We start from the raw sequence: 57,671 nt of genomic DNA, 5'->3' as shown, positions 1-57,671 counted from the left end.
CTGATCGCAAGGACGTTCGACCAGTATTGGGATACGATGCACCCGGCTTTGCGCACGGCCGCCACGGGCCGCGACGCGGCGCTGCGACGCATCAATGCGCTGCTTGAGCTCCAAAACGGCCAGGACGGCCTGCTGGCCAACCTGAGGCAGACCGTGTTCTTCTCACCGCGTGCGATCGGGCCGATCAGCGGGCGAGACCTCGAACAGGCCGCGCTCGACGAGCGCGTCATGCTCCAGGAAGCTGCGTCCGGCCTGGGGGCGGCCGAAAGGGCGGCGCTGACTTCGGCCCACAACCAGATGCTGAACCGGGTACGCACGGGATGCGCGGCGCAGGCCGATCAGGACGCCGACGCCATCATGACGCTTTTGCGCGATGCGCGCGCCGCCATTTCGGCGTTGCAGGCGGTAGATGCTGCGCTCAATGCCCGCATCGACGGCAATGGTGCAGCCGTTCCGGATTTGAAGAAGTTCCTGCAGCGACTGCTGACGACGCTGGAGTGGAATACCAGTGCCAGCGCGGTCGCCAACGGTGCCGCAAAGCCTGCAGCGCAGCCGTCTCAACCGGCATCGACACCCACCCGAAATGGCCATGGAGCCGAGACGATGGCAAGTGTGGCAAACTTGGCGGAAACCAGCATCGGCCTGCCTGAGCGCCTCAATTCGCGCGACGAAGTCGTCAAATGCCTCGACCTCGTGGTCGCATTCTACGATCGCACCGAGCCGTCCAGCCCGATCCCGCATCTCGCCCGGCGCGTCCGCCGCATGGTGCATATGGATTTCGTGGAACTGATGGAAGATCTCGCCCCGTCGGGGCTGAAGGAATTCCGGCTGCTTGCCGGTGTTCCCGATCCCAAGAAGCCGGCCCAGAAGGATGAAAGGTAACAATCATGCCAGCAGAGAGCAAAGCGAAGGTCATCGAAAGAAACCGCGCCCCGCGCGTGCAGATCGCCTATGACGTCGAAACCTACGGCAGCCCGACGACTATCGAGTTGCCGTTCGTCATGGCTGTCATTGCCGACCTTTCCGGCGCCTCGCAGACCAAGGAAGCTTCAAAGTCGGTTCTGGATCGCAATTTCGTCGAAACCGACGCCAACCGCTTTCCCAAATTCATGGAAGCGATGGGACCGCGCGTGAAGGCGCGCGTGAAGAACACGTTGCCGCAAGCCGAAGGTGCCGAGCGGGACGAGGAAATGGCGATCGATCTCACCTTCTCCAAAATGGGTGATTTCGCGCCCGACAAGATCGCCGAGCAGGTGCCGCAACTGGCCGAGATCCTCAAGATGCGGCGGCAACTCGAGGAACTGCTGGGCTTCATGGATGGCCGCGTCGATGCTGAAAAGCGCATTGCGCAGCTTCTCAACAACGAGCCTTTGCTGAGCAAGATCGCCAGCCAGGCGATGTCCGACGGCAAGGGCGAGGAGTAAGTCATGGCTGAACAGCAAAAGACCGCAGTCGCAACCGCCGAGGCGGAGGCCATAGATCTGGGTGAATTCAGCGGCCTGCTTGAAAAGGATTTCAAGGTCAGGAAGGACGACACCGAGAAGCTGCAGCAACTGGTGCGCAACCTGGCGCTGGCCGCTCAGTCCCGATCCGAGACGACGACCATCTCGTCCAACGCGATCAAGTCGATCAAGTCGCTGATCGCGGGCATCGACAAGATGCTGACGACGCAGGTCAACGAAATCCTGCATGCCCCCGAAGTGCGTGAGATGGAGGGCACTTGGCGGGGTCTCTGGTACCTCATCAACAACACCGAGACGGATACCAAGCTGAAGATCCGGGTGATGAACATCTCCAAGGAGCAGTTGGCCGACACGCTGGAAGACTATGAAGGCCAGATGTGGGACCAGAGCCCAATCTTCAAGAAAGTCTACACCGACGAGTACTCGATGCTGGGCGGCGAGCCGATCGGCTGCATCATCGGCGCCTACGAGTTCTCCAACCACCCACGCGACGTCGGCCTGCTGCGCAACATCTCGGGTGTCTGTGCCTCGGCGCACACCCCCTTCATCGCGGCCGCCTCGCCGCGGCTGTTTCGGATGGACAGCTGGCAGGAACTGCCGAACCCGCAAGACCTGCAAATGATCGTGAACAACCCGGCCTATGCCTCATGGCAGTCGCTGCGCGAGAGCGAGGACGCCCGCTATATCGGCCTAACCATGCCGCGCGTATTGGCACGCCTGCCCTACGGCTCGGAGACCGTTCCGGTGAAGGGCTTCACCTTCGAGGAAGAGGTAAGCGGCGACCACAACAAATATGTCTGGATGAACGCCGCTTTCCCGATGGGCGTGAACATCAACCGCAGCCACAAGCTCTATGGCTGGGGAACGCAGATCCGCGGCGTCGAGAATGGCGGCACGGTGCTCAACCTGCCGGTGCACGCTTTCCCGACGGACGACGGTTCGATTGCGATGAAATGCCCGACCGAAGTTGCCATCGACGACCGGCGTGAGGCGGAACTGGCGAAGCTCGGCCTGATGCCGATCTTGCACCGCAAGAACACCGATCTCGCAGCCTTCATCGGGGCGCACTCGCTTCAGGACGACGAGACGCGTGCCGGGCGTCTGGTCGACCCCGACGCCCAGTCGAACGAAAGGCTGAGCGCCAACCTGCCCTATCTCTTCCCGGTCTCGCGTTTTGCGCATTACCTCAAGGCGATCGCGCGCGACAAGATCGGCTCGTTCAAGGAACGCACCGACATGGAGACATGGTTGACCGAATGGATCAACCGCTACGTGCTGGCCAATCCCGCCTTTGCCGACGACAAGGCGCGAGCCAAGCGACCGCTTGCCGCGGCCGAGGTTCAGGTCGACAGCGTCGAAGGCAGACCCGGTTACTACAACGCCCGTTTCTATCTGCGTCCGCATTACCAGTTGGAGGGCATCAACGCCTCGCTGCGGTTGGTGTCGGAACTGCCGTCCGTGAAGGGCTGAAGCGCAGCGAAGTCATCATCCTGTTTCATTTGAAAGCGGTGGAGAAAGACAATGCCGACCACAGACAGAAGCGATGCTCCTTCAATGAAGATTGATGGTTTTTTGAAAGTTCCCGACATCAAGGGGCCCAGCAAGCGCGACGGGCATGAAGACGAGATCGAAGTGCATGGCGTCGATTACAAGATGATGGCGCCTTATGATCCGAATTCGCTTTCGCGACGCGGCCGTGTGTCGATGGGAATGATCAAGTTCTTCAAGCACTACGACAAGTCGTCGCCATATCTGAAGAAGGCGTTGTTCGAGAACAAGGCGCTCGACGAGGTGGTGTTTTCGGCACGGCGCACCATTGACGGCGAGACCAGCGACTATCTGGTCGTGACGCTCACCGACGCGTCGATCATGGAATACGACATGCGGCAGGCTCCCGACGAGGCGGACCTGATCGAGGAAGAAGTCAGCTTCGCCTACAAGAAGATCAAGTTCGTCTACGACAAGGACGACGAGATCGAAATGGACGTTTATGTCGGCAAGTGAGACCAGGCGGCCTGGCGCGAGAGCGCAGCCTGGCGGCAGTTCGCGGGCAAGGCGCGAGGCGGTCCAGCCTTCCCTTTGGGATCGCCTCGTCAACGACTTGCCTGGGCTGACGTCGGAGATCGAGGGGCTGCGCCGTCTCTTGGATGAAGAACTCGGCGCCGAGCGCGTCGAGGGTCTTCTTGCCGGCAGCGCACGCGCTATCGACGCCGACGCCGAACTCACATCCGAGCAAAAACGGCGCCTGCACCGGCTGGTCTTCCAGAGCCAGCATCGCGCCGAGATCGAAGGCCGCGGCGTGGTCGTTTCGGCACGCGTGTTGAGAGAGGCCGTGCGCCGCGACATCGAGGCCCTGTTCAACACCGAGCGCTTCGAATCCGAACCGATGCTCTCCGACGCCGAACACGAACAGCCCCTGGACGAACTGCCCTCGCTCACTGACTTTCCGCAGGTGCGCCGAAGCGTGGTCAATTTCGGGGTGCCCTCTTTTTCCGGCCGTTCGTCGCGGGATTTCGACCGCGATTCGCTGGCACGAGAGATCCGCGCGGTGCTGGCCACCTTCGAGCCGCGCCTGAAGGAGAGTGCCACGATCGTCAACGTCACGCTCGGCGACAAAAACATCGGCCTGAAGATCGAGATCGACGCGGTGCTGATCATGGCCCCCACACCGGAGCGTATGCGGCTGCGCACCACGATCAATCTCGACAACGGGCTGGCACGAACCGAATTCAGGGAGACCTGAGATGGATCGGGTCTTTGTGGAGTATTACGAAGAGGAACTGACCCATATCCGCGCCCTGGCGGCGGAATTCGCAGACATGCATCCGGCGGTCGCCCGCAATCTTTCCCTCGACACGGTCCCATGTCCCGACCCTTATGTCGAACGGCTGCTCGACGGCGTCGCCTTCCTGGCGGCGCGGACCCGTCTGAAGGTCGACGCGGAGCGCTCGCGCTTCTCGCGCGCAGTGCTCGATGTGCTTTATCCCGATCTGGTCGCGCCGGCGCCGGCGACGGCGATGGCGGTCCTAAAACCCGGCCAGCAAGTGCAGTCGATGCTCGCAGGTCACGCCATCGCGCGCGGCACACGGCTGGTCTCTGCCCTGCATCCAGGGCTTTCGACACGCTCCACCTTTACCACCGCGCAGGAGGTGACGCTGTGGCCGATCGCCGTCACCTCGGTCAGCTATCTCCAGGATCGCAGCGCGCTCGCCGCCGCCGCAATCGCGCCGATCGGCGGCGTGCGCGCCGAGGCGGCGTTCCGGGTAACGCTCGCCCGGACAGGAAAAGGAAAGCTCAGCGACTTGTCGCTCGACCGTCTCGACCTTTATTTCGCCGGGCGCGCCAAGGCGCCGGTGCTTTTCGATGCAATCTTCGGCGCCTGCTCGGCGCTCGGCGCGCGCGCCCAGGGCAAGGCCAATCCGCTATCAGCGCTGCCCGAGCCCGAAATGATAGGCATTCGCGACGACGAAGCGTTGATGCCACGAACCCGTACGACCTTCGAGGGCTACCGGCTGCTGCGCGAATATTTCATGATCCCGGAGCGCTTCCATTACGTACGGGTTGCTGGCCTCCAGCCGGTGGTGCGCACATGCGAGGCGGCGATCGAGATCATCTTCCTGTTCCGGCGTGCGGTGCCAGAACTCGCCGATGTGACGGCTGCCGATTTCGAGTTGTTCGTGACGCCGGTCATCAATCTCTTCGAACGCGAATGCAACGACATCGAAATCGATCCGCGCAAAACGCGTCAGGTGCTGCATGCCGACCGCACCCGGGCGCGGGATTTCGAGATCTTTCGGGTCACACAAGTCGAGGATGCCGACGCCGAAAGCAGCGAGGCGACGATTCCCGAATTGTTCAGCCTGGGGCAGAACCGCGGCAGCGGCTGGGTCTATTCGACCGAGCGGCGTCCGCGCCGGGCCACCGAGGACGAGCGGCGCGACGGCCTGACCCGCACCTCCTACACCGGCGACGACGTCTTTATCGCCGTCTCGCGGCCGGCAGGAAGCGTGCCAAACCGGCTGCTCAAGCGTCTCGGCATCGTGGCGCTTTGCACCAATCGCGACCTGCCGATCCTGGACGACACGCCGACGCTGACGCTGGAGACGGCAGATCCAGTCGAAGCGGTTCGCTTGCTTGGAGCGCTGCGGCCGCCGCAGCCGGCGATCCCGGCATCCTTGCCGGGCGGCGCTGAAGGCGAATCGCGCGCCGACAATCTCGCCTGGCGTCTGGTGGCCCAGCTCTCGCTCAACTTCCTCAGCCTTGCCAAGGAAGGCCGGGGAGTCGACCCGCTGCATGCCTTGCTCGACCTCTATGCCGATCGGGGCGATCCGGCCCTTGCCCGCAACGTGCATTCGATCGTGCGCATTGATTCGCGCCCGGTGATTGAGAGGCTGCAAATTGACGGGCCAATGTGTTTTGGACGCGGCACCGAGGTGACGCTGCATGTCGACCAGTCCGTGCTGGCGGGGCAAAGCTCACTGCTGCTTTCGGCCCTGCTTTCGCGGCTGTTCGCCCGCCATGCGGGGATAAACGGTTTTGTGCGGACCCGTACGCGGTTGCTGCAGAAGCAGGAGGATGTGCCATGGCCGATGACGCCCGGCAATCGCTACCTGATCTAGCGCAGCCCGCAACGGTCGCGGCCGAAATGTTGTCGGAGGACTTCGACTTTTTCGAGTTGCTGCGACGGCTGGAGCAGCGCCGCGGGTTGTTCGGCCATTCCGGAACGGCCGAGCGCGAGCCGGCGAGGCTGGGCCAGCATGTGCGTCTGAGCTTCTCGGCGCGCGACGTCGTCAAGTTCCAGGAGGGCGGGGACAAGGCCCTGGCAAGGGTGACCGTCGCCAATCTGGGGCTGCTTGGACCGGAAGGACCGATGCCGCTGCATCTGACGCGCTGGGTGCTCGACCGGCTTTCGCAGCGCTGGTTCACCGGAGCCGATGCCGAGCAGACCAGCGACACGACTTTCGTCGATTTCGTCAACATCCTGCAGCACCGCATGATGGCGCTCTACTACCGCGCCTGGGCCGACGCGCATCCAGCGGTGCAGGTCGAGCGTTCCGTCGGCGGGCGCGTTCGCGCCATGCTGGAGGCCATGTCCGGCATCGGCCTGCCCGGCACGCAGGATCCCGAACTCGACGCTGTGCGACTGCGGCAGGCTGGGTCGCTGGCCAGTCAGGTCGACGGCGTGGAGCGGCTCACTTTGTTCCTTGCGACCGCCTTCAAGGTTCCGGTGCGGATCAAGGAGTTCGTTGCCGCCTGGATCACCATTCCAATGGCATTGCAGACGCGTCTCGGCAAGGCCTATGCCGGACTTGGACGCGGCGCGACGATCGGGCCGCGGGTGTTCAGCCGCCAGAGCAGGATCGAATTGCGCGTCGGTCCGTTGAGCCTCGACGAGTTCAAGTCGTTCCTGCCTGGCGAGCGGCGTCTCGGCCTGTTCAAGAAGGCGGTGCGCGATATGATCGGCGAGGCGCTCGATGTCGATTTGCGCATCGTGCTGGCGCGCGATGCCGTACCGCCGCCCCGGGTCGGGACCGTCCAGCTTGGCCGCACGGCCTGGCTGGAACGGCCCACGAATATGGGCGACGCCGACGATCTGAGATTGCACACTATCGTCGGCTGGCGGCCGGAAATGCCGGAGGCCGCCGCATGAGCCTGCTGCTGACCCTGGAACAGGGCCCCCGCTCGCAAGTCGTCCGGCAGAGCCGGCTGGAGGAGGGCGAGTTGGTGATCGGGCGCAGCGCCGATGCGGGCTGGCAGATCGACGACCCGGACATGTTCGTCTCGCGCGCGCATTGCACGATCAAGGGCGACCGGGACGGCTATTTCGTGACCGACACATCGAGCAGCGGATTGTTCGTCGATGAAGCCGACAGCCCTCTTGGACCTGGCAGGTCGATGCGGCTGAAGAACGGCATGCGGCTGCGCATGGGCGACTACGTGTTTCACGTCGAGGTTCAGTCCAAAATGAGCCAGACCGCAGTCGGCCTGGCCCCGGCCGCCAGCCATCCCATACCGGCGTGGTCGCCTCCGGGAGCACGAACGCCGGCCAGCATCGGCGGCGATGACTTCTTCTCGGTCAAGATCGAGGAAGAACCGCGCAAGCCCCGCCCGGCGGATCTGCCGAACCCGTTCGAGCAGCCTGTCCCTGCGGCTTACGATCGCGCATCGAACCAGCGCAGTTCGCCTGCCTTCGATGACCCGTTCAGCCTCGATCCTGTGGCCACGCCGCAGGCCGGTGACGGCCCGGCTGCGGGTCAGCCGGATCCGTTTGGGCTGGGTGACATGTCTTCGCGCAACGATGCGTCCTGGCAGCCGGCGAAGCCGGCCAGCTTCGATGACGATTTCAGTTTCGGGCCCCCCGCAACGCCGCCTGTCACCAACGGCGCTGATCCGCTAGGACGCGCCCAGCACCAGGTTGAAAAGCCGCGCGCCGACAATCCTTGGGACATGCCGGTGCAGGCAGCCGCATCGCCGGCGCCGCGCCGCGCCGCGCCAGCGTCGAAGCCGGCGCCCGCTGCGCAGCCAGCGCCAAGCGATATGGCGCTTCGTGCCGCGTTCTTGCGCGGCATAGGCGTCGAGGAGGCTGATTTTCCCGGGCGCGATGCGATCGCCGAAATGGAAAAATTCGGGCGTGAATACCGGCTGATGCTGGATGGCCTGATGCAGCTGCTGCGCAAACGCGCCGAGGAGAAGGGAAGCGCGCGCGTCGCCCAGACTGTGGTCGGCGCCTCCGAGGTCAATCCGCTTAAATTCCTGCCCACGGTCGAGGATGTCGTCGTCACCATCATCTCCGAACGCAGCCCGGGCTTTCTCTCAGGCGAGGCGGCGATCAGCGACGCGGTGAAGGACCTTGCACAGCATCACGTACGCGCCTGGCGGGGCGTTCAGGCGGCACTTCGGCGCATGATCGACCGTTTTGATCCAGCCGCCATCGAAGAAGAGCTCAAATCCAATTCCGCCATCAGCAATCTGCTCTCGGGCGGGCGCAACGCCAAGCTGTGGGAGCTCTATCAGAGACGCCATCGCGACATCGCCCAGAGTGCCGAATCGAGTTTCCTGGGCGAGATCGGCGCAGACTTCAGGGACGCATATGAGGAGGAGTAGAACATGATCGACAGACGCGAATTCGTCGTTGCCCTCGGCGCTGCGGGGCTGCTTGCGGCTTGCCAGAGCGGCCCGCCGAAACCATCGGTTATCTCCGTCAATGTGACCGGCGGTGCGGGGATGAATCCAGGGCCGGGCGGCGGCGACCGGCCGGTAACGGTGCTGGTGATGCGGCTTGCCAGCACCGGCAAGTTCAACTCGGCCGACTATTTCGCGCTGCAGGGCGACGCGGGCTCGGCCCTCGGTGCCGACCTCATCGGCTCCGACGCGATCTCGGTTGCGCCTGGCAAAACGGTGGCCAAGACCATCACGGTCGAGCCGAATGCGACGGCGCTCGGCTTCGTGGCGCTGATCCGCGAGCCAGGCGGACGCAACTGGCGCACCACCAAGTCGGTGTCGCCAGGGTCGAAATTCACCGTCAACGTCAGCCTGGGCAAGGGCGGCATTTCCGCCTAGCGGTAAGGCAGCATATAGTTGCATGCAGAAAGTAGCGGCATGAGCGATGCAAACAGGGTGCTGTGGTCGGAGGGCCTGTTTCTCAGGACCCAACACTTCCAGCAGCAGGATCGGTTCTTCGAAGGCATGGTGCGCGGCGCATTGCGGGCCGGCCAGCTCCATACTTTCGGGTTCCAGCAACTGGCCCTCGACCAGTCGCTGCTCGACGCCGGTCAGGTTTCGATCGTGTCCGCCCGGGGCATTTTCCCGGACGGCACGCCTTTTTCCATTCCCGACCTGATGGATGCGCCGAAGCCGCTACCGGTCACGCCCGACACGGGCGCCGGGCCGGTGCTGGTCGCACTGCCGCTCGAGCCCCCCGGAGGCGTGGGATTCGACCCGGCGCATGCGGCCTCGACGGGCGCGCGTTACCACGGCAAGATCGTATCGGTGCGCGATGCCGTCCAAATTGGCGGCGATCCCGAGGAGATCGAGATCGCAAGGCCGCAAGCGGCGCTGCTTGCGCCCGGCAAATCGGTCGGCGGCTATACCGCCTTGCCGATCGCCGACATAAAAGGTGTACGCGCCGACGGCGGCATCTCGCTCGACGAGACGTTCCTGCCGCCGACGCTGATCACCGGCGCCGTCCACTGGTACAGGCAATTGCTGCAGGAGGTCGTCACCGGCCTCGAGCAGATCGGCGAAGCGCATGGCAAGATGGTGATGGGCGGCGCCGGCCGTAGCGTCGAAGACCTCTTGATGCTGCACCTGGCCAATGCCGCTCGCCCGCGCCTTGCCCATATGCTGGCGCAGGATGTCTTTCATCCCGCCGAACTCTATCTCGAACTTGCCGGACTCGCCGGCGAGATGGCAACCTACGGCTCGAGCTCGCGCCGGCTCGGCGACCTGCCGGCCTACGACCACATGGCCCCCGGCCCCGCCTATATGGCACTGGCCGACGCCTTGCGTTCGCTCATCCTCAGCCTGCGCTACATCGAACCGAAATCGCGCGCGCTGCCGGTGATGCGGCACGCAACCAATGTCTGGAAAGTACGCATCGACAACCCCAAGCTTTTGCTCGCCAGCCGGATCGTCATCCGCGTCGGATCGGAGCTTTCGGAAGACGCGCTGCGCAAGATCTTCGTCAACCAGGCGACAGTCGGCGCCGCGGACCAGTTCGAAGGGCTTTGGAAGTCGCGCCTGCCGGGCATCCCGCTCAAACCGCTCCATTCGCAGCCACGCGAGATTCCCTATGATGGCGACCGGCTGTGCCTGGAGCTCGATCAGAAGAGCGAGCATTGGGCCTCCTTGCTGGACGCGCCCGGATTCGTCATTGGGGTGTCGGGTGTCCTGGACAGCGAGCCCCAGGTCGACTGCTATTCGGTGAACAGGTGATGAGCCGGGATGATCCTTTCGGTCTGTCGGAGGATCGCGAGCGCACGCGCATCAGGCTGGCGGGCGTTGCGCCGCGACCGCTCGCGCCGCTGACGCCAGGCGCTCCGGTCAAGAGGGCGCGCTTCCATCCCAACCCGCTCATCAACATCTTCGCGCCACTGCTCGAATTCGCCCCCGAGCTCGAAAGCGCTCTGGCGCCGGAAAACCCCGAAGCAATGCGCACACGCCTGCTCGACGAGTTGGTTCAGGCGCGCGACGCCGTTATGGCAGCGGGCTCCTCGCTGGAGCGCGCCGATCAGGCGGCATGGGCCGTGGCGGCATTGCTCGACGACCTTGCGCTCAACACGCCATGGGGCGGCGCCAGCGCCTGGCCGCGCCAGCCGCTGGTGGTCATGCTGCGTGGCGACGTCGATGCCGGCACCCAGTTTTTCACCCGCCTTGACGAGCTGGAGCGCCATCCCAACCGTGACCGCGAGATGCTGGAGCTTCAGTATTACTGCCTGGCGCTCGGCTTCCGCGGCAAGTATCGGGTGCCCGGCCGAGCCGGGGACCGCTCGCTCAATGGCGTGCGTGTGGCAGCCGCGCGCGTCCTGCGCAATGCGGACGCGGACGGCGCGCCGTTATCGCCGAACTGGAAAGGCGTAATCGCTTCCGACGAGCCACAGCGCTTCATCGTCCCGATATGGGTGATGGCCCTTGCTGCAATTGCCATCGCCGCCGCCGCTTATATCGGCCTATCGATGAGCTTGAGCAGCCAGGCGGTTGAACTGTCCGCACTGGTGCGCACCCTGCCGCCGGCATCTCGCGCGGACGTTACCCGCGCCGCACCAAAGCAGGATGCGCCCGAACCTGAGCCGCCACAGGCGGTCGATTTCGCGCTTTTGCCCGCATTCAAGGCTGAAGCGCCGGCAAGCCTCAAGGGCGCGCTCAGCGGCACCGAAAGCGTCTCGCTGGCCAAGCTGATCATTCAGTCCTCCAACCCAGAGCTCTTCCAGTCCTCGCGGCCGACACTGTCCCAAGGCTATGAGCCGCTGATCGCCTCGATCGCCAAGGTGATCCTCGCCAACCAGGAGCTGACTGGAAAGATCACCATCATCGGCCATACCGATAATGTGCGCCTACAGCGCTCCAACCCCCTGGCGAGCAACCAGCGGCTTTCGGAGGCACGCGCCCAGACCATAGGGGACCTCCTGGTGCAGGCTGGCGTGCCACAGGCGCGCATCCATTCCGAAGGCCGCGCTGACACCGATCCGGTGGCCGACAACTCGACGCGCGAGGGCCGCGCGCTCAACCGGCGCGTTGAGGTCCTGGTCGAGAAGAGGCTCTGAGATGTTCATCCTGCGCTTCCTGTGGGCGGTCATCACCTCGCGATTTCTGTGGACCCTGATCGGCATTGCACTGCTTTCGCTGTTGATCTGGGTGTTCGGCCCGATCGTAAGGGTCGGTCCTTACGCGCCATTCGAATCCGACAATGTGCGCATCGCCATTGTCGCCGGACTGATCATCTTATGGCTGATCTGGCTGATCATCGCGCAACGGCGCGCCATCCGCGCCAATCGCATGTTTGTCGCCGAGATCGCAGCTCCCGTAGCCGAAAAACAGCTCACCCCTGGCGAGGAGAGCGTTGCAGCCGTCGGCGCCAAATTCGGCGAGGTGATGGCCGAGCTCAAGCGGCGCAAGCTCGGCGGACGCAAGTTCCTGCGCGAGATGCCGTGGTATGTGATCGTCGGACCTCCGGCCACCGGCAAGACTACGGCGTTGCGCCAATCGGGTCTCAATTTTCCGATCGACCTCACCGATGATCTGCAAGGCGTTGGCGGCACGCGCAATTGTGACTGGTTCTTCTCCGAAAACGCGGTGCTGATCGACACCGCAGGCCGCTACGTCCAGCAGGAGAGCCAGCCGGACGTCGATGCCGCGGAATGGCTGGGCTTCCTTGACCTTTTGAAAAAGCACCGCGGCCGCCGAGCGCTCAACGGCGTCATTGTCGCGCTGTCGATCGATGCGCTCTCGGAGGGCGAGGAAGCGATCAAGACGCACGGCCGCAAGATCCGCCGCCGACTGGCCGAGCTGAATGATCGGCTGGAGGTCCGCCTGCCCGTCTACCTGATGCTGACCAAGGCAGACCTGATCAAAGGCTTCGAAGCCTTCTTCGGTGGCTTGTCGACAAGCGCGCGCGAGCAGGTATGGGGAACAACCTTTCCGCTCGAGGCCCAAGTCAACGCCGGCACGATCCAGGCGGAGCTATCCAGGCTCGCCACCGAGCTGGAGCGGAGGTTGGTGCCACGCCTGGAAGACGAAGACAAGCTCGCCTCGCGCGCCGAGATCTTCCGCTTTCCAGCCCAGCTGGCGAGCCTCGGCGAGCCGATCAAGACATTGATCGAGGCAATATTCGGCGAAAGCCGCTATGAGGAAGCCGCCTGGTTGCGCGGCCTTTATCTAACATCGGCGACCCAGGAAGGCGCTCCCATCGACCGGCTGACCGCGGCGTTGTCGTCCTCCTTCGGCCTGCCGCCGCGCCGCGCCATGCCGGCGGCGCGGGTCGAGAGGCGCAGCTTCTTCCTCAGGAACCTTCTGACCGAGGTTATCTTCAAGGAGGCCGGCCTTGGTACGTTCGATCCGCTGGCGCAGCGTCGCCGCGCCTGGATCTGGCGCGGGGCTGCCGCCGCCTGTGCGCTCGCGGCTCTGCTGGCCGGCGGCCTGTTCACCTGGTCCTACCTCGACAACCGCAATGCGATCGCCGAACAGGCTGGCCAGTTCGAAGCCCTACAGCGGCCGCTCACCGAGGTGGCCGCCATGCCGGCTGCGGTCGAGCAGCCGACCTTGGATGGCGCGCTGGCGGCGATGGGCGCAGTCGCGACGGCACGAACGCCGCCGCCAGACGGCGTCCATAACCTGCTCGGGCCGACCGCGTCGGCGGAGTTGATGCGCGCACAGACGGATACCTACGACCATGCCCTGCGCAACGTGCTCGAGCCGCATATGGTCGCCCTGCTCGAGGCTACGATGTGGCGGCAAATCCGCGATCCGGATTTCATGCTTGGCGCGCTGAAGACGTACCGGATGATGACTGGCCTGTCGCAAATGGACACCGATTTCGTCCAGAACTGGTGGGTGAACAGTCTGCCACAATTCGCGCCGGCGCCGCCCTTCCCCACGGCCGACGCCGAAGAGCACCAGCTTGCCGCTATCGGCCGCATGGCAGTCGATGACAGCTACATCGCCCCCGACAAGCAACTGGTCGCAGAGGCGCTGAAGACCGTGTGCACGATCTCGCTGCCCGAGCGCGCCTACAGGCAACTCCTGGCCGACCCGGAAGTAGCAGCCGTCAAGGAATGGGTGCCGGCCAATTTCGCCGGGCCGAACGGAGGCAAGGTGTTCGCGCGCCGTTCCGACAAAACACTGCGTGTTGGCGTTCCAGGCCCCTATACCTATGCCGGTTTCCATGACGCGGTCCTCGACCGAGTCGAGGATGTCGCCGGCCAGGCCGCGTTGGACCGGGCGGTGTTTGCCGGCGGCTGCGCGGAGAATTCGGAGACGTCGGTCTCGGCGCTCTCCCAGGACATCCTGAAGCTCTACTACGACGACTATATCGCGCAGTGGGACTCTTTCCTGCGGGACATGCGGCTTTCACCGCTGACCGATCTCAACATTGCCAGTGAGAACCTCAAGGATCTGTCAAGCGCCGACTCCGCGCTCAAGCGCCTGTTGACGGCAGTGGTGCAGGAGACCGACCTCACCCGTTCCGACGAGGCGCCGGCCGAGGGCCAAAGTGGCGCTGCCGCCAAGACCGGTTCGAAGCTGCTGAGCAAGCTTGGCAAGCTCGGCAAGGTGGTGACGTCAGGCGCCAAGCTCCTGCCTCGCGCCGGCTCAGCCAACCAGGTGGACATGACCGGCAGCCTGGTGGCAGACCATTTCAAGCCGCTCAAGGGCACCATCGCACAGGTCGACGGCCAGCCGCCGGCGCTCGACGCGGCGATCGTCGCGCTTACGGCGCTGTCGAACGTTCTGCAGACGGTCACCGCCAATCCCAACCCGCAGGATGCGATCAAGAAGCAGGGAGGCCTTGCCGAACTGACAGGCGCGGTTGCGAGACAAGCACAGATCCTGCCCTCGCCCGTCAACGACTGGCTGGGCGGTATTGCCGGCGACACCAGTGGCCTGTCGCAGAAGGCTGTAACCAACGAGCTCAATGCCATCTGGAGGGCCGACATACTCCCCTTCTGCCAGGCGGCGCTCAACAACCGCTATCCATTCAGCGCCGACAGCGCGGTCGACGTTAATGTGCGCGACTTTCAGCGCCTGTTCGGGCCGACGGGCCTGATCGATGCTTTCATCAACGACCATCTGATCAACTACGTCGACACCGCCAGCGAGCCGTGGAAATGGCGGGCCGATTTCGGTCTCGACCCGGCGGCGCTCGCAGCCTTCGAGCAGGCCAGGCATATCCGCGACGACCTGTTTCCAGGCGGCACCGGCCCGGTGATGAATTTCACCCTCGAACCCAAGGACCTCGCACCCGGCGCGGCGCGGGTTACGCTCAACCTCGATGGCCAGAACCTCGTCTACTACAACAATGCCACCCGGCCGCAGCCGATGACGTGGCCCGGCAAGGACGGCACCGGGGTGATCTCGCTTGCCTTCCAGCCGGTCGACGGCTCGCCTGAAGTGATGCTCAACGAAACCGGCAGCTGGGCCTGGCTCAGAATGCTGCGCGGCGGCCGCTTCGCCGCGACCAAGCTCACCGACGTCTACAGCCTGCGGCTCGGCACGAAGGGGATGTGGGCCGACTTCGAGCTCAAGGCGGCCAGCGTCGAAAACCCCTACACGCTCGAAATGTTCAAGAAATTCACATGTCCGCCGCAGATCTGATCGTGCCCGGCTTTTACGGCAAGATGCCCGCCACCGGCGATTTCGTGACCCGGCGGCTGCCGGCGGATTTCGTGCGTGGATGGGACCGCTGGCTGGCGCAGCATATCGTGCCGCTGTTCGGACTTGAAACCTGGCCGCAGCACATTGCGCTGCGTTTCCTCAGCGGGCCTGGTTCCTTCGGCGCCGCGGCCGGCATTGTACTGCAAAGCACCGACAAGGTCGGCCGGCAATTTCCACTGAGCGTTGTCGCACGTCTTGATGAAGCACCGCTGAAGCTTGCTTATACCGATGCCTGGTTCGAAAATATCGAAAAAGCTGCCTTCGCCGCGCAACGGGGCGAGATGACGCCGGACGAGCTCGACGCGGTGCTGGCCAGCCTACCCGCGCCGGTCGTCGATGGCGAGGGCGATGTCATCGACGATCTCGTAGCGTGGACGGCGCGTACGGATATTTTCGATGTCGACCAGCTGGCGCCGCAGCCGGTGCTGGAGCAGATCGCCGCCAGCCATATGGAGGCGAGCTGATGCAGATATGGAACCAGATGGGCTATCCGCATCAGTTCACCATGGGCATGGACAAGGCCGGCCACGAATGGATCGTGGTCGTGGTCAAGGGCACTTTCGATTTTCCGACGAAGCCTGGCGGGTTGGTGCAGAAATCGGCCGAACAGGTTCCGCTGGTCATGGCCGACACGCAAACCGGCGTGCCCGGCTATTCGGCAACGTTGTGGGAGACAGACTTCGCCTTCCGCAAGCCGCGCTGCGATGTGATCGCCAATGGCTGTGCCTACGCGCCGGGCGGGCGTCCAGCCGAGCGCGTGCCGGTCGGCATCAAGGTCGGCAACTGGTCGAAGCTGTTCGAGGTCGTCGGGCACCGCGAGTGGCGCGCCATCGGGCCTTTGTTTACCGCTACGGCTCCGCAGCCCTTTCTGAAACTGCCGATTTCCTACGACGTAGCCTGGGGCGGCGTCGACCGACTGGACCCAGAGGACAAGCTTCCCGCCAGCTACAAATACAACCCGGTCGGAACCGGCTGGTCGCGCACCAAGAACCAGCGTCTAGTCCCGGGCCTGCGGCTGCCCAACACGCAGGCGGTCGGCGAGGAAGTGCGCTCACCCTTTGGGGACTACAGGCCGATGAGTTTCGGGCCGATGGGGCGCGGCTGGCCCGGCCGCATCGAATATGGCGGCACATATGACCAGAACTGGATCGACAATATTTTTCCGTTCCTGCCGCCGGATTTCGATGAACGCTATTTCCAGATGGCGCCACCTGACCAACAGATCGACTCTCCGAGAGGCGGTGAGGACGTGCAGCTGATCAATCTGACGCCGATGGGCAAGGAGGTTTTCCGCCTGCCGGCGCCGGCGTTGCAGATGACCTTGTTCAAGGAGCAGGACAAGGTGTTCGACGGTGAACTGTCTCCGGACACAATCCTGTTCGATCTAGAAAATCGACGATTCTCGCTGGTTTGGCGGTTGCAGCAGCGGCTCAAGCGCACGATCCTCGATTTTTCGGAATGCTGGATCGGGCCGCCGACGCAATCCATGCTGCGCGCACGAGGGACCGGGCGAACTTATGTCCGTGCAAACGGTGCTGACGCGGAAGAAGAAATCGAGGAGGCATGACACTCGAGCTCGACATCATTTCGATCGGCATGGTGACCGCGGTCGGTCTCGACGCCCCCTCGGCGTGCGCCGCGATGCGTGCCAAACTCGACGGCTTCCAGGAAACCCGCTTTGTCGGCCCGGGCGGCGGCTGGCTGGTCGGCGCCCCGGTGCCGCTGCCGCGCAAGTTCACAGGGGAGAAACGGCTGGCCCACATGGCTGCGGCCGCCATCATCGAGGCCTTCGAGCTCGTTCCCGAGGCACGTGGCACCGCAGCGCTCATCCTCTGCCTCGCCGAAGAAGACCGGCCCGGCCGGCTCGCCCCGGAAGCCGCACGCCTCGCTGCGCGCATCGCCGAGATCACCGGCATCGCCTCGCCGTATCGAACGCGAATCGTCGCCCACGGCCGGCCCTCCGGCCACGTCGCACTCGACCAGGCCCGTCGGCTGCTGGCCGACCGCAGCGTACCTTACGTGATGATCTGCGGCGTCGACAGCTACCTGGCGGGACTAACGATCGACCACTATCTGGCCGAACGGCGCCTGCTCACCCCAGACAACCCTAATGGCTTCATCCCCGGCGAAGCTGCCAGTGCTATCCTCTGCACCCGCCCAGGCAGCGGCACCATGCGCCTCCTCGGCCTCGGCCTGGCCCGCGAGCCGGCCTATATCTACAACCGTACCGATCTTCCTCTCCGCGGTAACGGCATGACCGCAGCCTACCGCATGGCTCTGGACGCCTCGGGGATGGAAATGCGCGATGTCGGTTACCGGATTTCGGATCTTATCGGCGAGAGCTATTTCTTCAAGCAGGCAGCGATTGCCTCGTTGCGGCTCGTCCGAGGCCATCATGGTTTCCAAGACTTCTGGAGCCCAGCTGAAAGTCTCGGCAATGTCGGAGCCGCTGTCGTGCCGATGACGGTTGGCATGGCCATAACCGCTGCCATGAAAGGCTACGACCGAGGCGATCCGGTGCTGATCGAGTCTTCGGGCGACGACGGCGCCTGCGGTGCGATGCTGTTGACCGCGGGACGAATGCCGCGGAGGCGGGTCGCCGCATGACCGTGTTCGCGAATGGGCTCGAGATCGCTTGCAAGGCGCAGACCAATCAGGTGATCGCGGCCTTTCCAGATGTCTGCTTCACGCCGCCGCAGACGCCGGCTACGCCGCCCGGCGTGCCGATTCCCTACCCAAGCTTCGGCACGGATTCCGACACGGACAAAGGGACGAGCACAGTCAAGATCGGCGGCAAGACCGTCACGCAGAAGAACCAGTCCTACTACACCAAGACCACGGGGACCGAAGCGGGGTGTGCGCCGAAAAAGGGCGTCGTCAGCTCGCAAAACACCGGCAAGGAGTACGCCGAAGCTTGGTCCGGCAACGTCAAGATGGATGGAGAGCCGATCAGCCGGTTTACGGACATCTCAACGAATAACCATGCCTCGCCGGTCGGCAATGCGCCGCCCTGGCCGAAGGTCGCGGCCGCCGACCTGAAACCCGGCCAGGACGCGGACTGCCTCGTCGGTTCCTATGATGACATCGCCGCTGCCTGCGCGAACGCGAAGCCTCCCGGCGAGGCGCATCATGTCGTTCCGGACAAGACCTGCCGCACGGGCACGCGGGACCAGGCGATTGCCGCTGAGGCGGCCGGCGCCTCGACTATCACGCGGACCTTCGGCAGGCAGAAGCGGAACATCGGCGAGCGCGTGAAGAACGCGCCGTCGATCGGTGAAGGCGTCTGCATCTGTGTCAGCAAGTCGGCGCACAAAAAGATCCACAAGAAGGAGCGGGCAGCGCTCAAGAAGCTCGGGCAGAAGGTACCGGCCAATCTGAAAGGCGCGGCCAAGAAGGCGCATATTGAGACCATGAAAAGCAACGGCACCTGGAACACCGCGAAGCTCGGTGACATTATCGCTGAGTCGAAGAAGTCGATAAGCGACATCAAGCAGGATAAGAACGGCAATCCAACGGCCGCGTGCATCGCGAAGGCGAAGGCCGCGGTAACCAGGCAGACCGCAAACATCGGGCCGAACCAGGTCGGCCGCACGTCAGGGACGCTTCCTAACAAGGCGGCGGCGAGCAAAATGCTGAACACGACAATATCATGAGCGACTACGATATCTGGGCGGCCTGTGCGCTGTCTGCCGACGGCTTCGCAATTTCGACCGGCCTGCTCGAGGACGGGCCGCAGTTCAGCAGGCTTACGCTCCACCGAGCGCCGGGCATGCCTGAATGGAACTATTTGCATTTCGAATCGACGCTCGTGTGGCTGACGAGACTCGACGGCTGGCGTCACGGGGCGTTGCTCGCGGCCCTCGGCATCGACGGCGATGTCAGCTTCGTCGGCCAGCAATTTGCCAGTGAGCAGATTCCGGATGCGGGCGCCGGCGACGACGAAGAGGGCCGTGGCTCGATGAGCCAAATTCGGCAATTGGGCGACGAACTGATTGCCTGCGGATACGGTTCGCAAGTCTATGTGCGCGACACACGGGACGCGTGGACAAGAATAGCCGGCTCGGATGACGAGGCTTTGGGCGACAACGCCTTCGAGGCCGTGGCGCGAAACGCGAATGGGGAGTGGGCGGCTTGCGGCAACACCGCCGCAGCCTTCCGTGAGCCGACCGTCGCCGAGCAAGCCGAACTCGACCGGATCGCAGAGACAGGCACGATGCCCCAATACCTTGCCGCGAAGGAGCGCTTCGAGACCCAGTTGGCAGGCGAAATCGGCTGCCTGTACGTGCGGAATAAACGCCGCTGGACGGGCGTGGACCTACCAGGCAACACCTATCTTGAGGATGTTGTCGTGCTAGAGGACGGTCGCCTTCTAGCGGCGGGCGGCGGTGGTCTGATCGTCGCAGGTCGGGATCCCCATGGCTTCGAGGATTTCTCGCAGCCGGGCTTCGCCGAGAACTACCATTCCATCTGCCTAGTCGGTGGCCGGCCCCACCTTCTTGGCGATACGGTGATCCATGTCCTCGGCAAGGATTTGCAGTTGGAAGAGGAGATTGGCCTGCCGGACGAACTGCAGAGCCCGTTGCTCATTGATGTCGCGGATGGCGTGCTCTGGTATTTCGATCACAAGGGGGTCGCCAAACGGCGGCAAAACGCCTGGGTCATCACGGATCTGCCGGACGACGTATGGGAAGAAGTGCGTCACGATGGATAATCGGGCGCGGCAGCTTGGTTAGGATCTACACCCCGTTCGCCCCGAGATATTCTCTGACCTTTTTGAGGTCCAGCTCTGTGACCGGGATCGGGCGCTTCGCCTCCAGCATGCGCACGACGAACAGCTCGCCCGCTTCGGGATATTCGGCGAACCGTTCCTGAGCGATCCGCTTGCCGTCCGGTCCCGCCACCCACAGCCCGTCCAAATGCGCCTCCAGCCGCTCGACCAGCCGCGCGAGCCGCTCAGCGTCCATGTCAGGATTCTCATCCGGGTGAAGCAGGTGCCGGTCGTAGACTGTCCACAGGAACGCCGCCATCTCCGCGTGCTGGCGCACGATTTTCGGAAGGACGGGTGCGCGCGGCATCAGTTGAGGTTGACCGAGCCACCGCGGATACGATTTGCCGCACTGGCATGGCTGGTGACATATGTGCCGCGAATGGTGATATGACCGTCTTTTTCCAGGATGATGGACGCTTTGCCGCAGCGGAGTTCGACGCGTTCCTCACCATGGATCCGCACCTGGCGCCCGTCACTGAACGCCCGCGGCCGCGAGTCGCGGGTCGGATCGACAATGCGTCCGACGATCAGCGGAAGTAGTGGATCCCCCTCCTCGAACAACAGTGCCACTTCGGAGGCGATCGCGTCCGGACCCAGCGCGACGAGGCTCTTCGCCTTGAGTGCGGTCTCCTTTGGATTGCCTGCAAATACGACCAGCGGCGCGGCTTCCTCGAAGCCCAACAGAACGCCGATAACGACACCCTCGATCCGCGATTTCAACGCAACCATTTCGAACCTCAATTCTGCAGGATGTTGCTGCCCTTCATGACGATATCGCTCGAAGCGTCGACATTGATCTTTCCCGAACCTTTGACCGTAATGTCCTTTCCCTTGATGGTGATCGTTCCATCCTTCTTCATAAGGATCTCGGCACCACCGGTCTTGATCGTTATCGAGTCCTTTGCTTCGATGGTCAGGTTCTTGCCGACCACCAACCCCGCATCCTCGCCGACTTGGGTGAGGCTCTTCTTGCCGATCTTGAGTTCGTGCGCCCCGTCGATCTGGGTCGAGGCATCCTGGCTGACCTTGACGGTCCATGTCTTGCCAATCTCGGTGTTCTGCGCGCCGCCGATTTTGAGGCCCTGATCGGCGCCGATCTCGATACTTTGGCTGGCCGCTACATTCCAGCTATCATCCGCCCCAATATCGTGGCTCTGCTCCGCCCCCACCGTAACCGAACGTGAAGCCCCGATCGTGTTCGACTGCGCTGCGCCGACGCTCCGTGTCTCGGCCGCCCCTACCGAATCCATACGCGCCGCGCCCACAGTCACCGTCTGCACCAGCCCCACCGTCTGCGAGTGATTAGCGTCGATGTTCTCCGTCGAATTGGCGACGACGTGGATCGTCTCGTTCGCCATTACCGTCAGCGATCGGTTCTTACCCACCGTCTCGGAATCGTTCGACCCGATATTCGTCGTCTGGTCGACGCCGATCTTGACCGTCTTGTTGTTGCCGACGTCCTCGTCAAGGTTATGGCCGACGGAGTGCTTGGCGTCATGGTCGATGCGGTCGGACTGGTCGTGCTGTACGGTCTTGTTGCGATCGTGCTTGATCAGCAGATGGTGGTCCTTCTGCGCCTGGAAATTGACCAGCTCGGAACCAGCCTTGTCCTCGAACATCAGCTCGTTGTAGCCGCCGCCGCCTTTCGAGGAATTGGACTTCCAGCCTGATTGCGTGGCGTTGCCCGGCAGCGCGTAAGGCGGCATCTCCGATGCATTGTAGACACGTCCGGTGATGATCGGCAGGTCGGGGTCGCCCTCGATGAAATCGACTATGACCTCCTGGCCGAGGCGAGGGATTTGGATGAAGCCCCAGCCGCTGCCGGCCCACGTCTGCGACACACGCACGAAGCAGGACGAGTTCTGGTCCTTCTTGCCGAGGCGGTCCCAATGGAATTGCACCTTCACCCTCGCGTATTTGTCGGTGAAGATCTCCTCGCCTGACGGGCCGACGACGGTCGCGGTCTGCGGCCCGCGCATGATCGGTCGCGGCGTGATCCGCAGCGGCCGGTAGGGCAATTTGGTGGGCGCAACGCCCAGCACGACCCTGAAATTCTCGCTGTGGGCTTCGTTCTGGGTCCGGTAGCCCGGATCGAACAGCCGGTATTCGGCGCTGATCACCAGATAGTCCTGGTTCTGGTCGTCGCGCGGAAAACTTTCCAGCGTGAACTTGCAGCCTGAAAAAAGGCCCCGGACGGTTCCCACCGCCGTGCTGTGCTGGTGCACAGCCTGGAGTTCCTCGCGCCGGATACCGGCAATCTTATCGCCACGCCCGACATCGAGATGCGCGCCGGGCTGACGGTAGTTTTCGCCCGAAGCCTCCTGATGGGCGAAGGGCTGAGCGGATTTCGCCATCAGGTCAGCGCCGGGCTTCTCGAAATCATAGTCTGTATGAACGTAGGCGCCTGGACGCACGGCGCTGCCCGGAATCCATTCGGTAATGTATTCAACATCACGGCGCGAGCCGTGGCCTTCGAAATTGTAAAGCACCTTGTCGTAGCCTGGCGCCGGCTTCAGCTTGCTCATGGCATCGCACAGCACCAGCGTGTGCTTGCCCTCGTTGTGCTCGAAGAAATAGAAGATCCCTTCGTGCTCGAGCAGCCGCTGCACAAAATCGAGATCGCTCTCATCGTACTGCACGCAATATTCGCGCGAGGGATAAGACCCCTGCAGCCGCTTCTCGAACTTGGCGATGCCGTATTTCGAGAAGATCTTTTCAACGATCTCGACAGCGGTCATGTTCTGGAAGATGCGGCAGTCGGTGGTGTTGCCGAGAAACCAGAGCCATGGCCTGACACTGGCCTCGTAATAGGTCAACCGATCCTCTATGCGGGTAAGTTTGAAATCCGACACCAGACCGCTGAACCAGCGCTTTGGATCGGATTCGCCTTCGACGGAAACGACGCCGCCCAGCATCTTCAGCGGATCGATCTCACGGCTCTTGCTGACGAACCCCACGGTATAGGCGAAACATCGGCTGATCTCATCACGGCCAACGAGATGGGTAAATGTCAGCACATCGGCCCCAACCGGCGTCTGTAGAACCGTGGCACGTTCATTCGGCATGGGTCGTGCCCCTCCTCGACGCGGCAGCCGGGATGATGGATTGAAGCCCCGCTCCGTGAACGGCATCACGTTCACAGCATCTGACCGCCGCAAGCTAGCATACCTTCGACGGAGACCAAATAAAAGCAACGCATGAACCTGGCGAGCATTGTTCGTGAAACCCGCCTCTCCCACTGCGCCGGCAAGCTGCTAGAATGCCTTGGGATTTCAGCGGACAGTGGCTTCGAATGTTCATCTCGCTTCAGATCAGCAATGTCGACCGGCTACCGCCAGGGGTCGCCGCGAGCTATGCCGCCCGCGACCGTGGCTTCGAAATCGGGCGCGAAAACTGCGACTGGACGCTGTCCGACCCTGCCAAATTCATCTCGGGGCGGCATTGCGAAATCCGTTATCAGACGGGCTCGTTCTGGCTATACGACCTCTCGCGCAACGGCACTTTCGTCAACGGCTCCAGCCAGCGCCTGAATGCGCCGCATCGATTAATCCGAGGCGACCGGCTGCTGATTGGCCATTATGTCATCACCGTTTCGATCGACGAAGAGCCCGTTGGCGCCGGTCATCCGCAAGCCAGGACCGGTTCGACGCAACGCGAGTTGCCGGCCTCGACGGGACGGTCGCTTGAGCCCGGCAGCGCACCGTTGCCCACTCCGGCAGAACACAGCCCTGGCCAGGCAGCGAAAATGTCGATGTCGTCGGCGCCGAGCCCCGGCCCTGACGTCCCAGTCAAGCAGCCGGCGGAAGCCGACCGGATACTTGGCGATATCGCCAGGGCGGCCGGCTTGTCGCCGGAGCTGTTGGCGTCGCGCGACCCGCATGACGTCGCTGCCGAGATCGGCGCGGTCTTGCGAACCACAGTCGAGCAGTTGTCGTTGCTGCTCAAGGCGCGCGCGGCGGCCAAGGTCCTCGCCAAGAGCGCGCATCGCACGATGATCGGCGCCGCGGACAACAACCCGCTGAAATTCGTGCCGGGCACCGACGATATGCTGGAGATCATGTTTGCCAAGCGGCGGGCAGGTTATCTGGATGCCAGACGCAGCATCGAGGATGCGTTCGACGATCTGAAGACCCACGAGATCGCAACCTACGCAGCCATGCAGGCCGCGCTCTCAAGGCTGCTCGACGACTTGTCGCCGGAGGCAATCGCCAGAAGAATCCCGCCCGCCTCCTTTTCATCCAGGAAGAGCCACGCCTGGGATGCGGTCGTCGCGACGTGGCGGACGATGGAAGACAAGCACGAAAACGGCATGCTGGATGTCTTTCTTGCCTATTTCGCCGAAGCCTACGCCAAGGCTGGCAAGCAGAAATAGCCTTGCACCAGATGGCGTTGCTAGCACTCGCTATGCAACATCATGGAAAAGCCGCTTCCTTGACATCCTGCTTTCCGATTTCAATCGGCTTCCTGTGCGACTAGAATGGCATAGGAGCGCTTGCCAGGCTGGCAAGCGGCGCGGCTTGGGGCGTGTGCAGGAATGTCATGTTTCGGCAAGATCAGACCTTCGATCCGGCTCGCTGCTGATACTGAGCCTCGTATGCCGCTTTCCTCCTGTCTGAAAGACCCCCGTTGGACTTCGGCGGTGGTGCGCCGATGAGCTCGAAGGACGATTCCTCCGAGCCTCCGGATAAAACCGTCATCCGCGTGCCACGGCCGAGGCAAAGGCCGCTCGTGGCTCCCGCTGGTTCCGGTGTGCAAAGCGTGCCCCCTGTCCCCTCACCGGCCAGGGAATCGACCGTGTTCGACCCCGGCGCCGGCCGCCAGTTGCCCCCCGGCTGGTCGTCGGGAACTGTTGTTGTTCAAGACAACGAAGCGGTGGCTGCAAAAGGACTGTTGCAGCAGGATGCCTTGCTCCACGCCACCGCTGGCGTGAAGTATGCCGCGGCCAATCCCATCCTTGCCGCCGCAGCCCCCTTGCTCATGCTGTTCGGCCAGTTGCGGCTGATGCCGGTCGAACGCCAAGCGGCCGCGTTGGCCGAGCATATCGCGGACAACATCGATAGCTTCGACCGTGCCACGGCCAAAGCCGGAATTGCCGAACAAGACGCGCGGATCGCCAAGTTTGCGCTTTGTGAAACCGCTGACGACCTCATCGGCAATCTGCCCTGGCCGGACAAGCATACCTGGCTGCGGCACAGCATGGTGATGAAGTTCTTCCACACGCAGCCGACAGGGACCGGCTTTTACGAGGCGCTGAACAATATCCTCGCCAAGCCTGAAAGCCATTGCGACCTGCTCGAATTGATGCATGCCTGCCTTTCGCTGGGCTTCCAAGGCCAGTATCGGGCATTGTCGGGTGAGCGCAACACACTCGAGCGCGTCCGGCGCGACGTCTACGACACACTGCGCTATTTCAGGCCACGTGCCGCAGACGAGATTTCGCCCAGGTGGCAAGGCATGGCGGCGGCGATGCCCAGGCCAGCAGGGCGGCTGCCGCTGTGGGCGATCGCAGCGGCAGGCGCGACCCTGGTGACGATAGCCTTTTTCTGGCTGAGGATATTGATCACTGACGAAGGCGATGTCACTGCCAGCGAGTTGCTGGCGCTCAATCCATCCAGCCCGGTTATGATTGAACGGGCCAGCGTAGAGGCGCCCGCCGAGCCGGCGCGAGCCGACCCGCCACCACCTACGCCTGCGAACACCACGCAGATCGACCGCATCCGCACCGCACTCGCCAAGGAGGTCGCGGGCGGTGGACTGAGCGTCGGCACCAAGGGCGACTTCATCGTCGTAGAGATCAGCAGCCAGCTCTTGTTCGTGCCCGGCCAGGCCGGGGTAACGGTACAGTTCCAGCCCATCGCGACAGACATCGCCTCGGCGCTCGATGCCGAACCCGGACCGATCAAAATCGTCGGCCATACCGACAACGTGAAGCCGAAGAAGTCGAGCCCATTCAAGTCGAATTTCGATCTTTCTGTTGCACGTGCAAAAGCGGTGCAGGCCATGATGGCCAAGCAATTGAAGGACCCGTCGCGCCTGAGCGTCGAAGGCAAGGGCGAAGACGAACCCATTGCCGGCAATGCGACCGCCGACGGCCGGGCCAAGAACCGCCGCGTCGACGTGATACTCCCAAAGCAGGACGCGTTATGAGCCGGCGCGGCGAGGAGCTGATCGGCTGGGTGCTGCGGATCTTCAGCGCGCTTGCCCTGGTCGGCTTCTCGGCCGCCGTCTGGTATGCCGGACCCCTGATCCGCTTCGCCGACACCCGCCCGCTTGGGTCGGTGTGGCTCAGGGCTCTCATCATCGGCACGACCGCCATCGTGCTTGCGTCTTTCTACGGCATTCGCTTCTGGCAAAGACGCAAGGCGCAACAGGCGCTCGAAACGGCCATTGTGCGCGGCGACGAGCGCAACGACGATTCACTGGTGCTCGAAGCGCGCATGAGCGAAGCCATCGCGACGCTCAGGCGGACGAGCCGCAAGCGCAACTTCCTTTATGATGTCCCCTGGTACATCGTCATCGGTCCGCCAGGCGCCGGCAAGACGACGGCGCTGGTCAACTCCGGCCTCAACTTTCCGCTTGCGGGCTCCGGCAACGCCCAGCCGGTGACTGGCGTCGGCGGCACGCGGTCATGCGACTGGTGGTTTACCGATGAAGCCGTGCTGATCGATACGGCCGGCCGCTACACGACGCACGAATCGGACCGCGAACGCGACCAGGCGAGCTGGCTTGCATTCCTGGGATTGCTGAAGAAAACCCGCCCCAGGCAACCAATCAACGGGGTGATCCTCGCCATCAGCCTCGCCGATCTCATCAGCCTCGACGACCAGCATATCGATGCGCATGTCACCGAGATAAGGAGCCGTCTGCGCGAATTGCACGAGACGCTCAAGATCCAGTTTCCCGTCTATCTGCTTTTCACCAAGGCCGACCTCTTGTCGGGCTTCATGGATTATTTCGGCGGCTTTGATGACGTGCGCAGGCGCCAGGTATGGGGCGCGACCTTCCAGACCGCCGATCGCACAAGGAACATGGCCGGCGAGGCAGCGGCTGAGTTCGACGGCCTGGCGCAGCGCTTGGCAGAAGAACTCGTCGAGCGCTTGCAGGAAGAGGCCGACCCGGTGGCGCGCATCGCCATCTTCGACTTCCCGGCGCAGTTCGGCGCCCTCAGGAACCGGACCGCGCATTTCATCGGCAGTTTGTTCGATGCCTCCCGATCGCGGGTGAATGTCAGCTTGCGGGGCCTCTATTTCTCCTCGGGTACTCAGGAAGGAACACCGTTCGACCAGGTACTGGGCACAATCGGGCGCAGCTTCGGCACCGCCTCGCAGGCGCATCTTTCGGGCACCGGCAAGAGCTTCTTCCTGCACGATCTCTTGACCAAGGTGATCTTCCCGGAATCAGGTTGGGTATCTTTCGACCGGGTGGCCGAGCGGCGCGCCAGACTTGCGAGATTTGGTGGCCTCGCCACGATTGCGCTGGCGACGTTGACGGCGCTCGGCGTGCTTGGGCTGAGCTTCTTCGCCAACCAGTCCCTGATCACGTCCACCAGGCAGTCCATGGCCCACTATCGCGACAGCGCCGATGCGCTGCTCAAGAGCACTATGGTGAGCGACGTCGACCTCGAAAATGTCATCGGCGCGCTCGACCAGTTGCGCAACCTGCCAGCGGGATTCGAGACCGGCGACCAGGGAAAGCCGATCGAGGAGACGTTCGGGCTTGGCCAGCGCGACAGGCTGCTGTCGGCCTCCAAGGATGCCTATCGGCAAGCGCTCGAGCGGACATTCCGCTCGCGGCTCCTGGTGCAGGCGGAGCGGACCATCCAGGCCAAGATTGCCGATCCAATCGCGCTCTACGAGCCGCTGAAGATCTACCTGATGCTCGGCGGAAAGGCTCCGAAGGTCGATAACGAGTTGATTGTTTCCTGGATGAAGCAGGATTGGGAAGTGAACCGCTATCCGGGCGAGAACAACCGCGAGGGCCGCGCGCAGCTCGAAAAGCATCTGCGCGCGATGCTTGCCCTGGACGACGCCTACGATCCCGTCTTCGAGCTCAACCAGCCATTGATCGAAGCCGCGCAGCGCTCGCTTGGCCGCATGAGCCTTGCTGACCGCGCTTCGGCGCTGATCAAGTCGGCGGTCTACGCGGCAAGGCTGGAGAGCTTCCCAGTCGCAGCAAAAGCCGGCCCAGAGGCACAGCTCGTGTTCGAACGCGCGGATGGCGGCGATCTCGCGGATCTCGACATTCCCGGGCTTTACACGCGCGACGGCTTCAACCGTTTCTTCCTGCCACAGCTCTCGCGCATCGCGCAAATCCTCGTCAACGACCAATGGGTGCTTGGCGGCGGCGGGGAACAGGGCGGCATCGACCAGGACCTGCCCAAGCTCGGTCCAGAACTAATCGATCGCTACGGCAAGGAATTCTCCGCCGCATGGAACGGCGTCCTTGACCAGCTGATGTTCAAGGCATTGCTCGAGGACAAGCCGCGATATCTAGCGCTTTCCGCTCTCGCCGCGCCAGACTCGCCTCTTGCTCAGCTCTCCACGGCGATCGCCGACGAGACCGCGTTGACAAAGGATAAGATGATCGAGGGCGAAGGCGGCACGGCGCAAGAGGATCTCGCCAGCATGGCCAAAGGCCTGGCTCGCATCGGCCTGCAGATCGCCGGCGGCAAGTCGCAGAGCCGTGCCGGCTCTGGCTCGGCTGTCGCACACAGTGCCGGGGCGAACGTCGAGGCGCAGTTTCGATCGTTCCAGTCCCTGGTCAGCGGCGCAAACGGAGGGCGGCCAATCGATGCGTTGACGCGGAATTTCCGCGATATCTTTCAAAGCCGGAGGCTTTCGGCCGATGATCCTTCACAGACCGAACGCGTCAACGCCAACCTGCAGCTGCAGATCTCCACGCTGCGCGCCAATGTCTCGCGTCTTCCGAAGCCGCTTGCGCGCATGGTCAACGCGGCAGCGGACGAGTTTGCTGGCAATGTCGCCGAAGCCTCGCTGGCCAACCTCAACCAGAACCTCGACCAGACGGTCACACGAGCCTGCGAGGAGGCGGTAGGCGGTCGCTATCCCTTCGCAAGGGACGCCACCCAAGAGATTTCGATACCGGATTTCGCCAAGCTTTTCGCACCGGGCGGGCTGATTGACCGTTTCTTTGCGCAGAACCTTGCGTCGCTGATCGACATGAGCGGTCAGGAATGGACCTGGAGACAGGATGCCCGCGCCGGCCACGACTTGGCGAAATCGACCCTGAAATCCTTTCAGTCGGCCGCAGAGATCCGCAGCGCCTTCTTTCCGTCCGGCGGCTCTGTGCCCTCGGTTTCGATGACCATCACGCCGTCTACGCTCAATGGAGACGCAGACAACGCCGTTCTCAACATTGACGGCCAGACCGTCCAGAGCAGCCAGACGGGCAACGCGCCCAGCACGGTGACGTGGCCAAACAGCACTGCCTCGGCTTCCGCCAGCCTCACCTTGATGCCGCAAATGCCCGGCCGCGACTCGGCTATCAAATTCGAGGGACCTTGGGCGTTCAAGCGTCTGCTGGACAAGGCGACCATCACCGCCGGCGGCGAAGCCCGCTTCGTGATCGGCGGACGCGACGTCGCTTACATGATCCAGACCGGACCGGCGGCAAATCCCTTCCTGTTGCCAGCCCTGGTCGACTTCAGCTGTCCGAAGGCGTTCTGACATGGCCTTGTTCAAGCGCAGCGGTGGCTGCGGCACTCATTTTGGTACTCTAATGGATGCGCTTATGGCAAAGTGGCCTGGGCACGCTGCCCGGGGTTGGTCACAGGGGACGCTCGCGAAGCGCTAGGTGGCAAATTGAGCACTGTCGCCCTTTCCATCGAAAGCTTCGGCGTGACCCATAGAGGCTGCGTTCGCGACCACAACGAGGACAACTACCTGATAGAGCCGCAGACCGGTCTCTGGGTGGTGGCGGATGGCATGGGCGGGCACGAAGCCGGCGAGGTCGCGTCGGCCAGCATCGTCGACCATCTGGCAACGATCGGCATCGCGAGCTCGGCACCCGACCTTCGTGCGCGCTTCGAGGACCGGCTGAGCCGCGCCAATTCCGAGATCCGCGAGATCTCGCGATCCCGCGGCATCACCATCGGCTCGACCTTCGCCGCCTTGCTTGCCATGGATGGACGGTTCGCCGGCCTGTGGGCCGGCGACAGCCGCATCTATCTGATCCGTGACGGGATAATCTTTCAGGTCTCGAAGGATCACACCGAGGTCCAGGAACTGGTGGATCGCGGCATGATCAGCGCGCAAGAGGCGCTTACCTGGCCGCGCCGCCACGTCATCACCCATGCAGTCGGGGTGAGCGACGAGCTCGAGATCGATTTCCAGCAGGGCGAGCTGATGGCGGGGGATGTTTTCGTCCTGAGCACCGACGGACTGACGGCTCATGTCAGCGACGCCGAGATCGAAGCCGCAGTCAGATCGGCAACGCCACAGGCGGCGTGCCGGAGCCTGCTCGAGACGGTGCTGGCGCGCGGCGGCACCGACAATGTAACCATCGTACTCGTGAAGATCGGCGGCGGGCGCAACGGTGCGCCCCATCTGGATCGGTCCGGACCGGAGAGCCTGGCGAGATGAGCGACGACGATAAGACCCGGATATCGACCAACGTCACCTATGCCGGCGCCGGCACGCAGCTCAGCGGCATCTACGAACTCGACGAGAGGATCGCGTCCGGCGGCATGGGAGAAGTCTATCGCGGCCACAACATCCAAACCGGCGATCACGTGGCGATTAAGATCGTCCTGCCCGAATTCGCCCGTGACCAGACGATCCTGTCGCTGTTCCGCAAGGAAGCATCGATCCTCAACCATCTGTCGCATGACGCGGTGGTTCGCTATCACGTCTTCACCATCGATCCGAAGATCGGCCGCCCCTACCTGGCAATGGAGTTCGTGGACGGCCAATCACTGTTTGACGTGATGCGTCACGGAGCGATGCAGGGGGAAGACGTGCGGCGCCTTTGCCATCGCTTGACCTCGGGGCTGGCGGCTGTTCATCAGGCGGGCGCGATTCACCGCGACCTTTCGCCGGACAACATCATCCTGCCTGGCGGGCGGGTGGAGCACGCCAAAATCATTGATTTCGGTATCGCTCGCTCGGCGACCGCAGGCGGTGAAACGCTGATCGGTGGGAAGTTCGCCGGCAAATACAATTACGTATCGCCCGAACAGCTCGGCCTCTATGGCGGCGAGGTCAGTGAACAGTCCGATATCTATAGCCTCGGCTTGGTACTCGCCGCCGCACTGCGCGGAAAGCCACTCGACATGAGCGGCTCGCAGTACGAGGTCATCGAAAAACGCCGGACCGTCCCAGACCTGTCTGACATCGATCCCGAGTTCCACGATCTCCTGGGCGCCATGCTGCAGCCCGACCCGCGCGATCGGCCCGCCAGCATGGCCGAGATCGCCAGGGCGACGCGTGGCGAGGATGTCGAGCTCACATTGCCGCCCGTATCGTATGGTTCGCGGGAACGCTCCGGCTTGCCGCGCGCCGGCTGGACGGCACTGCCCACCTCCAGGCTCGAGCCTTTGGCATCTCCGGGCGAACAACGCTTTGTCGAGCATGTCCGGCCGGCGCATTTGTCGCAACCAGAGTCGGCGCCGACGCCCGGCACGACCGTTCCGGCTAAGCCGCGAAAGCCGGGGCGGATGCCGGCCATCGCTGGCGCCCTGGTGACGCTGGCGGTCCTGTTGGGGGGCGGCCTTTATGTCAGTGGCATCCTGGCGCGGCCCCCGGCCGAAGAGACCCTCAAGCCTCTGACATCAAAACCGGTGGTGCAGAAGCCGCAACCGGAAGCATCGCAATCGCTGCCATCATCACCGCTGCAGCCGGAGCCGTCAAAACAAGACAACGCTGCCACCGACCAAACGGCAATGCCACCTGCGCTGCCGGATGCTCAGGTGAAGACCACAATACCGGCCGCGGACCAGGCGGACGCAGCAGGCAAGCAGAAACCGCAGCAGGCCAAGCCCCTCGAAATGCCGGTGCCGACCCCGCGCCCCGAGCTGCCATCGGCAACAAAATCACAGCAGGTCGCCGGCCAGGAGCCGACGGGCCAGCCGGTGACCGCCGACAGGCAGGCGCCTATGGTGCCGCCCATCGGCGAGACCGCACCATCCATGGCTCAACCCGAAGCAACGGCTACTCCGCCGGTCGAGATCAAGCCTGCCGAGACGCCAACCGCGACCCGGTCAAACGCGGTGTCGGTGCCAAAGCCCGAGGCGAAGGCGAACCCGCCGCAGCCAGTCGGCGAGCCGCCGGGGACGTCGGCGCCAAGCCCGACGCAGGCAGAGGGCAAGCCGGCGCGGGAAGCAAACCCGCCGGCGACGAAACCAAGCGCAACCGAGCTGGTCGATAAGCTTTCCAAAATGGCAAAGCCGGAGGCTTCCTCGCCGACGATTGCGCAGAGCCCAGTGCCGGCGCTGCCGGCCAGCCCGCCGGCTCAGCCGGTGCCGCCGACTGCGATCGCCAGCAAGCCGCTGCCAGCTGCGCCGTCCGAAGCGGCGAACACGCCGCAGCCGTCCCAGCAACCGCGGCCGCCGTTGACCACGCAGCCCGAAAACACCGACGTCGCCATCAACATGCCCAAGCCGGCGGTGCCGCCAGCCGCGGCAGTCGACGAGACGGCGCAACGTGCGTCGTGGGTGCGCGACTTCAGTGGCGGCGACTGTTTCTACGCGTCGCTGACTTCCCAAAGCGCCAGCGCCGCCGCAATCGAAGGCTTCGCAACAGCCGTGCAGCCCTTCGAGCAGATGCTCAATGACTTTCAGTCGAGGTTCCATCTCGAGCCCGACATCAGCGTCCGTGTCATCGACCAGCCCCAGTGTGAAGTGACCAGGTTCCTGCGCTTGCTCGACCGCAACCAGGTGGAAAGGCCGCAACTGGTTCTCGACCGGACGGCGGTGCCGGACGGCGCGCCGATCATGGGCACGCTGGCAACCCATGGCGGGCTCGTTTCCAACGTCATGCTGATCGACCACAGAGGCATCGCCTTCAACCTTGATGACCGCATGGTGGCGCAAGCCGACAAGGCGACTTTCAGCATACCGATTGGTTTGGGCGCCGCCGACAAGGCGGCCGGCAAAGCCCTGCCGCAGATCATGCTGGTGATCACCGGACCGCACGACATTCGGGCCGCGAGCTTCTCCAGGCCGACACCAGCGTCCGACCTTTTGCCAAAGATTCTCGAGGAGATCGAGGCCGACGGCTCGCAATTCTCCGCCGCCGCGAAGTATTTCAGGCTCGGCGGATAGATATGAACGCCGATGGACCTTCGCGCCTTGCATTTATTTTGCCCGCCTTCCGCACGCAAAAAGCGTAGCTGGTCTGGACGCTTGCTGGCCAACCGCGCCGCGTTTTCCGCGCTGTTGGGCGCAGCACTGCTCCTTGCCGTCTCGACCGACCGCGCGCATGCGGAATTCACCGTCTGCAACCAGACCCTCGACGTCGTCAATCTCGCCGTCGGACAAAAGATCGACGATGCCGACCAGACCGACGGCTGGTGGACCATTGGCGCCAACCAATGCGTGAACGTCATCCGCGAGGAACTGACCAACCGGTACGTATACCTCTACGCGACCGACGTGTTCGGCCATGCGATCCTCAGCGGATCGACCGAAATGTGTGTTGATCGACACCGCTTCTCTATCCGTGGCATCGACGAGTGCTGGCAGCGCGGTCATATCGCGGCCCCTTTCGTCGAAGTCGATACGCTCGAGCAGGTGCGCTGGACCTATTTCCTGACCGGAAACGGCCCGTGACGCACGGTATCGACACGAGCTTCAAACAAAAGAAGCTGGCGCGCCAGAGCGAGCGCAGGCGCAAACTTTGGCACCGCTTTCTTGCAGGCCTTGCCGCGCTCACCGTCATCGCGATCGCCACCGGGTTTTATCTCACCCGGGATGACTGGTCGTTCGGCGACGAGAATGAAGAGCTGCATCCCGTCGAAGGTATGGATGACATACCCCCCGACGCCTCAGTCTATGTGCCGGCCATCATAGATCTTGCCGGCGACCCGATGTGGATCACGCTGGCACCCGATGACGAGACCGCCACGAAGAGCCGCACGATTGCGCGCCCGGCCGAACTCGACAGTTCCGGGGCTTCGCCGCAGATCGAGATCCTGTCCGACGTGATGTTGAGCGCCAGCGAGAAGTTCATGACGACGATCCCCTCCACGCAGGAGGATTTTGCCTTCTTCCAGGCGCAGCGGCAGGCTGCTCCGAAGCCCTCCGCCGCGGCACCCGAGGGCCACCAGCCGACCGCGCCCGAACCTGCCGTCGCGTCCCAGGATCAAAGCGATGATCTGGCGAACGACCTGCAGGCGGCGCCTGAAGGGGGGGAGATGTCCCCGGGTTCGGCGCTCAAAGCTGACGCGGACGACCCCGAGGCCGGCTGGGGCGAGACCATTGACCAGGGCGAGAAAGCGCTGCCCGCCTTTGAGAAGACCGCCATTGAGAACAACACCACGGTCGCGACCGTCATCAGCGATTATCAGCGCTACGAGGCCACAGAGGACACTTTCGTGAAAGTCCTCAACGAGCGCAGTCTGGACAGCGTCGCGCTCGACGCGCATTTCTCCGCGGACGATTCCAGGCTTGCGGGCGAGGCGCTGAAAGCGGTGTTCAACCGCGATCGGCTGGAGCCTGGTTTTGTGGTCGCCCTGCGCGGTTTCCGGCCGAACCGTGAGACGACGACCATGTTGCTGATGCAGGTCTCCGTCTACGCAAGGAACCTTTACGTCGGCACACTGACCCGCAACGCCGGGGGCGCCTTTGTTGCAGGTGTCGACCCCTGGGTGCGCGAGGACCTCTTCAACTATTCCGGTGGTTCGGATCAGGGTGGGCCGAAGCGGCAGTACCGTCTGCTCGACGCAATCTACTCGACGGCGGCGCGCAACAAGGTGCCGACCAGCGTGATCGGCGAAGCCATCATGTATCTGTCGAGAGGACAGGATCTGGACGCCTTCGCCGGCGAGGACCAACGCCTGGTGCTGATCTACTCGCAGACCCCGCGCGGCCAAGGCGAGATTTCCGGACGGGTGCTTTACGTCGGCGTCCTGGGTAAGGACAAAAACCTCGACTGCTTCGTCTACCAGCAAGCCGACGGGCAGTATGCCTGCGTCACCGGCGATGATCAGGTTCGTTCGCAGACGGTCACCAACGGCATGATCACGCCAGTGAGCGGGGTGATGACGTCGACCTTCGGCCCGCGTAGGCATCCAATCCTCGGAACGGTTCGAATCCACAAAGGCGTCGACTGGGCAGCCCCGGTGGGCACGCCCATCATGGCCGCCTATGACGGCGAGATCAGCTTCCAAGGCGACGGCGGCAGCTATGGCAATCTGGTCAAGATCACCCATTCAAACGGGCGCGAGACGCGCTACGCCCATATGCAGAAATTCGCCATTGCCAGCGGCGTCGGCACCAAAGTGAAGGCAGGCGACGTCATCGGCTATATTGGCACGACCGGGCTCTCGACCGGACCGCATCTGCATTTCGAACTTTATCAAAACGGCGAGGCGATCGATCCGCTCGGGACGGTCACCACGGTTGCCAGCGCTGAGTCCCCCAGCTCTGGCCGATCCGCAGGCTCTGGCGATGCCGCGGTCGAAACGCTAACCGACCGGATCGTACATGTTGAAAGCGGCGGCAGCGCCCGCGCCAAGAATCCCAACTCGTCGGCAACCGGGGCTGGCCAGTTCATCACCAAGACCTGGATCCGGATGATGAACACCTATCGTCCCGATCTAGCCCGTTCGCTCTCGACCGCCGACCTGCTCGCGCTTCGCTATGACGTGACGTTGTCGCGTGAAATGGTGCGCAATCTGGCGCGCGAAGGCGAAGCCTATCTGCGCGCCCGCGGCCACCAGATAACCGCGGGTCGCCTTTACCTGTGCCACTTCCTTGGCATGGAAGGAGCGCACCAGGTGCTGGCCGCGTCCGGCACGTCGCAATTGAGCGCCGTTTTGGGTTCAGCGGTGATCGAGGCCAATCCCTTCCTCATCGGCAAGACCGCTGGCTATGTCATCGACTGGGCCGAGCGAAAGATGGGTCAAAAAGTGCCGCGCGTGGTGACGGATGCGGGCCAGCCGGCGACGACCACCGAAGTTCGGCAGACGTCACCGGAGTTCGAAAAATACAAGCAGGCGATAACAGCGCTGCTCAATTCTGTCCAAGGTGTGCTTGAGCCAGGCTAATGCATATCGTTGTCAAGGATCGTCGGCGAGCCTACTCGGTCCTGACACGCATCTCCACCCGGCGGTTGACCGGATCGTAAGGGTTGGCGACCCGCGGATGCGATTTGCCAACGCCGATTGCTTCCAGTCTGGCAGGTTCTACCCCGTTGGCTGTCAAGAATGCCGCCACCGATTGAGCCCTTCTCTGCGAAAGGTCCTGGTTGTACCGATCCGAGCCGGTCGCATCGGTATGCCCCTCGACGACAAAGCTGAACGTGCTCAGCCGATTGTCCTTGAGGGCCTTTGCGAACTCATCGAGTTCAGTGCGCGCGATCTGGTCGAGTTGAGCCGAATCAAGGGCGAAATTGATCATCATGTCGAGACCAGCTTTTTGTGGGGCTGAGACGGTCTTCTCCGCCTTGCTCTTGCACTCTTCCTCCGTACCGACGCAGATGCCGCGCGAGGCACCGAGTTTGCCGGGCTGATTGGCGAAGAACTTCACGATGTCTTCCGACTTTTGAAGCGGATCGGCACAGACGTGCGTTGCAAGAAGCATGGCCGCCAATGCCAAGGCTGAACTGACCCATCGCATGACCGTCACTCCAGTGTGAGTGGATTTGCTGGCGCCTACCATAGCAAATCAGGAAGCGATTGTCTGTGAACAAACGCATGCTGCTTGTGGCGACCACCTGTTGAGGTCTGACGCTTGACCGGCGCTCGCTCACAGGGTTGAGTGCTTGTCTGCTGGCTCGTGGGGATGTGGCAGCCATGGCTAATGAACTCGGGTACAGAACGGCACGGGATCTGTTCATTGCTTGTCCCGCCATCGCCAGGGATATGAAATCGCTGGCCACGGGTCAGCCGCCCCTAGATTTTTGCCGTAGCCTGCTTGCCGGGCGCGTACCGGAAGAAGCAGTCACGTTCTGTGCCTACCTGCTACCCGAGCGAGCCGCCGTCTGGTGGGGACATGAATGCTTGAGCAATGTCGCCGAGCTGCTCGCTGGCCAGGACCTCGAATTGCTGGCGCTTGTCCATGCCCGCGTCGGCGAGCCTGACAATCTTCAACATCAAGCAGCCTTGAGCAATTCCTTGCAGCTGCCGCCGGCAACGCCGGCCGCCTGGATCGCACTGGCAGCGGTATGGCGTCACCCGACCCTCAAAATGGAGTCCAGCGGGTTCCCCGCCGCCCATGCCGTCAATGCCGCAATCCTGGCGGGACTGGCCCGCGCGGCGCTGGCGGACCGATTTACCTTGCTTTCCGCCTTTGTCGAAATGGGCATCGAGATGGCTCAGCTTGAGGCGTAACGGGTTCGCCGTTCGCCTCCCCTGCTTGCCCTCCCTGGTTGCTGGCACCAGCCCAGCACTTCTACTGGCAGCCGCCTTGCGCCCATCTGGCCAGCGCGACCTTGAATCGGGTACCCAGCGGATGCTGCAGGCGAAGGACCGAGACGTCGTTGGCAGCGAAATTCTTCGCCTGCTCGCAAAGCCGGGCTTCGTTCCACTCATGGCAGCTGTCGCAGTGCTTGCCTTCCCACACCGACTTGTCGAGACCTTCGACCGGACTGAAAAGCGGTTCGCCCTTGATCAATTGGGCGATGCTCTTGCCGTCGATCACCGGATCCCCGAACGTGACCGGGCGATCGAAAAAGATTGGCCCGTCAATAGCAAGCTTCGGGATCTTGGCTCGAAGAACATCGAGCGCAAGCTGGTCGTCAGTCTGGGCTGACGAGCCGCCGGTGTTGCGCGTCCCGGAGCTGGCTTCATCAGGCGGGGTGTTCGCTTCACCCACGATCAGCGGCGCGTTGAGATCGACCTTGTGCAGGACAACCTCGGTGGTCAGGGAGACCTTGGTCCAGGGGCGCTGCTTACCGCCTGTCGCCCTGAAGACGTCGCTGGTTACCCTGTTCATCGCTTCGGTAATGGAGACATTCGATTCCCCAATGTGCTGAAGCAACGCCGTCGTGAAGGGCGAGTGGTCACCGGACCCATCATAGGCGAGCTGGTCGGGACTGGCAGCGAACGCAATGAGCGTTCCCGCACCGCCATTGTCAATCCCAATTTCCGCAAGCCCGCTGCTTGCACCTTTTGTGCCCGCGATCTTGGCCAACACATCAACCAAAGGATTGTCCCCGCCTGCGTCCAGAAACACCAGCCTGATGCTGGTCTCGCGAGACATCTGACGCAAAATGAAATCGACCGACACGGCCTCAAAGTCGAGCGAGGTTTTGTCCTCGAGTGCGGCATCCACCGGAAGCAGGTAGTTCTTGCCGGAGACCTGCAAGCTATGCCCGGCATAGAAGAAAAGCGCGATATCGGCGCCGCGCACCTGCTTGGCGAACTGGGCGACGGTCGCTTGCGTCTGCTGCTTGGTAAGGTCGAAACCCGAGACCACCTCGAAACCAAGGTTCTGCAGGCGCTCGACCATGGCCTGCGCGTCGCGCGCGGGATTGGCGAGCGGCGCGGCGTGCTGATATTGCGAGTTGCCCAGCACCAGCGCGACACGACGCTCGGCAGTGGCGGCGGTCAAGGTGAAAAGCAAGACCATCGCGACAAGGCCAGTGCCGCGAAACAAGCCTGCGCAAAACGCCAATGGACGGGAGCCCACCCTGCCCTCAGTTCGCGAGCTTCGTGGCGGAGAATTCGATGCGCCGATTGAGCGCCTTGTTGTTTGCCGTATCGTTGGCGGCAACCGGCCGCTCCTCGCCGTAGCCGGTGGCGCTGATCTGGCGGCGCTGCACGCCATCGGCGACCAACGCATCGGCAACCGCCTTTGCGCGCCTTTCCGAGAGCGCCTTGTTCGCCTCTGGCGAACCGTCCGAGTCCGTATAGCCGGCGACCTCAACATTCAGGGTCGGGCATTTGCCGACCACCCCCTCGACCTCGGCGAGCAACGGGCGGCTCTTGGCATCAAGTCGGGCGCTGGCTGCACGGAAGTAGATGGCTCCGGTGCGCGACAAAACAGCAAACCGGTTGAGGCACTCCTCGTCGCTGAAATTGGCTTTCGCGGCGTCGGTGGCCACGGGACCGACTTCGGCGGCGTTGGCCGCGACTGTCTGCACAGCACCCGGCTTGCTGCCCTCGGCAACAAAGACGAAGTCGAAGGACACTGACGCAGTGGGCACTATGTTCGTCACATTGGCGGCCTGCTGCAGCTTGTCGACATTCGGCAGCAGGCCGAAGTCCTCCACATGCACCGCAACGGGAGCCTCGGAAGCAACCGAAACCTGAGTGTCGCTGATCATGGTGATGACGACGCTCGCCTCCAGATCCTTGTCGACGCCATGCAGGCTGAGCCGGAAGGGCAAGCTTGCCTTGATGCGGCGCTTGGCTGGCAAGTCGGCAAAGGCCGCCGGGTCCACCTTTGCCGTCAGCTCGGCCGTCGGGTACTTGAACGTTTCGAAGAACAGGAAGCGCATGCGCACATTGCGGAGGTCGACGCCGGTGTCGACGGAATTGAGATCGAAGCTGACCTTGGCATCACCGGCGGAAGTCAGCGTGCCGGTGATATTCCTGATCTTGTTGGTCTCGACGATCGTGTTCTTCTTGACCGACTGATAGGTAAGCACCGAAGCGTCCGGATCGAGCGTCCAGTTCGGCGCGGCACTCGCCGATTCCGGTGCGAGGAACAGAAATCCAAGTATCGCTAGGACGATAAGGCCAGGACGCTGCGCTTTTGCTCGCGCTCGCCAGAATGCAACGACTTCGAACATGGAACGCCCCCGCCAGGCACCGATCTCGCTAACGGCACAGCGCAACCATAGAGCACTTGTCCCTGCTTGGCGAGCGTTGGCGAAAGTGACTACGATAGGCCTGCACTGCCTCGCGCGGTAGAAGCGCTATCCCCAGCCACCGCCACCCCCGCCGCTACCGCCGCCCAAGGGCGCAATGACAGGCGCGGTTTCCTTCTTGACCGGTGTGAGCAGTTTCTTGGCGGTCACATTTTTGTGCTTCACCACCTTTGGCGCGGTCGTCGTGCGAACCGACTTCGTACGATGTTTCGTAGTCGTCGGCTCAACGGGAGGCGCGATGGTTGTGCACCCTGCCACCGTAAGGAATAGGACGATTGCGACGATTACCTGTTTTAGTGACCAGCCCACCTGTTGCCTCCATGTTGTCAGAACAAGTCCCGGCGCGGGTTGGCTTGCTCCCAGACCGCCCTGGCGGTCTTGATCAGTTGATCGTCCAACGAACCGTTGGCCGAAATCTTCGCCTTCAGGTCCCCACGCATCTGCTTCAAGGCCGCCGACTTCGCCTTGGCGCCAAACTTCGCCAGGGTATTCCTGGCATCGGGAGTCTCGTTGCGAAGATCGAGCGCGGCCGCGAAGGCAAGATAGCGCACCGCCACGGCCTGGTCCGCTTTTTCGCCCCTTTGCATCTCCAGAGCTGCGCGATCATACGCAGCCGACTGATCGCCGCGCGCCGTCGCCAGCTCGAACAATCTTTGCGCTTCTTCAAGATCCTGCTGCACGCCGACACCGTCCCTGTACATGCGCGCAAGGCTGCCGGGAGCGTAGGGCTGGCCGAGATCCATCGATTTCTGAAAAAGCGAGAGCGCTGTCTTGGGGTCTTTCTCGACCCCCGTGCCAGCGAGATAATTGCGGCCGAGCAGGTTCATCGAGTACATGTCCTGCCGCTCGACGCCAGCCTTGAGGAAAGCCACGGCGCGAGCTGCATCGGCAGGCACACCATTACGGCCTTCGGTGAAGATGGCGGCGAGATCGTTCATGGCATAAGTGTGCCCCATCGCCGCCGCCTTGAGTAGCAGATCCAGCCCTTTGGCGGTGTCACGTTCGATGCCGTATCCGTTGAACAAGGCGCGACCCCACGAGGTCATCCCATAGGGATCGCCCTTGTCGGACGCTTCAGCATAGAAGTCATTGGCCTGCTTGCGATTGACGGGCATTCCCGTTCCCGTCGCGTTGAGGTAGCCCAGCTCGAACCCTGCGCGCACATGCCCCTTGTCGGCAGCATCCTGGATCACCTTCTTGGCCTCATCGACCTTACCAACCGCAAGCAATGCCCGGCCGAGCTGGTAGTGGAATCGAGCAACATCGGGATAGGCTTTCACCGCCGCCCGGCAGACGTCCACGGCGTTGCTGCTGATCTCATTCGGCAACAAACCGGGGACGACGCCCTGCAGGTCAAGTGGCTCACCGGCCTCCCTGTCGCAGGGGTCGACGCTTGGCGAGAGCTTCATCGTCGCCGGCTTCGACGACGTGTTGTCGGCCCTGATCTCGAAGCCGACGATCAGTGGCTGGACGGCGCCGATCTGGGGTTCGTAGCGTAAGTGATCGACTTCATCGGCCATCAGGCTCGAATCCGGCGACAAGGTCCGATCCGGCAGCGACAGCGTTCCCGTTGCCGGATAGCCCGCAAGTTTCAGGCTGACCGCCGGATCCGCGGTTGGGAAATCCAGTTGCAACGGAACCGGGCCGACGCCAACTGGAACATGGACTTCACGATTCTCGATCTCTTCGGCGGCGCCCGCAATGTGAATGCCGCGTTCCACCGCTTGCTGCTTCTGCTCGGACTCCAGCGAGGCTATAAGTTGCTTGCCCTCGGCACCCTCACCATTCTTGACCCGGAACACCAGGATGCCCTGGGATTCTCCACCCCAATTGTCGCGCGTTGAATAGGCCAGCATGTCGACTTCTTCCTGGGCACCGGCACCTTTGGGCACGTCCATTCGCAATCGCGGGAAATCCTTGCCGGCAATCGGCTCCCCCGCCGCAACCGGCTTGCCGTCCAAAATCAGACGCCCTAGCGCTGGCTGCCTGTCGATGCTGACGGTGACCGCACCGCCATCGACATCGACCGGCTCCGGCAAGTCGAGCGCGACAGGCCCGACGCCGGACGGCACGACCTTTTCCAAGACGGGCGGCAGTGCAGGCCGGTTGGCGCGGCGCATGAGGACAACCTCGTCGATCAGCGATGAGTTTTCCCAAGGCACCTGCTTACCGGCCGTAGCCTCGACCACATCCCTGCGAACGGCCGCCATGACCGAGCGTATCTCCTGGTTCGGCGCCAGCGCGCGACGGGAGAAGGCGGAGGAGAAGGGGCTGAGGTCACCATTTCCGTCATAAGCGACGGCGCCGGGCTCGGTGGCGAAGGCTATAAGCGTGTTCAGCGAACTTTTCACCTGCGCAAGGCCGGTGTTGCCAGCAACGATCAGCTGGTCTCGCAACCAATAGTCCTTGCGCGGAAACGGATTGTTGCGGCAGGCGTCCAGGATAATCACCTGGATCTTCGATTTCGTCCGCAACTGCTGCAGCACATCGTCGAGCTTGACGGCCTGGACCTCAATGTCGGCCGCGTTCTTGAGCGATGCATCGACCGGGATGAGGAAATTTTCTCCGCCGATCTGAAAGCCGTGGCCGGAATAATACACGATTGCCAGGTCGGCACCGTCCGCCGCTGCGAGGTAGTTGCGGAACTGCTTTTCGAATTCGATCTTGGTGAGATCCTTGGCGACGAACACATCGAACCCGGCCAGCCGAAAGGTGTTCGACACGTCCTCGGCATCCTTGTCCGGGTTCTTGAGGGCCGGAATCTCGCGGTACTCGGAATTGCCGATGACAAGGGCCACCCTACGATCGGCACAAGCTTGGAATGCCGTGAAGCTCGCTAGCATCAGGGCCGCAATGAACGCAAAACATCGCAGCATGGCGCATCCCTAACTGCTCATGACCTGGAGGGCACAAGACACAGCTTGCGACTACCTGGTCTGTTAAAGACTTCACAATCTGCCCAAAACAGCAAGGTCGCACCCGCGATGGATGGCAGGTGCTGTTCCCACAACTCCTAAAATAACCCAGTGGCGTGGGTACCGCAACAAGCGGGGTGAATGCGACCGAGGCTGCGGCGTGATCGGACCTTGTAGGGCTGGTTGCTGTCGCCCGCTAGGGTCAACAAAGGACGGGGCTGAATGACATTATCTCGCCTCGGCCCGTTGCGTCGCGGCCGCTGCCCTCCCCGCTTTGGGAGCCATTTAGACTAGCCCCGGGCTTCTCGCGCGGTGTTCCGCAGTCCGATCTGCTGCACGAGCCTACACCGGCAGCTCCGCCGTGCATGGAGCCGCCAATTACGCGATGCCCAATCGCTCGCGCACACTCACCGGCAGTCGGGGCGAGGCCTGCAGTTCGGCACAGCTCGCCTCCCATCGCCTGAGATACTCATCGATCGGAACTCCGGTACGGCCGGGCCAACGATTGAGTGCACCCAGCGCCTCGACGCAATCGGGCGCGCGTTCATACTCGGCTAGGATGGTTATCGACATTGCTTGAGCGAACGGATTGAGGGCGGGTATTTCGATCTCGCTGCGATGGTCGGTGAACCAGGCCGCGGTGTCGCGCGCAAGCCCCTGGCTGTTGGACAGCGCGGTATAGCCTCGGATGATATTCTGGCGATACTCGGCAATGGTATCGCCGAAGGCGTTGTCGCCGGCGAAGGGCGGGTTCTGCTTCCAGTCCTTCGCCAGGCGCCCCAGGCCGCGCAATGAGAAGGCTTCAACCATCGCTTCCTCGAGCCACTGGCAGGGCGGTGCCGGCTTGGCATCGGCTTGCCAACTGTTGGACGCTACATGGCCGAACTCGTGCCCGAACTGGTAGGCGAGCTTCGACCAGTCCCGCTCGCCTATGTCGACGATAATCCAGGCCATGCTGCTGCCGTCCGGATGCAGCCAAATGGACGGCGGGCCGTATGTATGCTCGTCGACGCGCAGCCGCGTCGGCTGGCTGTCGGAAACGAGCCGGACGCCATCCAGGCAGGCATGCCGCATGCGCTCAACGACCTGATCGGCCGAGCGGGGCAGCATGTGGCCCCAGTCGCCGGCGAGTTCGATGGGGGCAGTGAGGAGGGAGGCAGGAATAGGTGGCGCCATGGCTGCGTAGCTCTCCGCGAGGGCGTCTCTGTCCGTCAACCCGGCGGGAACCAGATGTCCGGCCGCTGAGCCTCCCACGAGTCTAAAAAAATCTCGTCTTCGCACTTCGATTCTGATGTCCGACCGCCCGGATTTAAAATACCATGCTAGGCCAATGGCGAAGGCTCGGGAAGCGGAAAGGCATCGGGAATGGAGAGGTTATTTTATCGCAGACCTGCAGCGCCAATAGGTCTCTCAAGCTGGTGTGGCGCGAGAGGTGTCCATTCGCCTTGCAGACGGAACTCTCGGTCTGTCCAGAAACCGAATGGCCCAGCTTGCGCCGCTTGCCTCTATGCCGCCAATCCCCCCATCGCCATGGCTCTTCAAACCTCGCAGAAAAACTTGCAGTGGACACGTTGGTGGGGTGCGGTATCAGTAAAAAACTCGGGCAAATCTTCACCGACTTGATCCGCGCTATCTTGCCAGAACGAGCATCAACCGACCGCATTTCTATCTTTAAAACGCTGGTTCTCATAAGGAGACGAACGTTGAGTGGCAGTCATGACTTCGTGACCTCCGCAATGAAAATGCGGAATCGGTACCTTAACGTTCTTGAGGCCTCCCTGACCGGAACCCTCTACGGCGACGCGCCCATTGATCCATGGACGGGTGGGAAATATGACCCGAACAAGCGTGCTCTTGGGCAGGATTGGCCAGGGCTGGCGCAAACCATGATTGGCTCAGCAAGGATGCGCAATCTGCGGCATTTATGCGAAACCGTGATATTGAATGATGTGCCTGGCGACTTCATCGAGACCGGAGTTTGGCGCGGCGGGGCATGTATTTTTATGAAAGCTATCCTTGCCTCGTACGCCGACACCATACGTCGGGTATTCGTCGCTGACAGTTTCGCTGGCCTTCCTCCTCCAAGCCCGGAAATCTATGCGGCGGACGCTGGGGACGTCCACCACACGCATACGCAACTAGCGATCTCCCGGAAGGACGTTGAAGATAACTTTCGTAGATATGACTTGCTCGACGAGCAAGTTGTTTTCCTTGAAGGCTGGTTCAAGGACACACTCCCTGAGGCCCCGATACAAAGATTAGCGATTCTTAGACTTGACGGAGATATGTATGAATCAACAATTCAAGCTCTTGACGCGCTATATAGCAAAGTGTCTTATGGTGGGTTTGTAATTGTTGACGATTACTTTCTCACCCCGTGCGCCCAAGCTATAAATGAATTCCGGACAAGGACGGGTATTACATCCCCATTAATGCCAATCGACGGCTGTGCGGTGTGGTGGAGGGTTTCCGAGCCTGCGAACCACGATAACATCCCGGCAAGCCGCCTTGCGCACGGTCATCCATAATAGGTCACCTGCGTCTGGCGCATGGCCTTACGGACGAAGTCGACCTGTGATCGGGCCGAAAATGCCTCGAAGCCTTCCTGCGCAAGTGCTGATCGCGCTTCACGGTGGGCGAGCAAAGTCATGCAGACTTCGGGTATGTCGTCGGCACAGGCGAACGCCACGCCGTTCCTGAGCGGTGCTTCCGCGGCGCTATCACAGCCCCGCTCGGAGACAACACATTTGCGGTTGGCGAGCAGATAGGAAACTCGCACGATCTCGAAAAGCTGTGTGCCGTAGTAGTGCAGGTTGAGGACGATTTTGCTCCGAGCGATAAAAGTATCGCGTTCGTCGCCGTAAATGCCGTCGAAAATTCGCTTTACGTTGGCACCGCGTACCTCGATCCGGTTAAGTACCGAATTGCGATGCTCATTGAATGCCCCGAAGAACAGAACGTCGATGTCCTCATGCCTGGACGGAGCGATCCGGGTCAGTTCGGGCATGTATCCGATGCCGCAAAAAGTCGCCTGGACGCCCATGCTGGCGAGCGCGACAACGTTTGCCTCACTGTAATCCCACACAGGGTAGCGCTTCAGCAACGATATGTATTCAGGCTTCATCCACATGCTGTCAGTCGATGGTTCCGAAACCTGTTCAAGGTTAAATAGAATCAACTGCTGCTGGGGCAGCGGCACTAAGTGCAGAAGATTGGTTCCCAGCACGATCGTGGTGTCGCCGAGTTGCGTTGGATTATGAACCACGTAGGTTTCCTGGCCGAGTGCACGGAAAGCAGCGCAAAGCGATACTGCGACCTCATCGAAGGCGCGGCTGTGAACATAGTTGGGCGGGCTAACGATCCAAACGGTAGTCGCCATCGTCGACTCCAAGCGAAATCATGGAATAGTACGATTCCCAGGCGCAGGCCAAGCCACCACCGCGTCACGAGCTGTCTCCCACCCGCCGCCGGCCGGAGCATGCCATTCAGCCCGAGGCCCTTGATGCTCCCGTAGGAGGCGGAAGACGATGTAGCAGAGCCGACGCCGACCTTCAACTCTGCACATCGATGCCACGATCTTGTTCGATTGGAATTCGGTGAGCAGTCGAAAGGAAGTGCTGGTGTCAAATAACGGCCTAACTCACCACAGAACCTGATGTCCGATCTGACTCCTCCCGGATCGACAGTTGGTCATCATCAGAAAACACAAGGGGCGGCATGCAAACAAACGCCTGCATCAATCCGTACGCGGCGCACATGGCGCAGTCTATTCCCGTGTCATCGATAACCACCCCGGCCCCTGGAAATTGAATGGTTCGCCTTTTGATAGGAAGGCAATTTTCAAGAAGTATCCGTGCACCGTTTGGTGTCACGGAATAAGCCATAAGCCCAAATGAATGAGCTATCCTACTCAGTGATCGTGGCGACTTATCATATGCGGCAAGCAAGTCCATATTCTGGCGCTGGCGCGCATAGAATTCCAATTTAGCCTTCGCAAAATCAAGATCCAGCCAAAGGAACAGCGGATCGAAATTGAATCCCCATTTTATGAGATCCCAACCTGCCGGGGCGCCGGATAGAAGTTCGTTTGACCGCGAAATAAAATCTGCTGAACAGTATACATCGTCTTCAAAAATAGTTAGCGGTATATTGCTCGCGACGGCCTCTTTCCATAGAGTAATATGTGAGAGCGCACACCCCAGAGAGCCAGCACCATAAGTGCAATCCCCCCCGATAATTCCATCCCTTAACAATCCCCCCCTGTCGAGCGCAGCCCCTTCAAACGCAGAGACTCTGAGTGTACTACTTAACAAATGGGGGTTGCGTTTCTGATATGTATTCCACCGCGAAACACTGCGGTCCAAATTTATGACGCGAATAGGCAAAGGAGTAGAGCTGGCTTTCGGTTGAGCGTGTTCTCGCTGTGGTCCTCCAATGCGTGCAGCTAATTCTTGAGAAGCCGGAAATTGGCTGCCGATCGTCCGATGTGCTCGGGTCCCTGATTGCGGGTCAAAGAGGTCGATCCATTCACCAATAGAATATTGCCAGTCAAACTGACGAGCGGCCTCCCTCGTTGCGTGGCATTTCTCCACGAACGCCGCGGTGTTTTCCTTGTAGTATCGCAACGTTGCTGCTGTGAACGCCTCGAATTTCGCGGCCTCAATAGGGGCCAAGATCCCACCCCCCTGATAGGCCTTGAGGGGGAAGTGGCCAACCGGCGTCCCAATGATGAGCCTTCCCGCTGCAGCTCCCTCCATTACTGAAAGCGGCCCAGACTCGTTGATAGAGCTTGACAGCACGGCATCCACACTACGGTAGAACTCGGGCATGTCATGAAAAGAAATCTGACTAGCGGTTGAGCCTGCTACCTTGAAGGCTAGGCCGGCCTGTTGAGTCGCCGCTTCGGCGAGCGCTCCGCGTTTCCACTCCACGCCATAGGTCGTCACGGACATCGACGTGGCGTAGCCTACAGTGGTCAATCGCTCGGGCACCGCTGAAAAGAAGCTCTGGTAGTCAATTCCCAAAGGGGCCACCTTGGGAATTCTTGAAATACCGCGCATGGCCGACGCGGAGTACAAATACTCGCTCACCACTCCGTAGTTTGCAAATTTGTCGAAGATTTCGATGCCCTTGCGCTCGATAAGCATCCTCATGTCGAATTCATGATGGGAAATGGCGACTATTTTGTCACAAGGAATACCATAGCTGTCAGTCAACGTGGGGACGCCATCGAGTGCGGTCAGGTACAGATCGTAATAGCCAACAATGCGTCCGATATGTTCGTTATTGTTTCCCTGCCAGTCGAGGATATCGATCGTAAAACCGCACGCGTGGAGGCGCCTAGCGAGATCATAGTAGACGCGTCCATGCGACCACTTCGTGTACCCGTAGACAAGTATCTTCTTTCCCTTGGAGTGTGTGTTTGCTTTGGCCCTAAGGGTTGGATGCACGATGTAGCTTTGAATCCTGCCTTTGTCGAAATGCGCTCCGGCGGATCGCCAATTGCTGCCGTTAACCATGGTCCCTTGTGTGCACCAACTCTCCGAGGCGATGAAGAGTTCCCAAGTGCTGCATACCGGGGCACCTAGCAGGACACGGCCGTCGGGTATCGCCGACAGAAACAGAGCCTCAGCTCTGAGAGCCAGCAACCCGCGCTCAAGCGGGACAAGCTCAAAGAGAGTAGGCATGGCTGCGGGATTGAGGCCGATAGAGTCGCGCAAGATCATTGTCTGATCTGGTATGCAAATCATCGGCTTGAATTTATCGCCAACCCGGCAAATCAGCTGCCCCTTCCAAGCCCCTCCAGCGGATTGCTCAGTCGCAACAAACAGAACATTGGCTGGGCTGCTTTCCTCCGGCCCGTGGCGCAGTTCGCCCTTGGCAGTGTCCACGTACAACACCGTGTTGAACGCTGTCAGCAGCCGTGCTGGCTGACCAGTGGGATCGGTCATGCACTTGCTCGCATCTCATCTCGCCGATGGGTGAAGAACGCCAGGTTGTCCTTGAGCCGCTGATTGTTCGGGTCGAGTTCAAGCGATAGTCGCCCCCACTCCACTGCCCGATCCATTACATTGAGGTGCCACGACGCGATGGCGCCAAGATCATACAGCCGGAATCCCCAGCTGTTCGGGTCGTCCAGATAACTCCCGCTACGGCGCGTCTTCTCGAGCCCATTCGTGCAAGCCCAAAAGAGGTTCAGCCAGTCCGCCTGGCCGTGGAACTCCTCGGCTAGGTCGAGCCAGATTTCGCGCCGGTGAGGCGCTTCCATCCGGGCCTTGTCCAGCCAGGACAATCGCTGGTCCGGGAGCATGCGCGCGATGTAGCGCATGGCCTCCGACCGTTCTTCTGCCCACTTGCTTGTCGGCAATGCGAGGTACCGCTCAAGTAGCGGAACGGCCCTGACGTGCTGGTCGGCCCACATCAAGTCCCGCCCGAGCCAGAAACAGATTTGCGCGTCCTCGGGATTCTCCTTGTGCGCCACTTCCATCAGCGGCAGGTAGTTGCTCCTCGTTGGCTTGGTGAGGTCCTGCACCTCGAACATGACGATGTCGCTGCTGCTGGCCGTGACTTCCCTCTCTCCGGTGAAGACCAGGGCCTCATGGACAGGTCGATTGAACCGATAGCCCCAGCGATGATGAAAATTCTTAGCCGGCCAGCTGCGCAGCGGCGTTGGGTCATCGACACTCGCTCTGTAAATCGTCTGACAATAGAGGGCAGTCGTCTCGGGTGTCCAAGTCGCCTCGAGCTTCGCCCGCCAGCCGGGCTCGAGAAAGCGGTCCATGTCCATCGTGCAGCACACATCGACGTCGGAGGGAATAAGTGCCATGGCCGCATTGCGGGCATCGTCAAAACGCCATGGGCGCACCGCTATTGCGTGTACGGTGACGCCAGAAGCGGTCAGCCGTTCCACCGTGCTGTCGGTGCTGCCGGTGTCGGCCACAATGCGATAGTCGGCATCCACGGCCGAATTGGCCCAGCGCTCCGCGTTTGCGGCTTCGTTCAAGGCGATAGTGTAGACGGCTACTTTCACTCGACACCTTCCATGGGACCTATGCTCGAAAGGAATAGGTGCGGTAGATAAAACGTTTGGCGCCATGCATTTTTGATCGACCGCCTGCAAAAACAATTTCTGCCATAGTGCGAAGGATATCATCCTGGTGCGGCGTGGCGTAGTAATTTACGGCTAGGTCGTACTCGCGCTCTTCTTGCGGAATCTCAGAAAAAAAGGAAGGGCGACGCTTCGATCCAGCGCGTATCAGAATCAGATGTCGCCTCGGGTCGCTCGGGACCGACAACAGGTGGATATCGTTCGAATTCTCAAACATTTAGCCGACGGTTCTCGTTCCGATTGTTATCGAATGTCCCCAGTTCCCGCGCTTTGCGGATAGCCACAAGGCCACCAAGCAGCTTTGCCCTGTTCAACTCATAGTGGCTGTCGAAGAACAGGATCTCGGAGAACTGGTCGGCAAGCACGCTCACCCCCAGCGGATCGACGGAGCGGGCCGTGCCGTGCTGTTGGATTTCCCGCAGGAGGGTCTTGGTCGGCGTGATCTTGCCGAGGTCCTCACCGGGCGGCTGCCAGTCGAGGTCTTCCAGGAAATACCAGCCGCCCTCGCCGAGCAGCGGGAAAAACTCGCGCAGCGTCAGTTGTTCGTCGAACGAGGCGTGGCTGCCGTCGTCGATGATCACGTCGAGCGAGCCCGGCTCGAGCTTGGCGGCGATGCCGCGCAGATCGTCCAGCTTGGATTGGTCACCGATGAACGATTTGAACCTTTCGTTGTTGAGCCGCGAAAAATCCGTCAGGTCGACACCGATCACCTGGCAGAAGGGAAAATAGCTCTGCCACAGCGAGACGGATGGGGTCTCGGTCTGGTTGCCTTCGGCCAGACCGCGGCACAGGCCGATCTCCATCAGCCGCTGCATGGACAAGCGCCGGGCCGACAGAAGGCGATCGTAGATCCTCGCATAGCAGTGACGGTTGCCTGTGTGCCTGTTCTTGTCGGTATTGAAGCGGTCGGCGAGGCTCGCGAACGTGGGAAAGCGATCGAGCGGGCGGATTAGCGACGAGATCAGTGGCACCCCTTCGCCGGCATGCCGGGCCTCGTTGCGTGCCGTCCACAGGTGGATGCCGAACACCCGCTCATCGTTCAGATAGTCGGCCAATTCCCCAATCGGCTTCTCGAACCGATCGATCTCATTCCAATCGATGGTGTTGAAGAACATCGGGCTGAACACCCATTCCCGCAGCGCGGCTCCCGCATCGGAAGCAATGTAATCGGACAGAAGCTTGGGGCCGATGTCGCCGAACTCCTTGCCGTGTGCGGCGTGAAAGCTTTCGATCGACAACTCATACAGCGCCCTGAGATGACTGCTGTAGGGTCTGGCATAGATGACGTTGCCGCAAACAAAATGACCCTTGTGCGATCCGCGCCACTGCAGATTGAAGAAGTATTCGCCGCAAAAGGGAAAGGGACGCAGTAGGATGACGTCGGAATCCATCCATAGCCCGCCATGCTCGTAAAGCAGGGCGTAGCGGAAGATATCGCTGAAGTACCGGATCTCGGAACCGGCGACGATGCGCTCGAACAAGGCCCGCGGCATGACGTCGTCGGCATTGCGGACTTCGATACCGTGGGGCACGAGGAAATCGAGCTTCTCGGGCGCGTAGCTCCATACCCGCACCGGATGGCCTGTCGCTCGCATCGACGTTGTGGCGGCGATCAAGGTACGATGCTCGGCCTTGTCGGACATCACCTGGTAAAAGCAGTTGATCTGCGGAAGTGCCGTGTCTTCGCTGCCAAGGAAGCGGGACCTCCGCGCGTCGAATTGGCGCGATCGTTCCCGCCGCTGCAGCGAAGAATCGACCTCGCGCAGAAATGGCGCTAGTTCATGAAAGATTTCGTCTGTCGACTTCATGCCGCTGGCGCCGAGGTCTTTGCCTTCCGACGGCGCTTGGCTTGTGTGGCTCATGGCTCCATCTTCAGCGCGCTCAGGCTTGATCGCTGCTTTCGGTTGCGGAGCGCCATGCCCAGAGGCCAGCGTCAGCCTGGACGCTGTACCGGCCGCGCCCAATGGCAGGGTGTCCACATCCTCCAGCAGCGACCTCACCTCCGCCTCGTCGACGGTCGCGATCCAGGACTCGCTGTCGGTGACGCTGTAGGAAATCAGCAGACGCCTTTCGTCAGGGTGCCACGCCAGCCCGGCAGCGAATTCGACGCCCTTTTTGTCGAAGAAGAACGGACGGCTTACTTTTCGCAAGGTGTTGGCTTCATCGAACCAGACGAATCGATGCAGGTAGTAACGCCGCTTCTCGGCGGCCCGCCACTGGACTTCATGAATCAATGCGAGCCACCCGCCGGCAAATGCGATCAGCTGCGTTCCACCCCTGAAACTCTTGGCGGCAATTGCGGGAGGAGTCTCGCTGAGGGTCGAGCCCCGCTCGTCGACGATCCGGGTGGGATCGCAGAGGTAGATGAATTGCAACGCCCCTGCCCCCACCGTGCCCGCCTTGACTTGAGGCATCCAGTTCTTCTCGTGCACCCGCGGCCCCGCCGGACGGAGCACGCGCCAATCGGCCAGGCGGCAGGAAGCGCCCTCGTCAATGCGCGCGACGACCTGCTCGCACCAACCCTCCTCCGTCAATTCGCGCACGCAAGAGACGCCCCACAACGCATCGCGCCAAGCGAACAGGCGCATGTCCTCAAATCCGAGAACACGGTCGTTAGCGGGTTCCGGCATATCGGCCGGTGGCAAAACCTCGCTTGCGGACTGGATGGCGAACTCATCACTCAATCGGAGAAGGAAATTGCGCGTGTGAACCGGCACTCCACCCGGCGTGTCATATTGCAGGTTGTCTTCGGCCAGCGTGTAATTCACCGTTCGCTGCAAGAGCACGATCTGGTCGCCCAATCGAGCCACCGACGGGTTTGACGACCGATAGCCATCGGGCGCCATGAAGCCGACCGGACGCGCGCTGAAGGACGGCATCATTGTCTTGGCGGGCTGCACATAGAAGAACAGGTTGGACCACGCCAGCTGCCTCGGGCCATCGTCGATCGTCCGGTTCAGCGCCAACCAGTTGCATGCCGCGAAACCACGATCCTTGCGCACGGGATCGCGCGCGTAGTTCGCCGCTATCGCAAACTCCTCCAACAGGCCTGTTGTATAGACGTAGTCCTCGAGAAATAGGATGTCCTGCTCGGGTCGCTTGATCGTCAGCCCCGCTTCGGAAAACAGCAAGCTGGCATCGTTCATTCCCTTGTCGCGGTAGAACCTGGCCAGGTCATAGAGCGGCTCAGCACGTTGCGGCCGTTGATTGAAGGCGGCAAGCGCCTGCTCAACGAAGCCTGGCTCGTCGCCGAGCTTGCGCAAGCAGCGGGCCCCCTGCAGGCGTGCATTCCACGCTTCCTCGTCCCAGCCGCCCATCGCGGCGCGTTTGGCATAGGCCACCGCAGCCTCAGCCGTCCGCCCGGCGTCGCGATATGATTGCGCCAGATAGAACCAATAGCGCTGATTTTCCGGTTCCCTATCAAGAGCTTCGAGCAACAGTTTCGCGTCACGCTCGAACTTGTCGAGCCGGTTCGATCCGCTGGCGTGGTCCTTGTACCAGGCACTGCGCAGTTCCAGCACACCGTCGGGCACGTCGAGATATTCATGGGTCACGCCGTGGTAGCGCGCGCCGGCGTCCCGCCTGACCAGGCGGGTGTTCCAATAGGTCAGGCCGGAATCCGATCGCTGCAGCAGCCGGTAGCCCGGACTGACGAGTTGTTCTCGGAAGCCTACGTCCTCGACCACCAGTTCCATGTCGGCGTCGTCAAATAGCAGATAATCGTAAGCGAGTGCCGAGGCGTAGGCGTGATCAAGTGCCGCATTACGCGCGTGCTCGAAATTCAGGAAGGGAAACTCATGCAGTTCGCCCGGCAGGTTGCGGGCAGCGAAGAACGATTTAATGAAATCCTGGGTCCCGTCGGTCGAGCCGGTATCGCCGATGACCCAGCAGTCGATGTGGTCGACCACCGCTCCGAGGCAGCGCTGAAGGTTCGCCATCTCGTTCTTGACGATCATGTTGAGGCAGAGGCGCTTGCGGCTTGTCATCTGAATCGTCGGCTCCGTGCGGCGGTCCGTCACGCCGCCTCTCGATTAGTTCATCGCCATTTGCCAGGTGTCGTCAAGGTCGAGAAAGTTCTAAGTGGCCGTCCCGCCAGAGGAGGGCCACGCTTGACGTTGATCACATTTGCGACATGGCAAGGGCTGGAGAGGAGACGTTGAGGCCAGGGTTCTCAATGACAATTTTCAGCAACTGCGTTAAAGAATGTCCCGCACCCGCTCCCTGATCAATTATCCGTTCGCTTATAGTTTACAAATCCCTAATTTTCTGTTTACTAATGTACTGCTTTGAGGGCACTCGCGCAGTTGGCGGGTGGGTTGGCGTTCTTGAGAGGGTTTTAGGAGTTCTGGAGTAGCTAGGCCACTTCGCGGCTGAGGCAGGTGCGTTCGCAAAGCGTCCGCTGCCGCGTATACGTTTGTCCTTCTGCTGGAGGCGGACGGGTTCCCGTTCCGGAGATCCCTCTCAAGTTTTCGCCGAGACATCGGCGTGAACATGACGGGAGTGAAGTCGTGAGTCGGGTAAAATGGCGTGCGCATCGCAGGAAACGTGAAGCCTTAGCTTCGCCACCCCCCAACCATTCGTGGCTGGACATCGGAACCGATCTAGAGATCGGATATCGGGCTGCCGCTTGCCAGACGACCAATCAAAAACCAGCGCGGCGCGCCATTGGAACGCGTAACACACAAAGGCGCCCGGCTTCTGCCCTCTCACCCATGATGCCCACCCACCCGCAAGAGCGTCGCGCTCGGTCGGGCGGCTTTTAGAAGGCCGAACGGAAAGGCGCGGCGCTGTCGCCGCTACCGAGGAGGATCAGATGAGCTACATAACAGGGTTTGCAGTCATGGAAGTTGCCGTTAGAGGCGTCTTGCCGATCGGCGACACAACCGAAAATGTGCCTTATTTTATCCTGGACACCGCCAAGAGCGCTATCGTCGGTCAGGTCATTCTTCCAAAGGCCGTCAAGCGAAGCCTCGCCGTCGCTGTCACCGTCAAGGTTCCGGCCACAGCCGGTTCATTTGCGATTGGCACGTTTGACGATGGCGGGAGTTTCCAAGCCTGCAGCTTCCTCCGCGTAGAGAGCCCCGCTGTCGAAAGTCCCGACGGTGCTGTCGGGCCGTCCGGAAGATGACCGCGCCAATCTCCCTCTCCTGACTGCTCGCCGGCCAAGCCGGTGGGCGGTTTCCGCTTGAACAGAATTCGAAGCCAACAGGAGCCAGTCATGGCCCGCGCCTCTGAACTTCTATTTGTCGACTCTTCAGTCTCCGACCTCCAGACGGTTCTCGGCAGTCTGAGGCCAGAAGTCCAAGCAATTGTGCTGGACGGCCGCCGACCGGCGGCACGGCAGATCGCCGCCGCACTGGCAGGGCACGAAGGGCTCGACGCGGTGCACGTCATCGCGCATGGCGCGCCTGGCCGGGTTAGCTTCACCGCGGGAGAATGGTCGGTCGCCACACTGAACGAAGAGGCTGAGGATCTTGCCGCGATCGGCAGGGCGCTTACTGCCGACGGCGAACTGCGGCTGTGGAGCTGCGAGACGGCATCGGGCAATGCTGGCGAGACCTTCGTAGCGGCGCTGGAAGAGGCCGTCGGCGCAGACGTCCGCGCATCGAGATCGCTGGTTGGCGCAGCTGCCCTTGGTGGCTCCTGGGAACTGTCCGCACGCGCGAGCTCGCCCACGCCCCTGCCCCCCCTGACCTCGGATGGAGCGGCAAGTTACAGCGGGGTGCTTGCAGTTGACCTGACGATCACCGGCAACTTAACTATTCAGAATGGTAGCGCCACTATCAACACTTATTACCTAGTAGATACAACATTAAATCCTCATTTGTTGGTTGGCAGTTTCCCACTTCCCCAATCAGGGCACAACATTGTCAGTGAATTTGCTGTAACAATAACAATTCCAGACCCTACACATACTTACCAAATATACGACGCTGGTTTCAATCTATACGGCACACTAACGCCAGGGGTAGGAAATACTTATGTTTTAACGGACGGCCCTGTCGCTGGCCCTGCCAATGGCAACGGAGGCAATCAATTTGATACTGGTACTTTCAGCACCAGTACAGTTGGCGCGACAGGCCCGGCGGGACCTACGGGAGCGACCGGCGCCACCGGCGCGACCGGCGCGGGTGCGACAGGGGCCACTGGTGCGACCGGCGCCACCGGCGCAACCGGAGCAACCGGAGCGAGTGGCTCTACCGGTGCCAGCGGCGGAACAGGCGCGACCGGCGCCACTGGTGCAACAGGAGCGACCGGTTCTACCGGCGCAAGTGGCGGAACCGGCGCGACCGGCGCGACCGGAGCAACTGGCTCGACCGGCGCCACTGGCTCGACCGGAGCCACAGGCTCCACAGGTGCGACCGGCGACACCGGTGCCACAGGTTCGACTGGCGCCACTGGCAACACTGGTGCCAATGGTTCAACCGGAGCTACAGGCTCCACCGGTGCTACCGGCTCGACAGGTGCGACGGGGTCGACCGGTGCGACTGGTTCGTCCGGTGCAACCGGTGATACCGGAGCGATTGGCTCGACCGGAGCGACCGGGGCCACAGGAGCAACCGGCTCGACCGGAGCGACAGGCGCTACTGGTGACACGGGTGCCACAGGTTCGACTGGAGCAACGGGCTCGACGGGCGCGACTGGGTCCACCGGTGCCACCGGTGCCACCGGAGCCACAGGTGCGACTGGCGATACTGGTGCTACGGGTTCGACTGGCGCCACCGGCTCGACCGGAGCAACCGGCTCGACTGGTGCAACTGGAGCCACAGGCGCTACGGGTGACACGGGTGCCACAGGTTCGAGTGGAGCAACTGGCTCGACTGGCGCTATCGGCTCGACCGGAGCCACGGGCTCGACTGGGGCGACCGGAGCAACCGGCTCGACTGGGGCCACTGGCTCGACGGGCGCGACTGGTTCCACCGGTGCCACCGGAGCCACAGGTGCGACTGGCGATACTGGTGCTACGGGTTCGACTGGCGCCACCGGCTCAACCGGAGCAACCGGCTCGACTGGTGCAACTGGAGCCACAGGCGCTACGGGTGACACGGGTGCCACAGGTTCGACTGGAGCAACTGGCTCGACAGGTGCCACAGGCTCGACCGGTGCGACTGGGTCGACCGGTGCGACTGGGTCGACAGGTGCGACTGGGTCGACAGGTGCGACGGGTTCGACTGGAGCCACTGGTTCTACCGGATCAACCGGCGATACGGGTGCGACCGGGGCAACCGGAGCAACGGGTTCGACGGGTGCCACAGGCTCGACCGGAGCGACTGGCTCGACCGGAGCAACAGGCTCGACCGGGGCGACAGGTGCCACTGGCTCGACTGGAGCAATTGGCTCGACCGGTGCGACTGGGTCGACAGGTGCGACTGGCTCGACCGGAGCAACAGGCTCGACCGGTGCGACTGGGTCGACTGGAGCAACTGGTGCCACAGGGTCTACCGGTGCAACCGGCTCCACAGGAGCAACTGGCTCGACCGGCTCGACTGGCGCCACCGGCTCGACGGGTGCCACAGGCTCGACCGGAGCGACTGGCTCGACCGGAGCAACAGGCTCGAC

Annotated in this window: 40 protein-coding genes (1 of these 40 running past the window's edge); 28 read left to right on the top strand and 12 right to left on the bottom strand. The window is 62.1% G+C overall.

Annotated elements, in window-relative coordinates; genetic code table 11:
• The 17 genes from tssA to LB516_RS20200 form a co-directional block, all read left to right on the top strand.
• A protein-coding gene (gene tssA, locus LB516_RS20280; protein WP_140715984.1) for a type VI secretion system protein TssA crosses the window boundary here: on the top strand, positions 1-882 show its 3' portion. The gene continues 294 nt to the left of window position 1, outside the view; only the last 882 of its 1,176 coding nucleotides appear in the window; its start codon lies off the left edge, out of view; its stop codon occupies positions 880-882.
• A gap of 5 nt (positions 883-887) precedes the next feature.
• The gene (tssB, locus tag LB516_RS20275) at positions 888-1,424 is read left to right on the top strand and encodes a type VI secretion system contractile sheath small subunit (RefSeq protein ID WP_140620028.1); all 537 of its coding nucleotides are present in this window, start codon (positions 888-890) and stop codon (positions 1,422-1,424) included.
• A 3-nt stretch (positions 1,425-1,427) separates the two neighbouring features.
• A complete protein-coding gene (tssC, locus tag LB516_RS20270) occupies positions 1,428-2,933 on the top strand; it encodes a type VI secretion system contractile sheath large subunit (protein WP_140620043.1) in 1,506 nt (501 codons plus the stop codon).
• Positions 2,934-3,017: 84 nt separating this feature from the next.
• Entirely contained in the window at positions 3,018-3,467 is a 450-nt protein-coding gene (locus tag LB516_RS20265) for an Hcp family type VI secretion system effector (RefSeq protein ID WP_181166515.1), read from the top strand.
• Complete coding sequence (gene tssE / locus LB516_RS20260; protein WP_140824489.1) at positions 3,454-4,206, top strand: type VI secretion system baseplate subunit TssE; 753 nt, start codon at positions 3,454-3,456, stop codon at positions 4,204-4,206. The genes LB516_RS20265 and tssE overlap by 14 nt, the downstream gene beginning before the upstream one ends.
• Position 4,207: 1 nt before the next feature.
• Positions 4,208-6,082 (top strand): type VI secretion system baseplate subunit TssF, encoded by a 1,875-nt coding sequence (gene tssF, locus LB516_RS20255; RefSeq protein WP_224720254.1) that lies wholly within the window; start codon positions 4,208-4,210, stop codon positions 6,080-6,082.
• The gene (tssG, locus tag LB516_RS20250; protein ID WP_140824487.1) at positions 6,046-7,113 is read left to right on the top strand and encodes a type VI secretion system baseplate subunit TssG; all 1,068 of its coding nucleotides are present in this window, start codon (positions 6,046-6,048) and stop codon (positions 7,111-7,113) included. The genes tssF and tssG overlap by 37 nt, the downstream gene beginning before the upstream one ends.
• Positions 7,110-8,567 carry a type VI secretion system-associated FHA domain protein TagH gene (gene tagH / locus LB516_RS20245; RefSeq protein ID WP_140824486.1) on the top strand — a complete coding sequence of 486 codons (1,458 nt, stop codon included), beginning with the start codon at positions 7,110-7,112 and terminating at the stop codon, positions 8,565-8,567. Before tssG ends, tagH (LB516_RS20245) begins: the two co-directional genes overlap by 4 nt.
• 3 nt (positions 8,568-8,570) lie before the next feature.
• Positions 8,571-9,023 (top strand): type VI secretion system lipoprotein TssJ, encoded by a 453-nt coding sequence (gene tssJ, locus LB516_RS20240; protein ID WP_140715978.1) that lies wholly within the window; start codon positions 8,571-8,573, stop codon positions 9,021-9,023.
• Between the two features lie 39 nt (positions 9,024-9,062).
• Entirely contained in the window at positions 9,063-10,397 is a 1,335-nt protein-coding gene (gene tssK / locus LB516_RS20235) for a type VI secretion system baseplate subunit TssK (RefSeq protein WP_140661232.1), read from the top strand.
• Positions 10,397-11,725, top strand: a complete 1,329-nt coding sequence (tssL, locus tag LB516_RS20230) for a type VI secretion system protein TssL, long form (RefSeq protein ID WP_224720253.1) — start codon at positions 10,397-10,399, stop codon at positions 11,723-11,725. Before tssK ends, tssL (LB516_RS20230) begins: the two co-directional genes overlap by 1 nt.
• 1 nt (position 11,726) lies before the next feature.
• Positions 11,727-15,269, top strand: a complete 3,543-nt coding sequence (gene tssM, locus LB516_RS20225; protein ID WP_224720252.1) for a type VI secretion system membrane subunit TssM — start codon at positions 11,727-11,729, stop codon at positions 15,267-15,269.
• Positions 15,251-15,793: a type VI secretion system-associated protein TagF gene (tagF, locus tag LB516_RS20220; protein WP_140661229.1), complete on the top strand. Its 543-nt coding sequence runs from the start codon at positions 15,251-15,253 to the stop codon at positions 15,791-15,793. The genes tssM (LB516_RS20225) and tagF overlap by 19 nt, the downstream gene beginning before the upstream one ends.
• Entirely contained in the window at positions 15,793-16,896 is a 1,104-nt protein-coding gene (locus LB516_RS20215) for a DUF2169 domain-containing protein (RefSeq protein WP_140661228.1), read from the top strand. Before tagF ends, LB516_RS20215 begins: the two co-directional genes overlap by 1 nt.
• Positions 16,893-17,936: a 3-oxoacyl-ACP synthase gene (locus tag LB516_RS20210; protein ID WP_140661227.1), complete on the top strand. Its 1,044-nt coding sequence runs from the start codon at positions 16,893-16,895 to the stop codon at positions 17,934-17,936. Before LB516_RS20215 ends, LB516_RS20210 begins: the two co-directional genes overlap by 4 nt.
• Entirely contained in the window at positions 17,933-18,982 is a 1,050-nt protein-coding gene (locus LB516_RS20205; protein WP_140661226.1) for a DUF4150 domain-containing protein, read from the top strand. Before LB516_RS20210 ends, LB516_RS20205 begins: the two co-directional genes overlap by 4 nt.
• A complete protein-coding gene (locus LB516_RS20200; protein WP_140722580.1) occupies positions 18,979-20,040 on the top strand; it encodes a hypothetical protein in 1,062 nt (353 codons plus the stop codon). The genes LB516_RS20205 and LB516_RS20200 overlap by 4 nt, the downstream gene beginning before the upstream one ends.
• Before the next feature lie 25 nt (positions 20,041-20,065).
• Here LB516_RS20200 and LB516_RS20195 read toward each other — a convergent pair whose 3' ends face one another.
• Genes LB516_RS20195 through tssI form a run of 3 tightly spaced genes read right to left on the bottom strand, consistent with a single transcriptional unit; the run spans position 20,066 to position 23,162 of the window.
• Positions 20,066-20,404 carry a hypothetical protein gene (locus LB516_RS20195; protein ID WP_140661224.1) on the bottom strand — a complete coding sequence of 113 codons (339 nt, stop codon included), beginning with the start codon at positions 20,402-20,404 and terminating at the stop codon, positions 20,066-20,068.
• Positions 20,404-20,826 carry a DUF6484 domain-containing protein gene (locus LB516_RS20190; RefSeq protein ID WP_140661223.1) on the bottom strand — a complete coding sequence of 141 codons (423 nt, stop codon included), beginning with the start codon at positions 20,824-20,826 and terminating at the stop codon, positions 20,404-20,406. The genes LB516_RS20195 and LB516_RS20190 overlap by 1 nt, the downstream gene beginning before the upstream one ends.
• Positions 20,827-20,834: 8 nt before the next feature.
• A complete protein-coding gene (tssI, locus tag LB516_RS20185; protein WP_140661222.1) occupies positions 20,835-23,162 on the bottom strand; it encodes a type VI secretion system tip protein TssI/VgrG in 2,328 nt (775 codons plus the stop codon).
• 227 nt (positions 23,163-23,389) lie between these two features.
• On the opposite strand from tssI, the gene tagH (LB516_RS20180) reads away from it, so the two are divergent.
• The 7 genes from tagH (LB516_RS20180) (at position 23,390) to LB516_RS20150 (ending at position 36,321) form a co-directional block, all read left to right on the top strand.
• Positions 23,390-24,469 (top strand): type VI secretion system-associated FHA domain protein TagH, encoded by a 1,080-nt coding sequence (gene tagH, locus LB516_RS20180; protein ID WP_140661221.1) that lies wholly within the window; start codon positions 23,390-23,392, stop codon positions 24,467-24,469.
• Between the two features lie 278 nt (positions 24,470-24,747).
• The gene (gene tssL / locus LB516_RS20175; RefSeq protein ID WP_140722668.1) at positions 24,748-26,244 is read left to right on the top strand and encodes a type VI secretion system protein TssL, long form; all 1,497 of its coding nucleotides are present in this window, start codon (positions 24,748-24,750) and stop codon (positions 26,242-26,244) included.
• Positions 26,241-29,783, top strand: a complete 3,543-nt coding sequence (gene tssM / locus LB516_RS20170; protein WP_224720251.1) for a type VI secretion system membrane subunit TssM — start codon at positions 26,241-26,243, stop codon at positions 29,781-29,783. The genes tssL (LB516_RS20175) and tssM (LB516_RS20170) overlap by 4 nt, the downstream gene beginning before the upstream one ends.
• A 135-nt stretch (positions 29,784-29,918) precedes the next feature.
• Positions 29,919-30,698 (top strand): PP2C family protein-serine/threonine phosphatase, encoded by a 780-nt coding sequence (locus LB516_RS20165; RefSeq protein WP_140661219.1) that lies wholly within the window; start codon positions 29,919-29,921, stop codon positions 30,696-30,698.
• Positions 30,695-33,376: a serine/threonine-protein kinase gene (locus LB516_RS20160; RefSeq protein WP_140722583.1), complete on the top strand. Its 2,682-nt coding sequence runs from the start codon at positions 30,695-30,697 to the stop codon at positions 33,374-33,376. Before LB516_RS20165 ends, LB516_RS20160 begins: the two co-directional genes overlap by 4 nt.
• Positions 33,377-33,388: 12 nt before the next feature.
• Complete coding sequence (locus LB516_RS20155) at positions 33,389-33,883, top strand: DUF1036 domain-containing protein (protein ID WP_181174561.1); 495 nt, start codon at positions 33,389-33,391, stop codon at positions 33,881-33,883.
• On the top strand, positions 33,880-36,321 hold the full coding sequence (locus LB516_RS20150) for a M23 family metallopeptidase (protein WP_140722674.1): 2,442 nt from the start codon (positions 33,880-33,882) through the stop codon (positions 36,319-36,321). Before LB516_RS20155 ends, LB516_RS20150 begins: the two co-directional genes overlap by 4 nt.
• 31 nt (positions 36,322-36,352) lie before the next feature.
• On the opposite strand, the gene LB516_RS20145 is transcribed toward LB516_RS20150, so the two are convergent.
• Positions 36,353-36,892 carry an OmpA family protein gene (locus tag LB516_RS20145; RefSeq protein WP_224720250.1) on the bottom strand — a complete coding sequence of 180 codons (540 nt, stop codon included), beginning with the start codon at positions 36,890-36,892 and terminating at the stop codon, positions 36,353-36,355.
• 176 nt (positions 36,893-37,068) lie between these two features.
• Here LB516_RS20145 and LB516_RS20140 point away from each other — a divergent pair, with 176 nt between their 5' ends.
• Positions 37,069-37,605 (top strand): DUF6931 family protein, encoded by a 537-nt coding sequence (locus LB516_RS20140; RefSeq protein ID WP_224720249.1) that lies wholly within the window; start codon positions 37,069-37,071, stop codon positions 37,603-37,605.
• 61 nt (positions 37,606-37,666) lie between these two features.
• Here LB516_RS20140 and LB516_RS20135 read toward each other — a convergent pair whose 3' ends face one another.
• The 4 genes from LB516_RS20135 to LB516_RS20120 all read right to left on the bottom strand — a co-directional run bounded on the left by LB516_RS20135 (position 37,667) and on the right by LB516_RS20120 (position 44,179).
• Complete coding sequence (locus LB516_RS20135) at positions 37,667-38,845, bottom strand: caspase domain-containing protein (protein WP_181174562.1); 1,179 nt, start codon at positions 38,843-38,845, stop codon at positions 37,667-37,669.
• A 67-nt stretch (positions 38,846-38,912) separates the two neighbouring features.
• On the bottom strand, positions 38,913-40,010 hold the full coding sequence (locus tag LB516_RS20130; protein WP_140722589.1) for an OmpA family protein: 1,098 nt from the start codon (positions 40,008-40,010) through the stop codon (positions 38,913-38,915).
• Between the two features lie 404 nt (positions 40,011-40,414).
• A complete protein-coding gene (locus LB516_RS20125) occupies positions 40,415-42,886 on the bottom strand; it encodes a caspase family protein (RefSeq protein ID WP_246671882.1) in 2,472 nt (823 codons plus the stop codon).
• Positions 42,887-43,381: 495 nt separating this feature from the next.
• Positions 43,382-44,179: a hypothetical protein gene (locus tag LB516_RS20120; RefSeq protein WP_224720248.1), complete on the bottom strand. Its 798-nt coding sequence runs from the start codon at positions 44,177-44,179 to the stop codon at positions 43,382-43,384.
• Positions 44,180-44,565: 386 nt separating this feature from the next.
• On the opposite strand from LB516_RS20120, the gene LB516_RS20115 reads away from it, so the two are divergent.
• On the top strand, positions 44,566-45,531 hold the full coding sequence (locus tag LB516_RS20115) for a TylF/MycF family methyltransferase (RefSeq protein WP_224720247.1): 966 nt from the start codon (positions 44,566-44,568) through the stop codon (positions 45,529-45,531).
• On the opposite strand, the gene LB516_RS20110 is transcribed toward LB516_RS20115, so the two are convergent.
• The 4 genes from LB516_RS20110 to LB516_RS29025 form a co-directional block, all read right to left on the bottom strand.
• Positions 45,522-46,382, bottom strand: a complete 861-nt coding sequence (locus LB516_RS20110) for a glycosyltransferase family 1 protein (RefSeq protein ID WP_140722597.1) — start codon at positions 46,380-46,382, stop codon at positions 45,522-45,524. The genes LB516_RS20115 and LB516_RS20110 overlap by 10 nt on opposite strands.
• A 256-nt stretch (positions 46,383-46,638) precedes the next feature.
• Positions 46,639-48,954, bottom strand: a complete 2,316-nt coding sequence (locus tag LB516_RS20105) for a glycosyltransferase family 25 protein (protein ID WP_140722601.1) — start codon at positions 48,952-48,954, stop codon at positions 46,639-46,641.
• Positions 48,951-50,033 (bottom strand): glycosyltransferase, encoded by a 1,083-nt coding sequence (locus LB516_RS20100; RefSeq protein WP_140722604.1) that lies wholly within the window; start codon positions 50,031-50,033, stop codon positions 48,951-48,953. Before LB516_RS20100 ends, LB516_RS20105 begins: the two co-directional genes overlap by 4 nt.
• A 287-nt stretch (positions 50,034-50,320) precedes the next feature.
• Positions 50,321-54,130, bottom strand: coding sequence for a glycosyltransferase (locus tag LB516_RS29025; protein ID WP_140722611.1), 3,810 nt, complete (start codon positions 54,128-54,130; stop codon positions 50,321-50,323).
• Positions 54,131-54,924: 794 nt separating this feature from the next.
• Here LB516_RS29025 and LB516_RS20090 point away from each other — a divergent pair.
• Positions 54,925-55,239, top strand: coding sequence for a hypothetical protein (locus LB516_RS20090; RefSeq protein ID WP_140722616.1), 315 nt, complete (start codon positions 54,925-54,927; stop codon positions 55,237-55,239).
• 90 nt (positions 55,240-55,329) lie between these two features.
• On the top strand, positions 55,330-57,671 hold a 2,342-nt coding region (locus LB516_RS28910; protein ID WP_263492601.1), incomplete at its 3' end, for a DUF4347 domain-containing protein.

Source organism: Mesorhizobium sp. CO1-1-7 (genome assembly GCF_020164885.1).
In the GTDB taxonomy this organism is placed as follows: Bacteria; Pseudomonadota; Alphaproteobacteria; order Rhizobiales; family Rhizobiaceae; genus Mesorhizobium; species Mesorhizobium australicum.
The sequence above is the reverse complement of the archived record's forward strand: the minus strand, read 5'-3'. Positions and strand labels throughout refer to the sequence as shown.

What these genes read in the sequence shown, in the direction of transcription:
- LB516_RS20210 (WP_140661227.1), top strand. Translation starts at nt 16,893, where the DNA reads ATGACACTCGAGCTCGACATCATTTCGATCGGCATGGTGACCGCGGTC.
- LB516_RS20190 (WP_140661223.1), bottom strand. Translation starts at nt 20,826, where the DNA reads ATGGTTGCGTTGAAATCGCGGATCGAGGGTGTCGTTATCGGCGTTCTG.
- tagF (WP_140661229.1), top strand. Translation starts at nt 15,251, where the DNA reads ATGTCCGCCGCAGATCTGATCGTGCCCGGCTTTTACGGCAAGATGCCC.
- tagH (WP_140824486.1), top strand. Translation starts at nt 7,110, where the DNA reads ATGAGCCTGCTGCTGACCCTGGAACAGGGCCCCCGCTCGCAAGTCGTC.
- LB516_RS20110 (WP_140722597.1), bottom strand. Translation starts at nt 46,382, where the DNA reads ATGGCGACTACCGTTTGGATCGTTAGCCCGCCCAACTATGTTCACAGC.
- LB516_RS20155 (WP_181174561.1), top strand. Translation starts at nt 33,389, where the DNA reads ATGGACCTTCGCGCCTTGCATTTATTTTGCCCGCCTTCCGCACGCAAA.
- LB516_RS20145 (WP_224720250.1), bottom strand. Translation starts at nt 36,892, where the DNA reads ATGCGATGGGTCAGTTCAGCCTTGGCATTGGCGGCCATGCTTCTTGCA.
- LB516_RS20160 (WP_140722583.1), top strand. Translation starts at nt 30,695, where the DNA reads ATGAGCGACGACGATAAGACCCGGATATCGACCAACGTCACCTATGCC.
- LB516_RS20215 (WP_140661228.1), top strand. Translation starts at nt 15,793, where the DNA reads ATGCAGATATGGAACCAGATGGGCTATCCGCATCAGTTCACCATGGGC.
- LB516_RS20090 (WP_140722616.1), top strand. Translation starts at nt 54,925, where the DNA reads ATGAGCTACATAACAGGGTTTGCAGTCATGGAAGTTGCCGTTAGAGGC.
- tssC (WP_140620043.1), top strand. Translation starts at nt 1,428, where the DNA reads ATGGCTGAACAGCAAAAGACCGCAGTCGCAACCGCCGAGGCGGAGGCC.
- LB516_RS20205 (WP_140661226.1), top strand. Translation starts at nt 17,933, where the DNA reads ATGACCGTGTTCGCGAATGGGCTCGAGATCGCTTGCAAGGCGCAGACC.
- LB516_RS20195 (WP_140661224.1), bottom strand. Translation starts at nt 20,404, where the DNA reads ATGCCGCGCGCACCCGTCCTTCCGAAAATCGTGCGCCAGCACGCGGAG.
- LB516_RS20120 (WP_224720248.1), bottom strand. Translation starts at nt 44,179, where the DNA reads ATGGCGCCACCTATTCCTGCCTCCCTCCTCACTGCCCCCATCGAACTC.
- LB516_RS20200 (WP_140722580.1), top strand. Translation starts at nt 18,979, where the DNA reads ATGAGCGACTACGATATCTGGGCGGCCTGTGCGCTGTCTGCCGACGGC.
- LB516_RS20265 (WP_181166515.1), top strand. Translation starts at nt 3,018, where the DNA reads ATGAAGATTGATGGTTTTTTGAAAGTTCCCGACATCAAGGGGCCCAGC.
- tssF (WP_224720254.1), top strand. Translation starts at nt 4,208, where the DNA reads ATGGATCGGGTCTTTGTGGAGTATTACGAAGAGGAACTGACCCATATC.
- tssK (WP_140661232.1), top strand. Translation starts at nt 9,063, where the DNA reads ATGAGCGATGCAAACAGGGTGCTGTGGTCGGAGGGCCTGTTTCTCAGG.
- tssI (WP_140661222.1), bottom strand. Translation starts at nt 23,162, where the DNA reads ATGCCGAATGAACGTGCCACGGTTCTACAGACGCCGGTTGGGGCCGAT.
- tssM (WP_224720251.1), top strand. Translation starts at nt 26,241, where the DNA reads ATGAGCCGGCGCGGCGAGGAGCTGATCGGCTGGGTGCTGCGGATCTTC.
- tssM (WP_224720252.1), top strand. Translation starts at nt 11,727, where the DNA reads ATGTTCATCCTGCGCTTCCTGTGGGCGGTCATCACCTCGCGATTTCTG.
- tssL (WP_140722668.1), top strand. Translation starts at nt 24,748, where the DNA reads ATGAGCTCGAAGGACGATTCCTCCGAGCCTCCGGATAAAACCGTCATC.
- LB516_RS20140 (WP_224720249.1), top strand. Translation starts at nt 37,069, where the DNA reads ATGGCTAATGAACTCGGGTACAGAACGGCACGGGATCTGTTCATTGCT.
- LB516_RS20135 (WP_181174562.1), bottom strand. Translation starts at nt 38,845, where the DNA reads ATGGTCTTGCTTTTCACCTTGACCGCCGCCACTGCCGAGCGTCGTGTC.
- tssJ (WP_140715978.1), top strand. Translation starts at nt 8,571, where the DNA reads ATGATCGACAGACGCGAATTCGTCGTTGCCCTCGGCGCTGCGGGGCTG.
- tssG (WP_140824487.1), top strand. Translation starts at nt 6,046, where the DNA reads ATGGCCGATGACGCCCGGCAATCGCTACCTGATCTAGCGCAGCCCGCA.
- tssL (WP_224720253.1), top strand. Translation starts at nt 10,397, where the DNA reads ATGAGCCGGGATGATCCTTTCGGTCTGTCGGAGGATCGCGAGCGCACG.
- tssB (WP_140620028.1), top strand. Translation starts at nt 888, where the DNA reads ATGCCAGCAGAGAGCAAAGCGAAGGTCATCGAAAGAAACCGCGCCCCG.
- LB516_RS20130 (WP_140722589.1), bottom strand. Translation starts at nt 40,010, where the DNA reads ATGTTCGAAGTCGTTGCATTCTGGCGAGCGCGAGCAAAAGCGCAGCGT.
- LB516_RS20105 (WP_140722601.1), bottom strand. Translation starts at nt 48,954, where the DNA reads ATGACCGATCCCACTGGTCAGCCAGCACGGCTGCTGACAGCGTTCAAC.
- tagH (WP_140661221.1), top strand. Translation starts at nt 23,390, where the DNA reads ATGTTCATCTCGCTTCAGATCAGCAATGTCGACCGGCTACCGCCAGGG.
- tssE (WP_140824489.1), top strand. Translation starts at nt 3,454, where the DNA reads ATGTCGGCAAGTGAGACCAGGCGGCCTGGCGCGAGAGCGCAGCCTGGC.